The sequence below is a fragment of the Micromonospora costi genome, from assembly GCF_003626655.1.
Taxonomy (GTDB): Bacteria; Actinomycetota; Actinomycetes; order Mycobacteriales; family Micromonosporaceae; genus Micromonospora; species Micromonospora costi.
In genome coordinates this window covers 171,082-227,871 of record NZ_RBAN01000007.1, presented here as the reverse complement: position 1 = coordinate 227,871, position 56,790 = coordinate 171,082, and the positions used below count along the sequence as shown (strand labels likewise).

Annotated in this window: 52 protein-coding genes, 3 tRNA genes and 1 pseudogene (2 of these 56 cut by a window edge); 33 read left to right on the top strand and 23 right to left on the bottom strand. The window is 72.6% G+C overall.

Annotated elements, in window-relative coordinates; translation table 11 throughout:
- Together D7193_RS29865 and D7193_RS29860 are read right to left on the bottom strand one after the other, a co-directional pair.
- A protein-coding gene (locus D7193_RS29865) for a cupin domain-containing protein (protein ID WP_120782978.1) crosses the window boundary here: on the bottom strand, positions 1 to 291 show its 5' portion. Its footprint begins 177 nt before the window's first position; 291 of the gene's 468 nt are visible here — the first part of the coding sequence; the start codon lies at positions 289 to 291; its stop codon lies off the left edge, out of view.
- 117 nt (positions 292 to 408) lie between these two features.
- Positions 409 to 1,887 (bottom strand): aldehyde dehydrogenase family protein, encoded by a 1,479-nt coding sequence (locus D7193_RS29860; protein WP_120782977.1) that lies wholly within the window; start codon positions 1,885 to 1,887, stop codon positions 409 to 411.
- 129 nt (positions 1,888 to 2,016) lie between these two features.
- Here D7193_RS29860 and D7193_RS29855 point away from each other — a divergent pair, with 129 nt between their 5' ends.
- Positions 2,017 to 2,589, top strand: coding sequence for a TetR/AcrR family transcriptional regulator (locus D7193_RS29855; protein ID WP_120783033.1), 573 nt, complete (start codon positions 2,017 to 2,019; stop codon positions 2,587 to 2,589).
- Positions 2,590 to 2,750: 161 nt separating this feature from the next.
- Here D7193_RS29855 and D7193_RS29850 read toward each other — a convergent pair whose 3' ends face one another.
- Entirely contained in the window at positions 2,751 to 3,248 is a 498-nt protein-coding gene (locus D7193_RS29850; RefSeq protein WP_120782976.1) for a pyridoxamine 5'-phosphate oxidase family protein, read from the bottom strand.
- A 365-nt stretch (positions 3,249 to 3,613) separates the two neighbouring features.
- Here D7193_RS29850 and D7193_RS29845 point away from each other — a divergent pair, with 365 nt between their 5' ends.
- The 3 genes from D7193_RS29845 (at position 3,614) to D7193_RS33805 (ending at position 6,636) form a co-directional block, all read left to right on the top strand.
- Positions 3,614 to 3,937 (top strand): hypothetical protein, encoded by a 324-nt coding sequence (locus D7193_RS29845; RefSeq protein WP_120782975.1) that lies wholly within the window; start codon positions 3,614 to 3,616, stop codon positions 3,935 to 3,937.
- Positions 3,938 to 4,499: 562 nt separating this feature from the next.
- Complete coding sequence (locus D7193_RS29840; protein ID WP_120782974.1) at positions 4,500 to 4,880, top strand: VOC family protein; 381 nt, start codon at positions 4,500 to 4,502, stop codon at positions 4,878 to 4,880.
- A gap of 1,114 nt (positions 4,881 to 5,994) precedes the next feature.
- Entirely contained in the window at positions 5,995 to 6,636 is a 642-nt protein-coding gene (locus tag D7193_RS33805) for a hypothetical protein (protein ID WP_241563620.1), read from the top strand.
- Positions 6,637 to 6,982: 346 nt separating this feature from the next.
- Here the strand turns inward: D7193_RS33805 and D7193_RS29830 are convergent.
- Together D7193_RS29830 and D7193_RS29825 are read right to left on the bottom strand one after the other, a co-directional pair.
- A tRNA-Arg gene (locus D7193_RS29830) sits at positions 6,983 to 7,055 on the bottom strand.
- A gap of 35 nt (positions 7,056 to 7,090) precedes the next feature.
- A tRNA-Ser gene (locus D7193_RS29825) sits at positions 7,091 to 7,181 on the bottom strand.
- A 146-nt stretch (positions 7,182 to 7,327) separates the two neighbouring features.
- On the opposite strand from D7193_RS29825, the gene D7193_RS34410 reads away from it, so the two are divergent.
- Entirely contained in the window at positions 7,328 to 9,058 is a 1,731-nt protein-coding gene (locus tag D7193_RS34410; RefSeq protein ID WP_241563618.1) for a hypothetical protein, read from the top strand.
- A gap of 19 nt (positions 9,059 to 9,077) precedes the next feature.
- On the opposite strand, the gene D7193_RS29815 is transcribed toward D7193_RS34410, so the two are convergent.
- Positions 9,078 to 9,848, bottom strand: coding sequence for a CPBP family intramembrane glutamic endopeptidase (locus tag D7193_RS29815; RefSeq protein WP_120783030.1), 771 nt, complete (start codon positions 9,846 to 9,848; stop codon positions 9,078 to 9,080).
- Between the two features lie 209 nt (positions 9,849 to 10,057).
- Between D7193_RS29815 and D7193_RS29810 the strand changes: the two genes are divergently transcribed.
- Positions 10,058 to 11,173 (top strand): globin domain-containing protein, encoded by a 1,116-nt coding sequence (locus D7193_RS29810; RefSeq protein ID WP_120782973.1) that lies wholly within the window; start codon positions 10,058 to 10,060, stop codon positions 11,171 to 11,173.
- A 149-nt stretch (positions 11,174 to 11,322) separates the two neighbouring features.
- Here the strand turns inward: D7193_RS29810 and D7193_RS29805 are convergent, their stop codons facing one another.
- On the bottom strand, positions 11,323 to 12,849 hold the full coding sequence (locus D7193_RS29805; RefSeq protein ID WP_120782972.1) for a peptide deformylase: 1,527 nt from the start codon (positions 12,847 to 12,849) through the stop codon (positions 11,323 to 11,325).
- A gap of 322 nt (positions 12,850 to 13,171) precedes the next feature.
- Between D7193_RS29805 and D7193_RS29800 the strand changes: the two genes are divergently transcribed.
- Entirely contained in the window at positions 13,172 to 13,954 is a 783-nt protein-coding gene (locus tag D7193_RS29800) for an IucA/IucC family C-terminal-domain containing protein (protein ID WP_120782971.1), read from the top strand.
- A 48-nt stretch (positions 13,955 to 14,002) separates the two neighbouring features.
- Here D7193_RS29800 and D7193_RS29795 read toward each other — a convergent pair whose 3' ends face one another.
- Positions 14,003 to 15,826 carry a DUF6311 domain-containing protein gene (locus tag D7193_RS29795; RefSeq protein WP_241563616.1) on the bottom strand — a complete coding sequence of 608 codons (1,824 nt, stop codon included), beginning with the start codon at positions 15,824 to 15,826 and terminating at the stop codon, positions 14,003 to 14,005.
- A gap of 211 nt (positions 15,827 to 16,037) precedes the next feature.
- On the opposite strand from D7193_RS29795, the gene D7193_RS29790 reads away from it, so the two are divergent.
- Positions 16,038 to 16,748, top strand: a complete 711-nt coding sequence (locus D7193_RS29790) for a class I SAM-dependent methyltransferase (protein ID WP_120782970.1) — start codon at positions 16,038 to 16,040, stop codon at positions 16,746 to 16,748.
- Between the two features lie 110 nt (positions 16,749 to 16,858).
- Here the strand turns inward: D7193_RS29790 and D7193_RS29785 are convergent, their stop codons facing one another.
- On the bottom strand, positions 16,859 to 17,401 hold the full coding sequence (locus D7193_RS29785) for a YbhB/YbcL family Raf kinase inhibitor-like protein (protein ID WP_120782969.1): 543 nt from the start codon (positions 17,399 to 17,401) through the stop codon (positions 16,859 to 16,861).
- 146 nt (positions 17,402 to 17,547) lie between these two features.
- Here D7193_RS29785 and D7193_RS33315 point away from each other — a divergent pair, with 146 nt between their 5' ends.
- The 3 genes and pseudogenes from D7193_RS33315 to D7193_RS29775 form a co-directional block, all read left to right on the top strand.
- Positions 17,548 to 17,733 (top strand): oxysterol-binding protein, encoded by a 186-nt coding sequence (locus D7193_RS33315; protein WP_147434473.1) that lies wholly within the window; start codon positions 17,548 to 17,550, stop codon positions 17,731 to 17,733.
- A 257-nt stretch (positions 17,734 to 17,990) separates the two neighbouring features.
- Complete coding sequence (locus D7193_RS29780) at positions 17,991 to 18,986, top strand: hypothetical protein (RefSeq protein ID WP_120782968.1); 996 nt, start codon at positions 17,991 to 17,993, stop codon at positions 18,984 to 18,986.
- 151 nt (positions 18,987 to 19,137) lie between these two features.
- Positions 19,138 to 19,875 (top strand): annotated as a pseudogene (locus tag D7193_RS29775) (class I SAM-dependent methyltransferase); the annotation flags it as partial.
- Positions 19,876 to 19,940: 65 nt separating this feature from the next.
- Here the strand turns inward: D7193_RS29775 and D7193_RS29770 are convergent.
- Positions 19,941 to 20,027: transfer RNA gene (locus tag D7193_RS29770), tRNA-Ser, on the bottom strand.
- A gap of 271 nt (positions 20,028 to 20,298) precedes the next feature.
- Here D7193_RS29770 and D7193_RS29760 point away from each other — a divergent pair.
- A complete protein-coding gene (locus tag D7193_RS29760) occupies positions 20,299 to 21,276 on the top strand; it encodes an NAD(P)H-quinone oxidoreductase (RefSeq protein WP_120782966.1) in 978 nt (325 codons plus the stop codon).
- Here the strand turns inward: D7193_RS29760 and soxR are convergent.
- Complete coding sequence (gene soxR, locus D7193_RS29755; protein ID WP_120782965.1) at positions 21,263 to 21,736, bottom strand: redox-sensitive transcriptional activator SoxR; 474 nt, start codon at positions 21,734 to 21,736, stop codon at positions 21,263 to 21,265. The two genes, D7193_RS29760 and soxR, sit on opposite strands and share 14 nt — an antisense overlap.
- Before the next feature lie 46 nt (positions 21,737 to 21,782).
- Between soxR and D7193_RS29750 the strand changes: the two genes are divergently transcribed.
- Together D7193_RS29750 and D7193_RS29745 are read left to right on the top strand one after the other, a co-directional pair.
- Entirely contained in the window at positions 21,783 to 22,544 is a 762-nt protein-coding gene (locus D7193_RS29750) for a transketolase (RefSeq protein ID WP_120782964.1), read from the top strand.
- A gap of 2 nt (positions 22,545 to 22,546) precedes the next feature.
- Positions 22,547 to 23,452, top strand: coding sequence for a transketolase family protein (locus tag D7193_RS29745; protein ID WP_120783028.1), 906 nt, complete (start codon positions 22,547 to 22,549; stop codon positions 23,450 to 23,452).
- Positions 23,453 to 23,462: 10 nt separating this feature from the next.
- Here the strand turns inward: D7193_RS29745 and D7193_RS29740 are convergent, their stop codons facing one another.
- Positions 23,463 to 24,167 (bottom strand): glycosyltransferase family 2 protein, encoded by a 705-nt coding sequence (locus tag D7193_RS29740; RefSeq protein WP_120782963.1) that lies wholly within the window; start codon positions 24,165 to 24,167, stop codon positions 23,463 to 23,465.
- Between the two features lie 123 nt (positions 24,168 to 24,290).
- Here D7193_RS29740 and D7193_RS29735 point away from each other — a divergent pair, with 123 nt between their 5' ends.
- Both D7193_RS29735 and D7193_RS29730 read left to right on the top strand, forming a co-directional pair.
- Positions 24,291 to 26,489, top strand: coding sequence for a hypothetical protein (locus D7193_RS29735; RefSeq protein WP_120782962.1), 2,199 nt, complete (start codon positions 24,291 to 24,293; stop codon positions 26,487 to 26,489).
- Between the two features lie 211 nt (positions 26,490 to 26,700).
- A complete protein-coding gene (locus D7193_RS29730) occupies positions 26,701 to 28,305 on the top strand; it encodes a ricin-type beta-trefoil lectin domain protein (protein ID WP_120782961.1) in 1,605 nt (534 codons plus the stop codon).
- A 118-nt stretch (positions 28,306 to 28,423) separates the two neighbouring features.
- Here D7193_RS29730 and D7193_RS29725 read toward each other — a convergent pair whose 3' ends face one another.
- From D7193_RS29725 to D7193_RS29705, 5 genes are all read right to left on the bottom strand, one after another.
- Positions 28,424 to 29,011, bottom strand: a complete 588-nt coding sequence (locus D7193_RS29725; RefSeq protein WP_120782960.1) for a hypothetical protein — start codon at positions 29,009 to 29,011, stop codon at positions 28,424 to 28,426.
- Positions 29,012 to 29,068: 57 nt separating this feature from the next.
- On the bottom strand, positions 29,069 to 30,592 hold the full coding sequence (locus D7193_RS29720; RefSeq protein WP_120783027.1) for a sensor histidine kinase: 1,524 nt from the start codon (positions 30,590 to 30,592) through the stop codon (positions 29,069 to 29,071).
- Positions 30,585 to 31,280, bottom strand: a complete 696-nt coding sequence (locus tag D7193_RS29715; RefSeq protein WP_120782959.1) for a response regulator transcription factor — start codon at positions 31,278 to 31,280, stop codon at positions 30,585 to 30,587. Before D7193_RS29715 ends, D7193_RS29720 begins: the two co-directional genes overlap by 8 nt.
- A gap of 75 nt (positions 31,281 to 31,355) precedes the next feature.
- Entirely contained in the window at positions 31,356 to 31,868 is a 513-nt protein-coding gene (locus tag D7193_RS29710; protein ID WP_120782958.1) for a hypothetical protein, read from the bottom strand.
- A 349-nt stretch (positions 31,869 to 32,217) separates the two neighbouring features.
- Positions 32,218 to 33,390, bottom strand: a complete 1,173-nt coding sequence (locus D7193_RS29705; protein ID WP_120782957.1) for a thiolase family protein — start codon at positions 33,388 to 33,390, stop codon at positions 32,218 to 32,220.
- A 241-nt stretch (positions 33,391 to 33,631) separates the two neighbouring features.
- On the opposite strand from D7193_RS29705, the gene D7193_RS29700 reads away from it, so the two are divergent.
- Positions 33,632 to 34,081 (top strand): PH domain-containing protein, encoded by a 450-nt coding sequence (locus tag D7193_RS29700; protein ID WP_120782956.1) that lies wholly within the window; start codon positions 33,632 to 33,634, stop codon positions 34,079 to 34,081.
- Between the two features lie 128 nt (positions 34,082 to 34,209).
- Here D7193_RS29700 and D7193_RS29695 read toward each other — a convergent pair whose 3' ends face one another.
- Both D7193_RS29695 and D7193_RS29690 read right to left on the bottom strand, forming a co-directional pair.
- Positions 34,210 to 35,124, bottom strand: a complete 915-nt coding sequence (locus D7193_RS29695; RefSeq protein ID WP_120783026.1) for a rhomboid family intramembrane serine protease — start codon at positions 35,122 to 35,124, stop codon at positions 34,210 to 34,212.
- A 55-nt stretch (positions 35,125 to 35,179) separates the two neighbouring features.
- On the bottom strand, positions 35,180 to 35,710 hold the full coding sequence (locus D7193_RS29690; protein ID WP_120782955.1) for a peptidylprolyl isomerase: 531 nt from the start codon (positions 35,708 to 35,710) through the stop codon (positions 35,180 to 35,182).
- Between the two features lie 84 nt (positions 35,711 to 35,794).
- Between D7193_RS29690 and D7193_RS29685 the strand changes: the two genes are divergently transcribed.
- Positions 35,795 to 36,580, top strand: coding sequence for a hypothetical protein (locus D7193_RS29685; RefSeq protein ID WP_120782954.1), 786 nt, complete (start codon positions 35,795 to 35,797; stop codon positions 36,578 to 36,580).
- Positions 36,581 to 36,737: 157 nt separating this feature from the next.
- Here D7193_RS29685 and corA read toward each other — a convergent pair whose 3' ends face one another.
- The 3 genes from corA to D7193_RS29670 form a co-directional block, all read right to left on the bottom strand.
- Positions 36,738 to 37,889, bottom strand: a complete 1,152-nt coding sequence (gene corA / locus D7193_RS29680) for a magnesium/cobalt transporter CorA (RefSeq protein WP_120782953.1) — start codon at positions 37,887 to 37,889, stop codon at positions 36,738 to 36,740.
- 436 nt (positions 37,890 to 38,325) lie between these two features.
- A complete protein-coding gene (locus D7193_RS29675) occupies positions 38,326 to 39,420 on the bottom strand; it encodes an aminotransferase-like domain-containing protein (RefSeq protein ID WP_120782952.1) in 1,095 nt (364 codons plus the stop codon).
- Between the two features lie 252 nt (positions 39,421 to 39,672).
- Positions 39,673 to 40,065, bottom strand: a complete 393-nt coding sequence (locus D7193_RS29670; protein WP_120782951.1) for a CBS domain-containing protein — start codon at positions 40,063 to 40,065, stop codon at positions 39,673 to 39,675.
- 116 nt (positions 40,066 to 40,181) lie between these two features.
- On the opposite strand from D7193_RS29670, the gene D7193_RS29665 reads away from it, so the two are divergent.
- The 5 genes from D7193_RS29665 to D7193_RS29645 all read left to right on the top strand — a co-directional run bounded on the left by D7193_RS29665 (position 40,182) and on the right by D7193_RS29645 (position 43,976).
- Positions 40,182 to 40,631, top strand: coding sequence for an NUDIX domain-containing protein (locus D7193_RS29665; RefSeq protein WP_241563614.1), 450 nt, complete (start codon positions 40,182 to 40,184; stop codon positions 40,629 to 40,631).
- Entirely contained in the window at positions 40,628 to 41,398 is a 771-nt protein-coding gene (locus D7193_RS29660) for a hypothetical protein (RefSeq protein WP_120782949.1), read from the top strand. The genes D7193_RS29665 and D7193_RS29660 overlap by 4 nt, the downstream gene beginning before the upstream one ends.
- Before the next feature lie 91 nt (positions 41,399 to 41,489).
- A complete protein-coding gene (locus D7193_RS29655; RefSeq protein WP_120782948.1) occupies positions 41,490 to 42,221 on the top strand; it encodes a phosphocholine cytidylyltransferase family protein in 732 nt (243 codons plus the stop codon).
- Positions 42,209 to 43,276, top strand: coding sequence for an iron-containing alcohol dehydrogenase family protein (locus D7193_RS29650; RefSeq protein ID WP_120782947.1), 1,068 nt, complete (start codon positions 42,209 to 42,211; stop codon positions 43,274 to 43,276). The genes D7193_RS29655 and D7193_RS29650 overlap by 13 nt, the downstream gene beginning before the upstream one ends.
- Entirely contained in the window at positions 43,251 to 43,976 is a 726-nt protein-coding gene (locus D7193_RS29645; protein ID WP_120782946.1) for a CDP-alcohol phosphatidyltransferase family protein, read from the top strand. Before D7193_RS29650 ends, D7193_RS29645 begins: the two co-directional genes overlap by 26 nt.
- A gap of 547 nt (positions 43,977 to 44,523) precedes the next feature.
- On the opposite strand, the gene D7193_RS29640 is transcribed toward D7193_RS29645, so the two are convergent.
- Positions 44,524 to 45,888 carry a glycosyltransferase family 4 protein gene (locus D7193_RS29640; RefSeq protein ID WP_120782945.1) on the bottom strand — a complete coding sequence of 455 codons (1,365 nt, stop codon included), beginning with the start codon at positions 45,886 to 45,888 and terminating at the stop codon, positions 44,524 to 44,526.
- Between the two features lie 24 nt (positions 45,889 to 45,912).
- Here D7193_RS29640 and D7193_RS29635 point away from each other — a divergent pair, with 24 nt between their 5' ends.
- From D7193_RS29635 to D7193_RS29590, 10 genes are all read left to right on the top strand, one after another.
- Positions 45,913 to 46,773, top strand: coding sequence for an Fpg/Nei family DNA glycosylase (locus D7193_RS29635; protein WP_120782944.1), 861 nt, complete (start codon positions 45,913 to 45,915; stop codon positions 46,771 to 46,773).
- Between the two features lie 267 nt (positions 46,774 to 47,040).
- Positions 47,041 to 48,612 carry a sugar transferase gene (locus tag D7193_RS29630; RefSeq protein WP_120783025.1) on the top strand — a complete coding sequence of 524 codons (1,572 nt, stop codon included), beginning with the start codon at positions 47,041 to 47,043 and terminating at the stop codon, positions 48,610 to 48,612.
- A gap of 39 nt (positions 48,613 to 48,651) precedes the next feature.
- Positions 48,652 to 49,878 (top strand): sensor histidine kinase, encoded by a 1,227-nt coding sequence (locus D7193_RS29625; RefSeq protein WP_120782943.1) that lies wholly within the window; start codon positions 48,652 to 48,654, stop codon positions 49,876 to 49,878.
- Positions 49,879 to 49,904: 26 nt separating this feature from the next.
- Positions 49,905 to 50,666 (top strand): LytR/AlgR family response regulator transcription factor, encoded by a 762-nt coding sequence (locus tag D7193_RS29620; protein WP_120783024.1) that lies wholly within the window; start codon positions 49,905 to 49,907, stop codon positions 50,664 to 50,666.
- Positions 50,667 to 50,729: 63 nt separating this feature from the next.
- The gene (locus D7193_RS29615; RefSeq protein ID WP_174242769.1) at positions 50,730 to 51,392 is read left to right on the top strand and encodes a DUF5701 family protein; all 663 of its coding nucleotides are present in this window, start codon (positions 50,730 to 50,732) and stop codon (positions 51,390 to 51,392) included.
- Between the two features lie 299 nt (positions 51,393 to 51,691).
- Positions 51,692 to 52,102 (top strand): DUF485 domain-containing protein, encoded by a 411-nt coding sequence (locus D7193_RS29610; protein WP_120783023.1) that lies wholly within the window; start codon positions 51,692 to 51,694, stop codon positions 52,100 to 52,102.
- Between the two features lies 1 nt (position 52,103).
- The gene (locus D7193_RS29605) at positions 52,104 to 53,744 is read left to right on the top strand and encodes a sodium/solute symporter (protein ID WP_120782941.1); all 1,641 of its coding nucleotides are present in this window, start codon (positions 52,104 to 52,106) and stop codon (positions 53,742 to 53,744) included.
- 111 nt (positions 53,745 to 53,855) lie between these two features.
- Entirely contained in the window at positions 53,856 to 54,620 is a 765-nt protein-coding gene (locus D7193_RS29600; RefSeq protein ID WP_120782940.1) for an ABC transporter ATP-binding protein, read from the top strand.
- Complete coding sequence (locus tag D7193_RS29595; RefSeq protein WP_120782939.1) at positions 54,605 to 56,299, top strand: ABC transporter permease; 1,695 nt, start codon at positions 54,605 to 54,607, stop codon at positions 56,297 to 56,299. Before D7193_RS29600 ends, D7193_RS29595 begins: the two co-directional genes overlap by 16 nt.
- Positions 56,300 to 56,457: 158 nt before the next feature.
- On the top strand, positions 56,458 to 56,790 hold the start of the coding sequence (locus D7193_RS29590; RefSeq protein ID WP_120782938.1) for an alpha/beta fold hydrolase. The gene runs 531 nt beyond the window's last position; 333 of the gene's 864 nt are visible here — the first part of the coding sequence; its start codon is at positions 56,458 to 56,460; its stop codon lies off the right edge, out of view.

The window sequence follows — 56,790 nt, the reverse complement described above, 5'->3', positions numbered from 1 at the left end:
GATCCGGTAGCCGTGGGGAATGTTGCGCGGCAGGTAGACGATGCCGCCTTCTTCCAGCTCGTGGCGTTCGTCGCCGGCCCACACCAGCGCGGAGCCCTTCAGCAGGAGAAACACCTCGTCCTCGCGGGTGTGCAGGTGGAACGGCGGTGCTTCGTCCTTCGGGACGTCGAAGCGGCCGACACTCAGCGCGCCACCGGTCGCGGCGCTGTCGAGCAGGACGCTGTAGGTGCCGCCGTCGAGCCATTCGAGCTTCTGCTGCTGCTCGCGCTGGGCCAGGTACGGGATGGTCATGGCCACCTCCAAAGATTTCTGTCGCCACTTGTCGAGGTTCCGCGGAGGGCGAGCGCCGCTCGCTCTCCGCGGAGCACGGCAGGCCACCGCGTGCGGGCATACGCGCTGGCCGGTGCCTCACGCCGAGCGCGGTGCGGCACTCGCGTACGTCTTGAGGTTCTGGAACTCGGTGATGGCCGCCGGCCCACAGAGCACCCCGTAACCGCTCTGCTTGACTCCGCCCTGCTCGAAGTGCTCGGTCAGCAGACCCCAGGTGTTGACCCAGATGGCGCCGAAGCGCAGGTCGCGTCCGACCTGACGGGCCCGGATGTCGTTGCCGGTGAACACCGACGCGGCCAGCCCGAACTCGGTGGCGTTCGCCCGGCGGATGGCGTCGGCCTCGTCCTCGAAGACCTCGAAGGTCTGGACCGGGCCGAACAGCTCCTGCTGCACCAGCGGGACGTCGAGTTCCTCCACCTCGAGCAGCGCGGGACGGAAGAACGCGCCGCGGGCCAGCTCGGGTTCGGTCACGGGCCCACCTCGGACGATGACTGTGGCGTACGAGGTGGCGTCCTGGATGAAGCGGTCGAGCCGGGCTACCGCGTCCTTGTTGATCAGCGGCCCGAGCTGGCTGGAGGGGTCTTCCGCAGGTCCGACCTTGACCGCCTCGAGCGCGCTGGCCAGACGAGTACGCAGCTCGTCCGCGATGCCGCGCTGAACCAGCACCCGCGCCCCGGTGCAGCAGAACTGTCCGTTCATCATGATGGAGGAGGCCACCAGCTGGGGGACCACCATGTCCAGGTCGACGTCGTCGAAGACGATCAGCGGAGCCTTGCCACCCAGTTCGAGGCCGAGCCGCTTGAGCGTCGGCCCGGCCGCGGCGGCGATGCTGCGGCCAACCTGGGTGCTGCCGGTGTAGTTGACCACGTCGACGCCGGGCGAGGCGACGAGCAGCGGCGCGACCTCGTTGCCGGCCTCGGTGAGGATGTTGACCACGCCCGCGGGCAGCGACGTCGTGGCGGCGACGGCCTCGGCGAACAGCGCGTTGGTCAACGCGGTCTGCCCGGGCATCTTCACCACCGTCGTGCAGCCGGCGCCGAGCGCCGGCCCGAGGGCCCGCACCAGCAGGATCACTGGTGAGTTCCACGGGGTGATGATGCCGGCGACTCCCATCGGCTCCGGCGCGGAGTAGAAGTACATGCCGGGCTCGGGCTCGGCGGCCCGGCCGGCGACCTGGGTGAGCGCGGATGCGGCGCTGTAGCGCAGGCTGTCGACCGAGAGCTTCACCTCCCAGGTCGTCTGGTCGAGCAGCTTGCCGTTTTCCTGCATCAGGGTCCGGGCCAAGGTCGGAACGCGCTCGGCAAGCCGGTCGGCCAGCTCGTAGAGCGCCCGGGCCCGCAGCGCCGCGCTGCGGGACCAGTCCGTGGTGTCGAACGCGGTTCGGGCGGCGGCGATCGCGGCTTCTCCCTCGGCGCGGCCCGCGGAGTAGAACGTGCCGACAACGTCGCCGGTGGAGGGGTTGACGGACTCGTGTACCGAACCGGCGTCACTCCACTTCCCGTCGATCAGATTACGTACGGGCGTGGAGAGGGTGCTGCTGGCCGTGCTGGTCGACATGGTCGTCCTTTCGATGGAACGGAGAGCGTTTCAGATGACGCTGTCACCTCTATGAGTCTGGGAGCACTCGGATGACTTTGTCAACCGGGTCAGATGACTTTGTCATCGGGACGAAGTAGAGTGGTTGGCGTGACCAGCCGTGCCGAATCCGCTGCCGCCAGCCGACGTGCCCTGATCGACGCGGCCACCGACCTGCTCGACCTCGGTGGTCTGGAGGCGGTGACAATGCGCGCGGTGGGGGCGCGCGCCGGCATGACCCGTGGCGCGCCGTATCGGCACTTCCCAGACAAGGAGGGCTTGCTGATCGCGGTCGGGACGCAGGCGTGGGACCGACTCGAGAAGCAGGTGCGGGCATTACGCGCGGATTCGAGCCTCTCCCCGGCCGAGAAGCTGCGCGGCGTCCTCACCGCGCTCATCACCATCGGCCGCAGTCAGCCCCACCTGTACCAGTTGATGTTCAGCAATCCGACCGGTGATCCGGATGCCATGGTCCGCGCGGGCCAGCGCAGCCACGACGAGTTTCTGGCGATCGTCGCCGCCCTGGTGGGCGAGCACGATGCCGGGCGATATGGAGCCCTGCTCATAGGCAGCGCGGCCGGGATCACCGGCATGGAGGTCGATGGCCAGCTCGGCGACAAGTGGGGCACCTCCGCCGAAGAGCTCGTCGATACCCTCGTGGCCATGGTCGCCAACTCGCGCTAGGCCGCCGTAACTCCGCCCCCGGCGTCATCGCTTCTCCGGCCGGACCATCTTCGCCCGACCCCGACGCCGCCTCATGACCTGCTCACCTTCACCGGATTCCCGCCCAGCCACCGGAAGAAGATCTGGTCGGCCAGCCCCTCTCCATCCTTGAGTTGATCGGTTCAGGCGCGCTGACGCTCGGCCCGCTGCCGGATCAGCTCCTCGACCGCAGAGGGAAGGGTCGTCTCGAAGTCGATGAGTTTGACCCACGTCGGGGTGATGACGATCCGGACCATGCCGTCGTAGAGCGAGCGGACCTCGGCCTCCCACTCGACGCGCTGCTCGGGGGTCATCGTGTAGCTGCCGTTCATCTGCAGGTACTCCTCCGGGATGCCGTCCACCACGGCCAGCTCCGCTCGACCGCGGATGAGCAGGATCTTCGGCGGGTGCACCTCGGTGTCGATCGTCAGCGCGACCTCGGGGTTGCGCCGCAGGGAGGGCAGCTTCGGGGCGTTCTTCGAGGTGCAGACGACGATCTCCGAGCCGTTCCAGGTGAACGCGATCGGGATGTTGCGCGGGGTGCCGTCCTTGGCCACATAGGCCATGCGGAGCAGGTCACGAGCCAGGAGTTCCTGGCTGATCGGGAGGTTCAGGATCGCGGTGATCTCGTTCGGCTGCATGGTGGTCGCTCCTTCGTCGATGTCGTCGCGGCCCGTTCGGCTGCTCGTACCCCTGGACGGAGCCGCCCGTGCGTTCTCGACATGCACGGCGCAGCCTGTGGAGGCAAGGGCCGCCGACGCCGCCCATCGCGCCGACCACTTCGCATACGGCAGCGGAAGACCCGTCGCGTCCCCGGGCAGGGCCGCAAGGTCAAGGGCGGCGACGAGGTGTTCGGGCCGCCCCGCACCCCCCGGGAAAGAGGGACGCCGGGCGGAAGCATCACCGACCCCCGCTTCGCACCACGGTTACTGGCCCGCGGCTGGCCCGTCACGGACACCGGCTTGCGCCGAGGGCGACTGTCAGCGACCTGTGCCAAGATCGGCCGATGCACAAGATCCCAGGCTATGAAAACGACCCCTTGGTCGATGGGGCGTATCTGGTGGACGAGCCCCTTTTCTGGGCGACTCACTTGTTGCAATACACCGGCGGCGTCGAAGAGCCGCTGTGCGCGGGATTCGGGGTCAGCGAGGCCGACCTGTGGCAGTTCTACAAACGGGCCAGCGATGAGCGTCAGTGGCCGGTGTTGTCAGTTTCGCTCTCTGCCGGGCACCTGCTCCATGTCATCTACCGCAACTTTCCCGAGGACAACGGGTACGACTACGTGCTGCACCATCCCGAGTGGGATTCGATGTCCTCGCTGCGATGTTGACCGCCTGCGGCGCGACTGGAGATACCAGGGCGCTGGCCCGCACCCTCCTTGAGAAGCAGGGTCGCTGGGGTCCGCAAAAATGGACGTCGACTCCGGGCGGGCGGATCAGCGAGTTCAGGCACGCGTTCCGCCGCCCCGGGGCTATGTCGCCAGACACGTTGGCTCAGGCCAGCTCAGTACTCAGGTCCGAGGGTGACGCTTGACAACCGCGCTGCCGCAGCGGATCTCCTCGTCGAGCAGTCGCCAGGAGGAGGCGGAGACGAAGCTTGTCGAGATCCGCAAGCCGGTCCCGCGGCTCGTCTGGCTACGTTCGTCCCCTGGCTCCCATCCGTGGCTCCCAAGCCGGGCCCTCACGTGGCGCCTCTAGGGTGTGTCTCAAAGTCAGTTGCCCTACCGCGCGACCTACGGCCCTCGCCTGGCAGCCCGGCCAGTCGAGGGCCTGGAACCACCTCGCCCCTGCTCGCCTCGCCCGGTACGGTCGCGAAATGTTCTCACTGCGGGAGCCCATGAGACGCGCGTGTGGCCACACCGGCAGTTCCCACCCTGAGAGTAGGTTTCGTCAATGGCATGCCGTATCGGCGAGCTCGTGCTCAAGTGCCGCGACCCCGAGGTGCTGGCGCGATTCTGGTGCGAGGTCCTGGACTTCATTGAGCTCGATCGCGAAGCGGAGGGCTGCATCGAGATAGGCCCGCGCGAAGGGTTCGGCGGCCCGCAGCCGACGATCTTCCTCATCCGCAGCGACGAGCCGAAGAACGGGCATGCCCGGCTGCACATCGACGTCAACCCCACCGACCGCGATCAGGACGCCGAGCTCGAACGCCTCCTGGCCGCCGGGGCCAAACTCGTCGACATCGGTCAGCCCGCGGAGGCGTCCTGGCACGTCCTCGCCGATCCCGAAGGCAACGAGTTCTGCCTGCTCAAGCGCCGCCTCGCCCCACTCTGACGGCCCTTGTCGGCAAACGAGGGCTGTAGCCGTTCAAGCGGATCTCCTCAGTGGTGCCCGACGAGGAGATCCGCGGCCGATCTTCTGAGGAGGGGGGCCGGGGTTCGGGGCGGAATCCCGAGGTGTTCAAGGTCCGTCGTCCCTCAATGTCTCCGGCCGGCCCGGCCGATGCCGGCCGGAGGTCGCCAGCAGGCCGGGGCCGGGCCGGCTCGGCCTGCTCGACTACGCGGACACGGTCAGGTTGCACCTGGGTCGGGGGCTGGGCCGCAAGACGTTGACCGAGTTGCCGGTCTCGGACTGCGACCTGCTCTGGAGACGAAGCCGGATCCCAGCTACAGCGCCGACAGCGTACGGATCATGCGGACCGTGTTACCGCCGCTCCGCTGCGGAGGCCATGTGCCGTGGGCTGTTCGGGCAGTGAGGGCACGTGGCTCCCACGGTTTCCAGGCGCTGACCTTGGCGGAAACGAAAAACCCCCGAACCTGCCGTTTTGGCTGGTCGGGGGCCTTCTCCTGCTCTGCGCGCCCGAAGGGACTCGAACCCCTAACCTTCTGATCCGTAGGAGCGTCCAAGGTTGGCCGCTTCCCCGGTCGCCTCGTCGGCGAGCCTGCGCCGATGTTCACGCGGTGGCGGCCAGTTGCGTCCCGCTGGGGTCAGCCGTCCATCCCCCGAAGCGGCTGCCAGCTCCACCCGTCGAGCTTGGAGAGCACCAAGCGGACCGCGAGGTCCTTGACGGAAAGGTCAAGCCTGACCCCCTTCCGGTACTGCTCTATCTCCTCCAAGGGTTCGCCGGTCCACGCCTCTCCACGTGTCGCCGGACGATCACAGCCATCCACCACGCAAGCCAGCATCAAACGATGATCCCTCACCTTCGACGCAGAATGGCAGCTTGGGAATTGTCGATCTCCGGCAGGCCGCGGGCTTGGCGGCGTGGTCTCGGCAGTCTCTCGTGGCCTCGGCTGGCCCTTGTTGTCCTCGCCCAATGGCACGCTAATGGCACGCCGGGCTGCTTCCCTCGACCTATGTGCGCGTAGTCGAAGTGGTGGCCTACAGACCCGGCCTCGTGGATACCGACCATGGCGGGCCCGGCGGGTGGCCGAGGAGTGGAGCAGGCATGTCGACCGAACCGGAACCGGGCCTCGCGCCCGAGGACGCGAGACCCAGCAAGACCAAGGTGAATCCCATCATGACGGGTTCCATGGAGGTCACCAAGGACGGGCGAAGCTGGCGAATCGGTACGGCCGGCGACATCGCCTGGATCGCGGGCAAAATCACGGAAGGCTTCTCGATCACCACAGCGATACCGCCGGTGTTCGACGCCTACGCCACCTTCTACCCGCCCGACGGCGTGAGTGTCCAAGCCCATGAACGCGCTGTGATCGACGTACTCACCCAGCACACCCCTGACCAGCCCTGGTGGCTGGGCTATCTCGACACGGGCGCCCACGACATCGTCTTCCCCCTCGCTCCGAAGGTGTCCCTCTACTGGAAATGGCCCTATGTGCTGGTCGAAGCAGGACCCGAACAAGCCCTCACCTGGCGGACCGGCCACATGCGCGCCGGACAAGGATCGTTGCCCGATCTGTTCTTCCCTGCAAATCACTCCTGGCTCGTCTCCGCCCTCTGGGACGAGCGATGGACCGACATCGGCGGCACGGCCGCCCTGATTACCGCCCTGCACCGCAATCCGCTGCTCAACGCTCGCCGGGTCGGGACCGACGAAGACGCCCTTCCGCCAGGACTCACGCGCGACTAGGACCAACAGGTTCGCAGCTTCAGTTTGGAAGAGCGTGATCTGCCGCCCGTGATGCCCAGAACGCCTGCTCGCAGGCGCGGCCGAACTGACCGCTCGTGCCCGGTCAGGACCGTGAGCGGACAGGGTTACTGGCCCGTGGACGGCCCGGCCCTCCTGCCTGTCGCCGCTCTGCCCCCGCCCCCACCGTCACCAAGTCGATCTACGTGGAGGCGAGCCGGCGGGTGCAGCAGGACGCGGTGGACCGCCTCGGGTTCCTCTTCGACGCGTAGGCGTAGGGGTCAGCCGTGGGGGTCAACACGATCAAGGGCCGGTCTCCCGTGTTGGGAAACCGGCCCTTGACCTGCTGCGCGCCCGAAGGGACTCGAACCCCTAACCTTCTGATCCGTAGTCAGATGCTCTATCCGTTGAGCTACGGGCGCTGGTGCTCAGCCAGCCTACACGACCGACTTTCGCGCGGAGACTCCGGGATTCGAACCCGGGAGGGGCTTTAAAACCCCAACCGCATTAGCAGTGCGGCGCCATAGACCAGACTAGGCGAAGTCTCCCTGGTGACCGGCAGGCCACCGCGCCCGAGGATACAGGTCTCCACCCACCCCGAGCAAAGCGACTTCGCCATCCCCTCGCGCCACGTGTCCACCCCGCCCTTCCGCCCCGCTGTGCACGGGCGTGATCGGGACTACGCTCCATCGATATGCAGGAGCAGCCCCCGAGCGAGCCGACCCGCCGCGAGCCTGCTGACGGCCGCCGGCGGCGCTCCCCGAAGGCCACCTTCACCCCTCCCGCCGACCCGGCGCCGGCCCCCGATCCGGCTCCGCCGTCGTCCGGAACCGCCCGGCGCACCCGCCGCGTGAAGGCCGCCCCGGCCGTCCTCTTCCAGCCGCCCGCGGAGCCGGAGAGCCCGCCGGCCGACCGGGAGCGGACAGGGCCGGGTTCCGCGATCCAGGACGCATCCCGTGCCCTGCCCCGCCAGTCGGTCCGAGCGCCGGCGGCGGGCGACGCGACGGCACCCGTCGAGGCCGCTCCTCACGCGCCCGCGCCCGTCGAGGCGGCCGCAGCCCTTCCCGAGACGCCGGCTCGCGACAAGATGCCGGCACGCGACGAGGGGGCGCCGCGCGACGAGTGGGCGGCGCACGACGAAACGGCGGCGCACGACGAAACGGCGGCGCACGACGAAACACCTGCACGCGACGAGGGGGCGGCGCGCGCCGAGGGGCGGCAGGCGACCGTCCCGGCGGCGACCACGGAAGCGGACGAGGCGGCAACCACGGCCACGAACGAGGCCGCGGCCACGCCGACAACCTTGCTCGGGACGACACGCGTCGCGGAACCCGCGGCAGAGCACACGCCGGAGGAGCCGGTGGTGGAGAAACCGGCCAGGAAGGCCGCGACCAGGCAGGCCGCGGTCAAGAAGGCCACCCCGACCAAGGCGGCCACCGCCGCGGGGAAAGCCACCCCGACCAAGACCACCGCCGTGGAGAACACCACCCCGGCCACCGCCACCGCTGCGGAGAAGACCACCCCGGCCAAGGCCACCGCCGCCAGAAAGGCCACCCCGACCAGGACCACGCCGAGGAAGGCCGCCCCGCCGACCAAGATCGCGCCGGGCAAGGCCGCCCCGCCGGCCAAGACCGCGCCGGGCAAGGTCACACGGCCCAGGGCCACGCCGGCCCAGACGGTCCCGGTGACCAAGGCCACCCCCGCCGCCGACCCCGCGCCCGAGACGAACGCACCGGCCCCGGCAGCAGCCGTACCGGCGAAGCCGGAGCTACGGGCGATCACCGTACGAATGCTCGATCATCCCGGCTTCGCCCCGGAACTGCTGGCGCTGGCCGCTGTGGAGGCGCTCGGCCCGACGGCTCGGGGCTGGGCCGACCGGATGCGCACGGCGTACCCCGAGGCGACACCGGACGGCCTGGCCCGGCTCGCGACCCGGCGGTTCGTACGGTTGGCCGGCGTGGGCGGGGCGGGCGCGGCGCTGGCGGGTGTCTTCGCGCCGGTGGCCGAGCTGGCGGCCGTGCTCTGGACGCAGGCCAACCTGGTGCTGCACCTGGCCGCCGCGTACGGGCGGGATCCGGCCCACCCGGACCGGGCCGTCGAGCTGCTGGTGCTCGCGCAGGTGCACCCGGACGCGGCGAGTGCGCGTACCGCTCTGGAGGCGGCGCTGGCGGCGGACGGGCCTGGCGAGGCGCCGTGGCCGCGCGCGGCGGAGGCGGCGTGGCGGCTCGCGGCGCCGCTCGCCGCGCAGGCCGGCGGCTGGCTGGCGTTGCGGCTGGCGTCCCGGCTGCTGCCGGGCGCGGCGGTGCTCGCCGCGGCGGCCGGTGACACGGCGGCCGCCGAGCGCCTCGCCGCCCGGGCCGTGGCGGCCTACCGGCCGGCCCAGAACGGCCCCGGCGGCCCGGTCAACGGTCCCGCGACGAGTTGATCACGCGACGGCGGCCGCGTCACAGCCAGTCGAACCAGGCCTTCGGCAGCAGCGCGTACCCCACGAAGGCGACCACGTCGAGCAGCGTGTGGGCGACGACCAGGGGCATCACCCGGCGGGTACGCAGGTAGAAGAGGCTGAACACGACGCCCATCACGGCGTTGCCGAGGAACGCGCCGAAGCCCTGGTAGAGGTGGTAGGAACCGCGCAGCAGGGCGCTCGCCGCGACGACCGCGCCGAGCCGCCACTGGAGCTGGCGCAGCCGGGTGACCAGGTAGCCGACCACGATCACCTCCTCCAGCACGGCGTTCTGCACGGCGGCGAGGATGAGCACCGGCACCGCCCACCAGACCGGAGGCAACGCGGCCGGCACGAGGGTGGCGTTGATGCCGAGCTGGGCCGCCGCCCAGAACAGCGCGAGCCCGGGCAGCCCGATCAGCGCCGCGAGGCCGGCGCCGCGGGCCAGGTCCGACCCGGGCCGCCGGGCGTCCAGGCCGAGCGTCCGCGCCGGGTCGCCGGGGTCCCGGCTCAGCAGGTGTACGGCGAGCAGCACGGGCAGCAGCGCGAAGACGATCCCGAGCAGCTGGTACGTGAGGTCCAGGTACGGCCGCGCGGACGCGGACGTGTTCAGCGCCGCCGTCTGCTTGGACAGCCCTCCCTGGGCGGTCAGCTTCGCGATGATCGACACGACGGCGTAGACCGCGGACTGGCCGAGGGAGAGACCGAGGACCAGCAGCGTCTCGGTGCCCAGCATCCGGCGGGAGACCGGGCGGGTGAGCTCAAGGGTCACCGCACCACTCTGCCCGACGGGAGTGCCCGGCGGCACCGTCGTACGACTGACCGGCGGCTCCCGCCCACCGCCGGCCGGCGGACCGGCGGCCCGGTTCCGCACCGTCGAACAAGCCTCGTGAGCCGGTCGCACATTCTGTGCGACCGGTGGACACGCTCCGTGGAGATTCTGTGGACGCCCCATTCGCCGTACGGAGCTGGAGCGTTCCTGTGGAGAACTTCGCGCGGTTGCTGAAGGAGAGCTGGACCCTCGTCGAGGAGCACCGGGACCGGTTGAGCAGCCACTTCTACGCCCGGCTGTTCCTGCTCGACCCCGACCTGCGGCAGCTCTTCCCGGTGCAGATGACCGGGCAGGGTGACCGGCTCCTCGAAGCGATCATCACGGCGATCCACACGGTGGGCGACCCGGAGAGCTTCGACGAGTTCCTCCGGGCGCTGGGCCGCGACCACCGCAAGTACCACGTCGAGGCGGAGAACTACGCCACGATGGGTGTCGCGCTGCTGGACGCGCTGCGGAGCACCACGGGCGACGGCTGGAACCTGGAGTACGACCAGGCCTGGCGGGACGCGTACGCAGCGATCTCGGAAAAGATGCTGGCCGGGGCGGCGGCCGACGACAACCCGCCGTTCTGGCACGCGGAGGTGCTGACCCACGAGCGGTACGGCCCGGACACCGCCGTGCTGACCGTCCGCGCCCTCCAGCACCCGCTGCCGTGGAAGGCGGGCCAGTACCTGAGCCTGGAGGTGCCCCGCCACCACCCGCGGGTGTGGCGGACGTACTCGGTGGCGAACGCCCCGAACGAGGACAACGTGCTGGAGTTCCACGTCCGGGCCCCGGGCGCCGGCTGGGTCTCCGGTGCGCTGGTGCGCCGGACGAAGCCCGGCGACCTCATCCGGCTGGCCGCGCCGATGGGCTCGATGACGCTGGACCGCGCCTCCGAGCGGGACATTCTCTGCGTGGCCGGCGGGGTGGGGCTGGCCCCCGTGAAGGCGCTGGTCGAAGAGCTGGCGAGCTACAACCGGACCCGGTGGGTGCACGTGTTCTACGGCGCGAGCCGGGAGGCCGACCTGTACGGGCTCGCCCAGCTCCAGGAACTGGTCGCCGCGCACCCGTGGCTGTCGGTCACCCCGGCGTGCAGCGAGGACCCGGACTTCGACGGCGAGCAGGGGGACATCTCGGACGTGCTCGGCCGGTACGGGCCGTGGACGGCACACGACTGCTACGTCTCCGGCTCGGCGCCCATGGTCCGGTCGACCCTGCGGGTGCTCGCCGCGGACGACGTCCCGCCCCCACACATCCGGTACGACACGTTCGGCGAGATCTGACGACTTTTCTCCCCCCATCCGGGGCGCGTGCCCCTGCCCCCTGGGGCACGCGCCCCGGCCCCCGCTCGGCCTGCGACCGGTCGGCCCCCGCTCGGCCCCGCCCGGCCCGGGCCGGCCTGGGACCCGCCGGCGGGTCGCGAGCCGGTACCTCAGTACCGCCAGGGCTGGCCGCTCTCGCGGTACTCCTCCACTGGGACGAGCGGCACGCCGGGCGTCATGCGGTCGACGTACAGCCGCCCCTCCAGGTGGTCGATCTCGTGCGCCACCAGCCGGGCCATGCCGTACTCGAACGACGTGATGATCCGGCTGCCGTCCCACTGGGCGTGTTCCACGTCGACGCGCAGCGGGCGGGGCACCAACCCGCGGTGGTCGAAGAAGGAGAGGCAGCCCTCGTACTGCTCGTCGCTGTCCGGTGAGACGTCGACCACCCGCGGGTTGAGCAGCACCACCGGTTCGGCGGTCCGGTCGGGTGGGCGGACCACGGCCACGGTCCGGCCGACGCCGAGCTGCGGCGCTGCGATGCCGACACCCTTGCTGAACGGGTGCAGCTCGTCGAGGCGGACGAGGGCCGCGCAGAGCCGGTCGACCACGTCCCGCGCCGCGGTCACCTCGGCGGGCAGGTCGAACGGGCGGGCCGGCTGGCGCAGCAGGTCGTCGCCGCGCTGTACGACCCCCGCGGCCCGCATGCGGTCGCTCGGGCGGATCCGGCCGTCGGGCACGGTGTCGTGGTCGGGCTCGGGGCGACCCCGGAACCGCCACTGCATCCGGTAGCGGGCGTTGAGCGGCGGGTCGTCGGTCTGCCAGTCGAAGACCGCGCGGTCACCCTCGTCGTGCCGCTGCACGGGGGTGCGCAGCGGCCCCTCCTCCGCCGAGAGCGAGGTCTCCGCGCCCCAGACCTGCGGGTCGAGGGCCACCGGCAGGTCGAGGCGTACGGCCAGGTGGCGGGTGGGTAGCCGGACGGCCCGCTGGAACCATGGTCCCCACTTCTCCGCGCCGACCCGGTACGCGTACTCGATGGTGGCCCGGTCGCCGGGGTAGAGCGGGAAACGCCGGTCGCCGTTCTCGAAGAGCAGCCAGATCTCCTTGAACGCGTCCCGGTCGTGCTTCGCCCGCCAGTGCATGGGTTCGCGCTCGCCGGCGCCGTCGTCGCGGTACGCCCGCAGCTGCAGCTCGGCGAAGGTGAGTGGGTGTTCCCGGTGGTGGCGGTTGGAGCGGCCCGGGTCGTTGGGGTAGCGGTCCACCGCGACCCGGACCAGGTAGCGGGTGACCGGCTCGGTGCCCGCGTTGTACAGCTCCCGCCGGATCACGCACCGGTAGCCCTCGTCGGTGAAGGTCAGGGTGGCGAGTTCCCGTTCCACCACGAGCCCGGTGCCGGGTGGCAGCCACTGCCCGGGCAGCGGCAGCTCCCGCTGGGGTTGCCCGTTGCGGGCGTGCCGCACGTCGTCGTACTCCCGAAAGCGCTGCCAGATCGCGCCGCCGGCCTCCAGGACGGCCTCGGCCCGCCGGGCGAAGTCCTCGGTCGGGCGGTGTCGCCGCCCCTCGACGTGGCTGACGTACGACGGGTCGAAGCCCATGAGCACGGCCAACTGTTTCTTGGACAGTCCCCGTGCGGTCCGTTGACGGGCGAGTTCGACGGCGAAGGAGTCGGCAGCACGATCGAGGGGTGAGGTGGTCATCGGCTTCCTCGTGGCCGGGAGTATCAGTTTCACGTTCCGTGGCCGAACGCACACGGAAACTGCCACCTTGCCGACACTCTGCTTGACAACCGACCGACGGCCATCGATCCTGCGGCGCGCGTCCGCGCAGGCCGGGAGTTTTTCGGACCTCGCCGGGGGTACTACGCCACGGCGCGGAGCACCGCTTCCGCGAGGTCGGGAGTGACACAGACCTCCCGGTCCCGGCGCAGGTCGGCCCTTCCTCAGACCGGCGGACTGTGGTTAGGCTAGCCTTAGCTCAACGGCCACGTTGAGGACGGGGGATGATCGAGTGACAGCGGTGATGCCGGGGCGGGATCTCGCCGCCACGCCGCTGGCTCCGGTCACCGCGGCGCTGCGCGCGATGTTCGGCACCGACGACGTCCCCGGCCTCGCGCCCGGCCTGGTGGTCACCGACGAGTTCGGGTGGTCCCCCGCGACCACGCTGGTCGACGGCACCCGGCTGCCGGAGTTCCTGCACTCGGCCAGTGTCCGCTGGCGTGGCACCCCGCACGCCTGCGCGGCGCTGGCCTGGAAGTCGTACAGCTACTGGAACGCACTCCCGATCGTCCTGGGCTGGGCCTCGGCCCGCCGGGTGCCGCTCGCCGGCGCGTCCGACGTGCTGATCCACTTCGAGGACCACCGGCCGCTGGTCACCCTCGGGCTGCGCCGCTCGACCACCGTCGCGGTGCTGCCGAGCGACCCGCTGGCCCTGACCGGCGACCCGGCGGTACGGGTCGTCGCCGACGAGGCCGAGCTGCTCGCCGCGCTGCGCGCCTCGCTGCTGGACGCCCACCTGGCGCCGATGATCAAGGCGATCCAGGCGGAGGTGCGGATCGGCACCCGCACCCTGCTCGGCTCGGTGGCGTCGGGCATCGCGAACGGCATCCTGCGCGCCGCGGACGGGCTGCCCGGCTCCTCGGCGGAGACCATCGACACCCTGCTCGGCGCCCTCGACCTGCGGGACCTGATCGAGCTGACGCCCGGCCCCGCCGGCGAGCCGACCGTGCAGCGGCGCACCTGCTGCCTCGCGTTCACCCTGCCCCAGCCGAAGGTCTGCCAGGGCTGCTGCGTCCGCCAGGGCTGAGCCGCAGCCAGGGCTGAGCGGCACCACCGCCCCCGTCGCTCGCGCCCCTCAGTCGGTCAGCGGCCGGACGTCCCAGATCCAGACCCCGCCGGTGGACACCGGCCGGATGCCCGTCAGCTCCGTCATCCCCCGCCGCAGCGTGTCGGCGTGCTTCTGGGGCGCGAGGACCACGACGCCGGCCCGCCAGAACCGCAGGTCGTCGACGGCGTTCACCCGGGCCTGCGGGGTGATCGGCGGCACGGCGCCGGTCCGTCGGATGACGGTGAAGAAGCTGCTCGTCGGGCGCGGCGGAGCGGTGAAGAGCGCGGCGCCCCGCTCCTCGGCGTGGGGCCGGTCGTCGGGGCCGAGGAAATAGCCCCGGGCGAGCCGCATGTCCAGTCCCGTCACGGCGGCCCAGCGCAGCGGCTCGGCGTAGTTGGTGTCCGGCAGCGGAAGGGTGACCACGCTCCGGCCGCCCTCGACGTACGGCCGCCAGGCGCCGGACGTGACGAACCGGGGTACCGGGTCGAGGTGGGTGGCCGGCAACGGGGTCGGCAGGAGCGGCAGGAGCGCCATGGCAAACACGGTCAGCGCCGCGAACCGGATCTCTGGCCGGGCGACCGGGTGCCGCACGGCCAGCGTCCGGACCCGCTCGGCGCCGAGCGCGAGCAGCAGCCCGACGATCGGGGTGATGGCCAGCGCCCAGCGGGTCGGCACCACCGAGTGCAGGATCGGCAGGTCCTCCAGCAGCGCCCACAGCCCGGGCACGCCGGTCTCGCGCCCCTCGAAGATCACCTCGCGCCCGAGAGAGAGCACCGTGAACAGCAGCCCGAGCACGGCGAGGCCGATCACCAGGAGGCTGCGCCGGAGCCACCAGACGAGGGCGACCACCAGGATCACGAGGGGCCAGCCGAAGAAGCTGTTCTCCTCGGTCGGGTTCTTCGCGAGGCCGACCGCCGTCCGGGCGCTGCCGGCCAGGGACTCCCGGGAGTACGCCACGAACGACCCCAGGTCCGACGAGTAGCCCCGGATCAGCCGGGACAGACCCTGGTACGCCCCGGGCCCGAAGAACTGCACGTAGAGCGGGTACGCGAGCAGCGCCCCCGCGAGCAGGGCGGCGACGCCCAGGCCGGCGAGGAAGGGACGGATCCGCTGCCGCAGGTCGCGCCGGCCGACGGCGAACAGGGCCACGATCACGCCCAGCCCGATCGCGGTCATGAGCAGGATCTCGAGGTTGAGGAACGCCTGCCAGACGATGACCAGGGCGAGCAGTACGCCGTTGGGCAGCCAGCGCCCTGGCTCCGCGAGCCGGAGGGTCCGCCAGATGATCAGGGGGACCACGAACTGCGACACGATGTTCGGGTGGGCGTTGGCGTGCGAGACCATGGCCGGCGCGAACGCGCAGAACGTCGCGCCCAGCCACGCGGGGCCGCGGGCGCGGACCAGCACCCGGGAGAAGAGGAAATACCAGGCCACGGCCGTGGCAATCATCCCGAACGTCAGGAAGAGCAGGAACGACGTACGCGGGCCGAAGAAGACGGTGATAGGCGTCATTGGCAATGAAACGGATAATACTGATGTATTCGCCATCAGATTGACGCCGTCCGGAACGTTCATCCGGTCCGTGGTGAATGGATAGGCGAAATGGGTAACCACCCGCGCACCGTGCGCCATCATCCACTCGAACTGGGCCTGATCGGACCGGTTGTCCCGGACACCGTTGCGTGGGTCGAGCCAGAGCCGGGCGGTGACCCAGAAGGCCAGTGCCACGAAGCTCAGCAGGGCAAGGGCATCGACCCGACGACCCCTCCCGAAGCGGTCCCTCCGCTCGGGACCTTCGGGCGCGTCGGCCGCGGCGCCACCCGGCCCGGGGCCCGAATCAGGAGTAGTCATAACAATTCGGAGCGTAGTCAGCGTATGGCACCGACGTGACATGTTTCGGGGTACTGCCGTACTATGTGCCGGGTTCGCTGACCGCCGATCGCGTGCCACCCCCCGACCCCTTTTCGGCGACCACGTTGCCCCGATTCTTCTGCCGTCCGCGCGGATGATTCACTCTGTCGGTCCAGGCGCGGGTCGAGTCACACCGTGAGGAAATCGACGCATGGCAGAAATTACTGGTGATCAGCGCATCCAGTCCGAGGTGCTGGAGGGCCTCGCGACCGCGGTGAACCACCGTCGCTGGTTCGTCGAACTGGCTGTGCCATATCTGGGCGACAACCCGATCGAGATCGGCAGCGGGCTCGGTGACTACGCGCTGGAGTGGGCCGACCGCCTTCCCCGGTTCACCGCCACCGAGGCGGACCCGGACCGGCTGGTCCGACTCAAGGAGCGGCTCGCCGACCGGCCGACCATCGACGTACGCGAGATGCTGCTCCCGCACTCGGAGCGCGGCGACTACAGCGCGGTCGTGTCGTACAACGTGCTGGAGCACATCGACGACCACGTGGGTGCCCTGCGGAGCATGCGCGACCTGGTCCGGCCGGGCGGCGCGGTCATCATCATCGTGCCGGCCTTCCAGTTCGCGATGAGCCCGGCCGACATCGCCACCGGGCACGTGCGCCGCTACACGAAGAAGACGCTCGCGGCCGCCATGACCGAGGCCGGCCTGACCGTCGAGAAGATCCACTACGCGAACGCGCTGGGCCTGCTCGGCTACTTCACGGCGACGAAGGTCTTCCGGCTGATGCCGAAGGAGGGGCCGATGGTGAAGATCTACGACACCCTCGTGCTTCCGGCCACCAAGGCGGCCGAACAGCTCGTACGCCCGCCCTTCGGCCAGTCCGTCTTCGCCGTAGCGCGCGTCCCGGCCTGACCCCGACCCCCCCATCCCCGCGATCTTGCACTTTCGGCCCCAGATTCGCGGCCTTCGCCCCCTTTGTCGGGGCAGTAAGTGCAAGATCGCGGGGAGCAGGGTGGGGGCTACTACTCCTTGACCTGGTACGTGGGGCGGATGACTGCCCGGGCCAGGGTGTGGAAGGCCAGGTTGAACCCCACGTAGGCCGGGGTGGCGTCCGGCGTGAGGTCCAGGCGGTCGACGTCCAGCGCGTGCACCGCGAAGACGTACCGGTGGGGCCGGTCCCCGGCCGGCGGAGCGGCGCCACCGTAGCCCTGCTCGCCGTAGTCGTTGCGCACCGCGAACGCCCCGCCGAGGTCGACGCTCGCACCGCCGCCGGCGCCACGCGGCAGCTGCGTCACGTCCGTCGGCACGTTGACGAGGACCCAGTGCCAGAAACCGCTGCCCGTGGGGGCGTCCGGGTCGTAGCAGGTGATCGTGAAGCTACGGGTCTCAGCCGGGAAGTCGGACCACGTGAGCTGCGGCGAGAGGTTCTCGCCCCCCACGCTGTGGTGCGCGTGCCGTACGTCCATCGGCTCGCCGTTCTGCACGTCGTCACTGGTCAGCGTGAACGACGGCACGGTCGGCAGCACTTCGTACGGGTCCGGGGCGATGGCTCGTTCCAGGTTCATCTCAAACGCGTCCTTCCGGTGTGCGCGCAGGGTCCTGCGCCCTTCTTACCCTGCGCCGGCCCGGTATTCGACCGGAAGCGCCAGGTGTGGAAAAGCCGTTCGTCTCACTACCGTTGGCCGTACCCAACCTTCCCAGGAGAAAATTCTTGACCAGCATGTGGCGTGACGCGATCGCGGCGGTCCTGACCGCGATCCGGCGTCGACCCGACGAGCGGGCGATCGCCGAGGAGCGCCGCCGCGCCGTCGAGCGGCTGGCCGAGGAGAAGATCCGCCAGGAGCGGCGGGCGCGCGACGTAGGCGTCGGCGACCTCGCCGAGGACCCGCAGGACTGACCGGGATCACGCACACCGACGGACGTCGCTAGGGCGTTTCGGGCGGACGACGCGGCAGCGCGTCCGTCGTCGGCCGGCACGACCGGCCGGGCCGGGGGTTAACCCCCCGTCGAACCGGGGGTCGGCCGCCGGATGGGGTCGGGGGCGCGTCGGATGGTTGAGCGGTACGGATTCGCCGAGGCTGGGTGACACGTCGACATCGCCCACGGCCGGCCCGTTCGGACAGCCACGGCCGGCCGATCCTCGTCTGGAGCCCCATGACCATCCTTGGACAATGCCTCAGCGCGCTGCGCCACTGGCACCGCCCGCTGGTGGCGAACGCAGCGCTCATGTTCACCCTGACGGTGCTCTCCGCCGTCGGTCTGTTCCTCGACGATCGCCTGCTCATCGGCGAGTCGGTGTGGGTGAAACCGATGAAGTTCGGCTTGGCCATGGGCGTGTACGGCCTGACGCTGGCGTGGCTGCTCAGCAAGCTGAGCAGGGGGCGACGTCTCGGCTGGTGGCTCGGTACCGTCTTCGCGGTCGCCGGTCTGCTGGACGTCGGTGCCGTCGTCTACGCCGCCGCGCACGGCACCATCAGCCATTTCAACAACAACGACGAGCCTGTCGCCGAGACCGTGCGGACGGCGTTCAACATCGGTGTCGCGCCGCTCCTGCTGATCACCATGATCATCGCGGTGCTGGTCCTGATCCAACGCACCGGCGACCGCGCCATGTCCCGCGCCCTGCGCGCCGGACTCGGGCTCGCCATCGCCAGCATGGTCGTGGCCCTGTGGCTCAGCAACTCCGCAGGCGCCCGCACGGTGACCGACGCCAACGGCAACCCGGTGTCCATGAACGGCGGCCACGGCATCGGCGACCCCGACGGCAACGGCATGTTCCTCACCCACTGGAGCACCACCGGCGGGGACCTGCGCGTACCGCACTTCGTCGGCCTGCACGCCATCCAGGTGCTGCTGCTCGTCACCGCGATCCTGGGCGTACTCGCGACCCGCCAGCACTGGCTCCGCGACGAACGGGTCCGGGCCCGATTGGTCGGCGTCGCCGCCCTCGGCTACACCGGTGCCTTCGCCACGCTCACCTGGCAGGCGAAACGGGGCGTCCCGGTCACCCACCTCGACCGGCAGACGCTCATCGCCTTCGCGGGGGTCGCGGCGTTCACCCTCGTGGCGGCCGCCGTCGTGGTCGTCGCCGCACGTCGCCGGTCGGCCTCGCCCACCTACGCGGCGCTGTCGGGAGTGGGGGCCGGCTGAGCGGGTGTACGCGCCCCCTGGCCAGTGGTCAGGGGGCGTTCCGCGTCCCGCAGGGCACGCCGCACGGACGAACGTGACCTACGCTCCAGGGCAGCGACGCCGGTGCGCGGCGGGGGCCGGCGAGAGCCAGGGAGGCGGCGACATGTCCAACGCGCAGTTGTACGACACCATCGGAGCCACCTACACCGTGACGCGGCGCACCGAGCCGCGGATCGCCGCGCAGGTCTGGGCCGCGCTCGGCGACGCGCGGACGGTGGTGAACGTCGGGGCCGGCACCGGCTCGTACGAGCCCACCGACCGTGACGTCACCGCCGTGGAACCGTCCGCGCTCATGCGTGCCCAGCGCCCCCCGGGGGCGGCGCGGTGCGTGGCCGCCGCTGCCGAGAGCCTTCCGTTCGAGGACCAGTCCTTCGACGCGGCGATGGCCTTCGCCACCATCCACCACTGGCGGGACCCGATCGCGGGCCTGCGGGAGATGCGGCGCGTCGCCCGCCGCGTGGTCGTGTTCACGCACGACACCAGTGAGGCCGGGTGGCTTCACCGGTTCTGGTTCACCCGCGACTACCTTCCCGAAGCTGCGGACCTCCTTGTCGGCCGGCCGTCGTTGGACGAGCTGGCCGGCGCGATCGGCGCCCGCACGGAGCCGGTGCTCATCCCGTGGGACTGCGCCGACGGCTTCTTCGAGGCGTACTGGCGCCGGCCCGAGGCGTACCTGGACGAGAACGTGCGTCGCGGGGTGTCCGTCTTGGCCAGGCTCGGGCCGGACGTCGAGCAGCGGGCGGTGCGGAACCTCCGTGAGGACCTGGCCTCCGGCCGGTGGGCGGAACGCAACCGCGACCTCGTCGATCTCGACGCGGCAGAACTCGGCCTCCGCCTGCTCATCGCCTGAACCGGCCACCGGGCGCCCTCCGACCGGCGTCCGCGCTGGTCGGGGGTTTCTGCGGCCCAGCGAAGCGGAGGGTGTGGGATTCGAACCCACGAAGAGATTGCTCCCTTACCGGTTTTCAAGACCAGCGCCATCGGCCACTAGGCGAACCCTCCCGGGCCGCGCCCCGGAGGTACGCGGCCGTGCCTAGTCTGCCATGACGCGCGGCCGGGCGAGCGGGCACGGCACCGCCGCTCCCGGCCACCCGACCCGCTCGGGAGTCCACTGTGTCCGGCCCGCCACCAGCGGTGATCATGAAGTTATCGCCACGACACGCCGTGCCCCACGGCAATAACTTCATGATCACGCGAGGGGAGGGCGAGGGGAGGTCGAGGGAAGCCCGAGGGGGGCAGGGGACGGGCCGGTTCGGTGGGGTATGACTGGGGGATGCGTGCGATCACTGTGGTGGAGCCTGGCGGACCCGACGCGCTGGTCTGGGCCGAGGTGCCCGACCCGGAGCCCGGCCCGGGCGAGGTGGTCATGGACGTGCGGGCCAGCGCCGTGAACCGGGCGGACCTGCTGCAACGGCAGGGGCACTACCCGCCGCCGGCGGGTGCTCCCCCGTACCTCGGCTTGGAGTGCGCCGGCGTGATCAGCGCGCTCGGGCCGGACGTCGCGGGGTGGCACGTCGGGCAGGAGGTCTGCGCGCTGCTGGCCGGTGGCGGCTACGCCGAGCGGGTGGCGGTGCCCGCCGGTCAGCTGCTGCCGGTGCCGGCCGGCGTCGACCTGGTCGACGCCGCGGCGCTGCCCGAGGTGGCCTGCACGGTGTGGTCGAACCTGGTGCTCGTGGCCGGGCTGCAGGACGGCGAGACCCTGCTCGTGCACGGTGGCGGCAGCGGCATCGGCACGTTCGCGATCCAGTTCGGTACGGCACTCGGCGCCACCGTCGTGGTGACCGCCCGCGCCGGGAAGCACGAGCGGCTACGCGAGCTGGGCGCTGCCCACACGATCGACTACCGCGAGCAGGACTTCGTCGAGGAGGTCCGCCGGGTCACCGACGGCCGGGGCGCGGACGTGGTCCTCGACATCATGGGCGCCTCTTACCTGGGCCGGAACGTGGCCGCGCTGGCCACCGGCGGCCGGCTCGTGGTGATCGGGTTGCAGGGCGGGCGCAAGGGCGAGCTGGACCTCAACGCGCTGATGACCAAGCGGGCCACGGTCGCGGCGACCACGCTGCGGGCCCGGCCGGCCGCGCAGAAGGCGGCCATCGTCCGCGGCGTACGGGACGAGGTGTGGCCGCTCGTCGAGACGGGCCGGATCCGGCCGATCGTGGAGCGGCGCCTGCCGATGGCCGAGGCCGCCGCGGCGCATCGGCTCCTGGAGGAGGGCGACCACGTCGGCAAGGTGCTGCTCACGACGGCGTGACGCCGGCCTCCGCCTCGTCACCGGCCCGGGACAGCATGAGCCGGGCACCCGGCCCCTCGCCGGCCAGCGTGTCGCCCGGGTTGTAGAGGGTGCACCGCTGCAGGGACAGGCAGCCGCAGCCGATGCAGCTGTCCAGGTCGTCGCGGAGCTTCGTCATGAGCCGGATCCGCTCGTTCAACCGCTCCCGCCAGGTGGTGGAGAGCCGGGCCCAGTCCGAGGCGGTGGGCGTACGCGAGGCGGGCAGCGAGTCGAGCGCCGCCCGGATCTCCTCCAGCGAGATACCCACCTGCTGGGAGATGCGGATGAACGCCACCCGGCGCAGCTCGACACGCGCGTAACGGCGCTGGTTGCCGCCGGTGCGCTCGGCCCGGATGAGGCCGAGCCGCTCGTAGTAGCGCAGGGCGGAGGGTGCCACCCCGCTGCGGTCGGAGAGCTGCCCGATGGTGAGGGACTCGTGCATCACGTCACCTTGAGTTGAACCATGGTTTAACTTGCAGGCTAGCCGCATGACCACGACAACCGCCACCACCATCCCGCCCGCCAGCGCCCGGAGCGCCCCGCCAGGAATCGTGCCCGCCCCGCCGGGAACCGTGGCCGTCCCCGAGCCGGTCGCCGCCGCGCTGGAGCGCGTACGGGCCGGGCGGGAGTTCGGCGCGAACGTGTACTCGACCGTCGACGTGCTGTGGGTGCTCTACGACCGGATCCTGCGGATCACACCCGACACCACCGACGACCCGGACCGCGACCGCTTCCTGCTCTCCAAGGGGCACGCCGTGGCCGGGTACTACGCGGTGCTCGCCGCGAAGGGGTTCGTTCCCGGCGCCTGGCTGGACGACCAGGGCGGCCCGGGCAGCCGGCTCGGCGACCACCCCGACCGGACCCTGGTGCCCGGCGTCGAGATCGGCTCCGGGTCGCTCGGTCACGGGCTCGGGCTCGGCGTGGGCACCGCGCTCGGGCTGCGGGCCCAGGGCCGGCTCACCCCGCGGGTGTACGTGCTGCTCGGCGACGCGGAGCTGGACGAGGGCTCCAACCACGAGGCCATCGCGTACGCCGGCGCCAGCGGCCTGCCCAACCTGACCGCCGTGGTGGTGGACAACCACTCGGCCACGCACGGCTGGCCCGGTGGGCTCGCGGCGCGGTTCGAGGTGAACGGCTGGAGCGCCGCCACCGTCGACGGGCGCGACCACGAGGCCCTGCACCACGCCCTCACGGGGCACGACAACCACCGGCCGCACGTCGTCGTCGCGGTCGTCGACCCGGGGGAGTGACCGTGCGGCAGACCTTCGTCGACACCACCACCGCGCTGCTCGCGGAGGACCCGCGTACGGCGCTCGTGCTCGCCGACATCTCGGCCGCCGCCTTCGCGCCGGCCGCCACCCGTCACCCGGACCGGGTGCTCAACGTGGGCATCCGCGAGCAGCTCATGGTGGGCGTGGCCGGGGGCCTCGCGCTCACCGGGCTGCGCCCGATCGTGCACAGCTACGCCCCGTTCCTGGTCGAGCGGGCGTACGAGCAGGTCAAGCTCGACCTGGACCACCAGGACGTGACCGCCGTGCTGGTCAGCGTCGGTGCCTCGTACGACCGGGCGGCGGCGGGTCGCACCCACCTGTCCCCGGCCGACGTGTCTTTGATCGACACCCTGCACGACTGGACCGTGCACGTACCCGGGCACCCCGACGAGGTGCCGGCGCTGCTGCGCGCCGTGGTGGCCGGGGACGGCTCGGCCTACGTACGCCTCTCCACCCTGCAGAACGACCGGCCGCTCGGCGGCGACGGCACGCTCGCCGCGGTCCGGGACGCCGGGCCGGGCGCCCCGCTGCTCGTGGCGGTCGGACCGGTACGGGACGCGGCACTGGCCGCGGTGGCCGACCTGCCGGTCACCGTGGCGTACACCCACCGGCCGCGCCCGTTCGACGTGGCCGGGCTGCGGGCACTGGCCGGCACGGACGTGATCCTCGTGGAGCCCTACCTGGCCGGCACGTCGAGCCGGGTGGTGTCGGCGGCGCTGGCCGACCGGCCGCACCGACTACTGGCGCTTGGGGTGGGCCGGGAGGACCTGCGCCGCTACGGCTCGTCGGAGGACCACACCCGGTGGCACGGCCTGGACGCGGCCGGGCTGCACCGGTCGGTCAGCCGGTTCCTCGGCAGCCGGCGCGAGGCCGCGCTGCCGGTGTGAGGGACGGCCCTCAGCGGGCCGTCGTGGTGGGACGGCGGCGGGTGCGCTCCCGGCCGAGGATCCAGAGCGCCTCGACGCCGTCCTTCCAGGTGATCTTCTTGCCCTCCTCGCGCCCACGGGCCCGGTAGCTGATCGGCACCTCGTAGGGGCGGATGCGGCGGCGCAGCAGCTTGCCGGTGACCTCGGCCTCCATGCCGAAACCGCGCGAGCGGATGTCGAGCGAGCGGTAGAGCGCGACCGGCATCAGCTTGAAACAGGTCTCCAGGTCACCGATGTAGGAGTTGAACAGGACGTTCGCCGCCATCGTGACACCGCGGTTGCCCATGACGTACCAGAAGCTGTACGCGCTGTGGCTGCCGAAGGTGCGGTTGCCGTAGACCACCGTGGCGCGGCCGTCGAGCACCGGGTCGAGCAGCTTGGGGATGTCCTGCGGGTCGTACTCCAGGTCGGCGTCGAGAATGACCATGTATTCACCCTCGGCGTTGTCGACCGCCGTCTTGATGGCCGCGCCCTTGCCCGCGTTGCGCTGGTGCGTGATGACCCGCAGCCGCTGGTCGTCGGCCCGGCCGAGGACCTCTGCGGTGCCGTCCCGGCTGCCGTCGTCGACCACTACCAATTCGATCTCGCACGGGTAGTCGACCGCCAATGCCTGCTTGAGGGCATCCGCGATGCGTTCTTCCTCGTTGTAGACCGGCATGAGGATCGAGAGCTTCACGGGAATCTCCACGGTGGCGACAATATGTCGGGCCTAGCGTAGCCTGGCTGGTCAGCGCAACGGTGGCCACCACCTCGTGTATCCGGCGTGGCGAATTGGAAACGATGGTGTTTACTTCCCGCCATGTCGGCAGCCGGCTTCCTGCTCGCGGTGGCGCCCGTCGCCGCGATGCTCCTGCTCGTCCTCGCGACCCGACCCGCCGCCGGCACGGTGGCACCGCTACGGCTCGGCATCGTCCGGGCCGCGCTGCTCACCGGCGGCTTCGCGGTGCTCACGGTCGAGGTGCTCGGTGAGCTGCACGCGCTGACCCGGCCGGCTTTCGCCACCGCCTGGCTGCTCTTCCTCGCCGCCGCAGGCGCGGCCGCCGCCTGGCGCCGCCGGCGGGACGCCGCGCGATCCGCGGAGACGACCGCCGCGCCCCGCAGGGCCCTGGTCGCCGCGACCGCCGGCGCGCCCGCAGAGGACGTACGCTCCGACACTCCCCGGCCACACTCCGCCACCGGCCACGGATCGGCTGCCGGCGGGTGGCGTGACCGGCTGCGCGAGAGCTGGCGTACGGCCGGCCGGGCCGACCGGCTCCTCGCCGGCACGGTGGGCGGGTTCGTGCTGGTCGAACTGCTCATCGCCCTGCTCGCCGAGCCGAACAACTTCGACTCGCAGACGTACCACCTGCCCAAGGTGGAGCACTGGGTGGCCCAGGGCGACCTGGACTTCTGGCCCACCGCCATCCACCGGCAGGTGACCATCCCGCCCGGCGCCGAGTACCTGCTGCTGCACCTCCGCCTGCTCACCGGCGGCGATCGGCTGCACAACCTGGTGCAGTGGGCGGCCGGCGTGGGCTGCCTGCTGGTCGCCGCCCGGATCGCGGCGCAGCTCGGCGGCGGCCGGCGCGCCCAGTTGCTCGCCGCGTTCGTCGTGGCCACGACGCCGATGGTGGCGCTGCAGGCGACCAGCACGCAGACCGACCTCGTGGTCGCGGCCTGGGTCGCGTGCACGGCGACCCTGGTGCTGGACGGGCTGCGCCGCCGCACCGGGGTGGGCACGATGCTCGGGCTCGGGGCGGCCGCCGGGTTGACCGCGGTGAGCAAGACCAGCGGTCTGGTCGCCGTCGGCCCGCTGCTGGTGCTGTGGGGGCTGGCCCAGCTCCGGCTCGCCCGTACGGCCGGCGAGGGCGCCGGGCGCGGCGCACCGGCAGACGCCCGGGTCGGCGCGTCGCCGTCCGGCGGGATCGCCCGGACGGTCGGCGGCTCGCTGCTCATCCTGGTCGTGGCGGCCGCCGTGGTCGGCCCGTTCCTGGCCCGCGTGACGGCCGAGTTCGGACACCCGCTCGGGCCGCCCCGGCTGCGCGAGTCGATCCCCATGGAGCGGCACGACCCCGCCTCGGTCCTGGTCAACGCCCTGCGCATCGCGCACACGGCGTTCGACACGCCGCTCGCGCCGCTGCGCCACGCCACCGCCGAGGCCGTCATCGGCGGCGCGGGTGTGATCGGCGTCGACCCGCAGGACCGGGCGATCACCTTCGGCCGGGAGGTCTTCCCCGAGCCGGCCTGGTATCCCGACGAGGACCGGGTCGCGTTCCCGCTGGCCGGCTCGCTCGCGGTGCTGGGCGCGGTCTTCGCGCTCGCCCGCCCGGCGCGGATCGCGCCGACCGCCGCCGGGCCGCTGCGGGCGTACGCCACGACCGTGGTGGTCGCCGTGGCGCTGCACACCGCCATGATCAAGTGGCAGCCGTGGGGCAACCGGCTGCTCATGTACGCGCTGGTGCTGGCCGTGCCGCTGGCCGGGCTCTGGCTGGACGCCCTGTTCCGGCGTCGCTCCGGCGCCCCCGCCGGGGCCGGCGCGGCGGGCGTGGCCGGTCGCCGCTCCGTCGCCGTCCTCACGGCGGTGACCGTGCTCGCGACCTCCGCGCTCGCCGGTGTGCTGGCGCTGTCGTACGGCTTCCCGCGCCGGCTGGTCGGCTCGGGTTCCGTCTTCACCACCTCCGAGTGGGACACCCGCTTCCTCCGCCGCCCCCAGTGGACGGACGAGTTCCGCTGGGCGGCCGAGGCCGTACGCGCGAGCGGCGCCCGCCGGATCGGCCTCGCCCAGCAGAACGACAACTGGGAGTACCCCTGGTGGCTCCTGCTGCGCGACCGGGACGGCCGGCCGCCGGACCTGGTGGCGCTGCAGTCGGTGCTGCCGGAGCGGCCGCCGACCGACCCGGCCTCGGTGGACGCCATCGTCTGCACCGGCCCCCGGGCGGCGTGCACACGCCTCGTCCCGCCCGACTGGCGGCTGGAGTACCGCGACTACGTCGGCTACGCCCTGCCGCCCGGCCGCTGACCCCGGACGCCCTGCCGCCCCGGCCGGCCCCGCCCCCGGCACGGCACCGAACGCCCGGACACGGCGTCAGGCGGCGGCGTCCGGATCGCCCGAAGGGTGCGGTTCGGCAGTGCGCGCAAGTATTACGAGACGCATTCACATGCCCGACGCCGCACGTTACCTTCGAGTAACTCAATCGACATCCAACGATTGAGTCGAAAGGAGTGCGTCGATGCCTGTCACCTCCGCCAGGCGCGAACGGACCACCCGACGGCGTGTCCTCGCCGTCGCCGTCGCCGTCGCCGCCGCTCTCGCCCTCCCGATGCTCGTCGGACCGGCCAGCCCCGCCGCGGCGGCCGACCGGCCTCCCGTCCAGCCGCTCCCCGCCAACCTCGAGACGATCCGCGCCGCCGAGGCCACCGCCCTCTACGGCTCGCCGGGCATCCGCCCGATCGAGCAGCGCCGCACCTCGCTGGTCACCATGGGCGACAGCGAGATCTCCGGTGAGGGGGTCGGCAACTACGTCCCCGGCACCCACGAGCCCGGCAACTGGTGCGACCGCTCGTACGACCAGGCGGTGTTCCGCACCGGCATCGCCGCCGACGAGAGGTACAACATCGCCTGCTCGGGGGCGACCCCGTGGAACCTCATCGCCGGCGGCCCGACCCAGCACAACGAACTGAACCAGGGCGACCACCTCGCCATCAAGGCGCGCAACACGCACATCCGCCTGATCTGGGTGGTGGTCGGCGCCAACGGTGACGGCACGATCCAGTTCGGCCCGGTCGCCACCGACTGCGCTATCAGCCGGGTCTTCTTCCAGGGCCCCTGCTACCCCACGTACACCGACGAGTGGACGGTGCGCACCGACGGCAGCCGGCAGGCCGTCGAGGCCGCGCTCACCGACATCCGGAACACCATGACCAAGGCCGGCTACCTGGCCACCGACTACGAGCTGGTGCTCATGTCGTACCCGAGCCCGGGCAGCCCCGACGTCGAGGACAACCCCGACTTCCCCGGCTGGTACTCGGGCGGCTGCCTGCTCTACCTGGCCGACGCGGCGTTCGCGCGCAACAAGGCGGTGCCGATGTTCGAGTCGGCGCTACGGGCCGCGGCCGCCAACACCGGCACCCGCTACCTGGACGCGAGCCGGCTGTTCCACGGCCACGAGGTCTGCACCGACAGCACCTCCGTGCGTGGCCTCTACATCGAGGTCGGCATCTGGGACGAGAACGCGGCCCGCCAGTCGTTCCACCCGAACTACCGGGGGCACGGCATGTTCGCCCAGTGCATCACCCAGTTCTGGAACTCCGGCCAGCAGCGGGCCACCTGCGTCGACCCGGCAAGCACGGGCAACGGGCTGCTCTACCCCGGCCTGTTCGAGTTCAAGCAGCTGCGCAACGTCGCGACCGGCACCTGCGTCGACGGCAAGGGGTACGACTCGCGCAACGGCACACCCCAGCAGTCGTACGGCTGCCACGGCGGTCGTAACCAGGGCTTCTGGTACGACACGAGCCGCCAGTCGCTGCACTCGGAGCTCTCCCACGACCGGTGCCTCGACGTGGCCAACGGGTCGCTGACCTCGGGTACGGCCGTGAACATCTACGACTGCCACGGCGGGGCGAACCAGCGGTTCGTGTTCGCCGGCGACCAGATCAAGCCGGCCGGCAACGCCAACCTCTGCCTGGCCTTCGACAACCCGCTGCTGGGCACGCCCCGGCTGCGGCTGGCCACCTGCTCGACGAGCAGCCGCCAGCGCTGGTCCGTCGAGTCGCGCACCTTCCCCACCCCGGTCGGCTACGGCCACGACGACTTCATAGGCTCCCGTGTCTACTAACCCCTGCCCGTCCCCCTCTCTCCCCCCGCGATCTTGCAGTTTCGGCCCCGGCAAAAGCCGCGTATCACCACGAACCAAGGGCACAAACTGCAAGATCGCGGGGAGAAGGGGGCGGGGGCTACGGGCGCGGGATTACCGTTACACGGGCTACCGGGGTTTCGCCGTTCCTCTCGCCGGCTACGCCCAGCTTGGTGCCGACCTTCACCTCGCTCGGCTGGATCGAGGTACGCCGCTCGATCACCCGCAGGTCGTCGCCGAACCGCCAGGTCATGCTGAAGCCGTCCGTGGACTTCACCGTCATCGAGTCACCGTCGATCGCGGTCACCTCGCCGCGCTGCACGACGACCGTCTTCGTACCGCCGTCCTTCGTCTGCACCACGGCCTCGCCGTGCAGCGTGTTCCGGCGCAGCAGCACCCGCGCCTTGCGGCGCTCGCGGGCCTGCTCGGCCTTCTCGCGGCGCGGCTTGTCCCCCTTCGCCGTGGGCGCCGCCGACGGCGACGCCGGCGCGGCCACGTCCACGACGTCCAGGTCACCGGGGTCGAAACCCATCGCGGTGAGCGCCTGGCCCTCGGCGCCCATCGCGGCGGCGACCTCGACCGCCGCCTCGCGGGCCGGCTGGTCCGCCGCCCCGGCGGCGCAGCCGCTGACGCCGAGCGTGACCGCCGCGAGCAGTGCGGTGCCGCCGGCGATTCCCCAACGTGCCATGACTCTCCCTCTCGTCCGTGCGTGCGCCCAGCCTCCCCCGCGCCGGCGAGCGCAGGGTCAGACCGATGTTCGGATCAGGTAAGGATCCGCGGGCAGCCGGACCGTGAACGCCGCCCCGCCCTCGGCCGCGTGGCCCGCCGCGATCTCCCCGCCGAGCCGGCGGACCAGCCCGGCCGCGAGCGCCAGCCCGAGCCCGCTGCCCACCTTGCGCACCCCCCGGTACCGCTGGTGCAACGCGCCGCGCTCGAACGCCACCGCGAGGTCGTCGTCCGTGAAACCGGGCCCGCCGTCGCGGACCTCCACGATCCCGCCGGACGCCGGGTCCGGACCTGCCGCCCGGACCGCGAGCACCACGGGCGCCCCCGGCGGTACGACCCGCAGCGCGTTCTCCAGCAGGCCGTCGACCACCTGCCGGATGCGGCCCGGATCGGTGTACGCGGGGACGGGCGCCTCCGGCCGCTCGACCCGGAAGTCGACCCCGACGGCCGCGCACCGGGCGGCCCACGTCCGCTCGGCGTCCGCGGCCAGCCGGGTGAGGTCGACCGGCACCGGTTCCAGCGGGAAGTCGGCCGCCTCCAGCCGGGCCAACGCCAGCAGGTCGCTCACCAGGCGGTCCAGGTGCTCGGCCTCGGCGAGCACGGTACGCCCGGTGCCGGTCACGTCGCCCGGCTCGATGACGCCGTCGGCCAGCGCCTCGGCGTACCCCCGGATGGCGGTCAGCGGCGTACGCAGCTCGTGCGACACGGAGAGCAGGAACTCCCGCTGCCGTCCCTCGCTGGTGGCCAGCGCGGCGGCCAACCCGTTGAGCGCGTACGCCAGGTCGGCCACCTCGTCGGGCGGTTCGACCGGCACCCGCACCTCCCGGTCCCCGGCGCGGAGCCGGGCCGCCGCCGTCGCCGCGGTGCGGATCGGCCGGGCCAGCCGGCGGGCGAGCAGCAGACCGGCCACGACACCGGCGGCCAGCCCGGCGAGCAGCGGCGCCCACAGGCCGCGGAGCACCTGCCCCCACAGGCCGCCGGTGAGCGGCCGGGACAGCACCACTCCGTTGCCGTTCGGGAGGGCCCGTCCCTCGATCAGCGCCCGCCGGCCCTCGACGAGGCGGCGGGCGGAGACGTTGCGCCCCTCGGCGATGCGCTGCACCACGCGCGGCGGCAGGCCGGGCCGGTCGGCCACGCCGCTCCGGATCAGGAACGCGTCGATGCCCAGCGCGCGCAACTGCCGGATGAGCCGTTCCTCGTCGGCGGTGCGGCCGCGGTCGAGCCGGGTCCGCAGCACCTCGGCGGCCAGGCGGGCCTGCGCGGCCAGTGCCTCCTGGTCACGGCGCTCGGCGCCACGGACGGCGAGCGGCACCGCGACGATCGCGGTGACCAGCACGGCGACCAGCGCCACCGCGCAGGTCGCGAGCACCGCGCGCACCGTCAGCGTCCGCCCGAACCGGCCGCGGGGCGGTGCGGGTGGCGGCGTGCCGAGCACCGGCAGCGCCACGGTCGGCGGGTCGACGCGGGTCGGCCCGGGCCCACCCGGGCCGAGCGGACCGGCCTTCGCGGGGCCGGTCGGGAGGTCGGGGGTGGGCTCAGGCATCGGCCGCGTACCCGACACCGCGGTGGGTCCGGATCACGCCGGCCGCGTCACCGAGCTTCGCGCGTACCTGCGCCACGTGCACGTCGACGGTACGGGTGCCGGCGTGGGCCGCGTACCCCCAGACGGCGGCGAGCAGTTCCTCCCGGGTGAAGACCCGCCCGGGACGGCCCATCAGGTGTGCGAGCAGGTCGAACTCGGTCGAGGTCAGCTGGATGGGGGCACCGGCCGCGGTCACCGTCCGGCGGACCGGGTCGAGGGCCACCGAGCCGACGACCCGGGGACGGTCCGGACCGTCGGGCGGACCGGCGGTGCGCCGGAGCACCGCCCGGACGCGGGCGACGAGTTCGCGGGGGCTGAACGGCTTGGTGACGTAGTCGTCCGCGCCCAGCTCCAGGCCGACGATCCGGTCCACCTCGTCGTCCCGCGCGGTGAGGAAGATGACGGGCGTCCAGTCGCCGGCCTCGCGGAGCCGCCGGCAGATCTCGGTGCCGGCCAGGCCGGGCAGGGCGATGTCGAGGACGCAGGCCACCGGGCGCAGCCGCCGGGCGGCGGCCAGGCCGGCGTCGCCGTCCCGCTCCAGGTGTACGCCGAAGCCGTCCCGGGCCAGGTAGAGCCGGACGAGGTCGGCGATCGCCGGCTCGTCCTCCACCACGAGGACGAGCCCGCGTTGCGGCGCGTCGACGGTCACCGGCCCATGATTGCCGACCGGAGGGCGCGAGCGCCCGTCAGGGAATGTTCGGATCCGGTAAAGCCCGGCCGGTGGTCAGCGAACGGCGGCCGGGCGGAACGCGGCGGGTCGCATCCCGAGCGGCGCCTCGCCGATGGTGGCGACGATCCGTTCGCGGGCGGTGCGCAGGCGCGTACGGAAGGCGTGGTTGAGCAGGGCGTCGAGCTGCCACACCTGCTTCGGGTGGGCCGTCCGGATCAGGAACCGCTCGCGGACGCCGTCGATGGCGGTGGCGGCCAGCTCGACCGAGTGCAGCCGCGGGTCGGGGCTCCACGTGACGTTGCTGAGTTCGCGCAGCTCGGTGTTGAGGTGCAGGCGGAGCCGGTGCAGCACCCGGGTCTGCTGGGTGACCACGAGCCGGCGGTGGGTGAGCAGGAGCAGGTACTCGCCGGCGACCGGCCGCTCGGGCCGGCTGCACCGGGTGACCAGGATGGTGGCGTCGCCCGAGCCGACACAGCGGCGGAACACGGGCATGTGCCGGCTCACGGTCTGCACCGCGAGCCCTGCCTCGGCGGCAGCGGGAAGGAACGTTCGGGAGAAGACGTCCATGCCCTGCCCAACGACACCCGGACAGGGGTGACGTGGGTCACGTGGGAATTTTGCAACTTCCACGCCCCGGCGTCGCACCACCTGTCCGACTTCCGCCGCGCCGGCCGCGCGCCTCACACCTCGTCGGGCGTCAGCAGTTCGGCCAGCCAACCGGGCACGGCCTCGGCGTACTCGGCCCCCGCCAAGTCCGTCGGCCCGCAGCGGCGAGCCGCGCGCCCACCCAGGTGTGCGCCTCGTCCTGCCACTGCGGGTCGGCCAGCCGGTACGCGGAGGTCGTCACGGCACGCAGGCTGGGCCGGCGCCACGGCACGGGCGAACGGTTTTGCCGGGACGCCCACGGACCGCGCGGTCAGAGCAGCTCGACGATGGTGGCGTTGGCCATGCCGCCGCCCTCGCACATGGTCTGCAACCCGTAGCGGATCCCGTTGTCGCGCATGTGCTGGAGCATCGTGGTCATGATCCGGGCGCCGGACGCGCCGAGCGGATGGCCGAGCGCGATCGCCCCGCCGCGCGGGTTGAGCCGCTCCGGGTCCGCCTCGGTCTCGGCCAGCCACGCCAGCGGCACCGGGGCGAACGCCTCGTTCACCTCGTACACCCCGATCTCCTCGATGCCCAGCCCCGCGCGGCGCAGCGCCTTCGCGGTGGCCGGGATGGGCGCGGTGAGCATGGTGACGGGGTCGTCGGCGGCGACCACGGCAGTGTGGATCCGCGCCAACGGGCGCAGCCCGTGCCGGCTGGCCCACTCGCTGCTGGTGACGGCGAGCGCGGCGGCGCCGTCGGAGATCTGCGACGCGGAGCCGGCGGTCACCACGCCGTCGGCCCGGAACGGGGTGGCCAGCTCGCCCAGCTTCTCCAGCGAGGTATCCCGCCGGACGCCCTCGTCGGCGCCGAACTTGCCGCCGTCGGCCAGCGGCACCGGGGTGAGTTCCGGGTCGAAGGCGCCAGCGTCCTGCGCGGCGGCCGCCTTCTCGTGGCTGGCGAGCGCGAACTCGTCGAGCTGTGCCCGGGAGAACCGCCACCGCTGGGCGATCAGCTCGGCGCCGACGCCCTGGTTGAACGGGAGCGGCGCGTCCTCGGCGAAGCCTTCGACACCGCGGTAGCGCTCGCGGAGCTGGTCGCTGAACGGCATCCCGCCGGCCACGCTGGAGCCCATGGGCACCCGGGTCATCGACTCGACGCCACCGGCGACGACCAGCTCGGCCTGCCCGGACGCCACCGTCGCGGCGGCGAAGTGCAGCGCCTGCTGGCTGGACCCGCACTGACGGTCCAGAGTGGTGCCGGGCACCGACTCGGGCCAGCCCGCGGCCAGCACGCCGTTGCGGGCGATGTTCCACGACTGCTCGCCGACCTGCGACACGCAGCCCCAGACCACGTCGTCGACCTGCTCCGGGTCGATGCCGGTGCGCTCGGCCAGCGCCCGCAGCACGTGGGCCGACAGGTCGACCGGGTGCACACCGGCCAGGCTGCCCTTGCGCCGCCCGACGGGGGTGCGAACCGCGCCGACGATAACCGCGTCACTCATGTCTACTCCCCGGTAACCTGGGCTGTCTCGATCCTACGTCGTGCATCGACCGGCCGTCGCGCCCCCGCCGGCCGCGGCCCGACCACCCGGCGACCGTGGCGGGCACCCCGGAGGCGTGCGCGCCCGGCTCTGCTACCGGTCGCCGCCGCGCTCTGCGGCGGGAGCGGCGGGTCCGGACGCGCCCTGGCGGCCGGGTTCGAGCGGGCCGGCCGGCCGTCGTGTCCGCTGGCATGCTGGGCGGGTGGACGACGTGACGGCGGAGCAGAAGTGGCGCGTACCGGGGAGCCTGCCGGCGGCCAAGCTCGCGGGCGCGGCCCTGCTGGTCGCGCTCGGGCTGCTCTTCGCCGACGGCGATCCGGTGCGGCTGGCGCTCGCCGCGCTGGTCGCCCTCGGCCTGGCGGTCTGGGGCGTGCGCGACCTGGTCGCCCCCGTCCGGCTGGCGCTGGACGCCGCCGGCATCACCGTGGTCCACGGGTTCGCCGGGCACCGGCGGTTGCCCTGGGACGCGGTCGAGGCGATCACCGTGGACCGCCGGCCCCGGCTGGGCCTGTCCACCGAGACACTCGAGATCGACGCCGGGGAGACGCTGCACCTCTTCGGCCGGTACGACCTCGGGGCGTCGCCCGAGGACGTGGCCCGGGTGCTGCGGGCCGCCTGGACGACCGCCGGCGACGGACCCGCCGGCAGGTGAACCGGCCCCAGGCGGGGCGGCAGTTTCCCGGCCGGGACGCTAGTTCCCCCGGCCGGCCACGGCGCCCCCGGCGGACGCCCGCCGTGCGCGCTCCACGCCGTGCGGGCCGCCGGCCGCTGTGCGGGCGATCAGCCCGCGAGGAGCTGGGCGGTGCGGATCAGGGCCGCCCCGACCAGGACCAGCACGATGATCGCGCCACCCGCGAGCTGCACGAGCGAGCGGCGGGAGCGGGGCGCGTAGGCGAGCACCAGCGCCATCGCCGCGCCGGTCACGAGGCCGCCGAGGTGCCCGGCGATCGAGATCCCCGGCACGGCGAACGTGAAGACCAGGTTGACGATGAGGACCGGCAGGATCGCCGACGTGTCCCGGCCGAGCCGGCGCATGATCAGGAAGAGCGCCGCGAAGAGGCCGAAGATCGCGGTCGACGCGCCGGCGGTGGTCGCGTTCTGGGCGCTGAACAGGTACGCGGCGACGTTCCCGCCGAACCCGGCTATCAGATAGAGCGCCAGGAAGCGCAGCGGCCCGAGGTTGGCCTCCAGTGACCGGCCGAGGACCCAGAGCGCCCACATGTTCAGCAGCAGGTGGACCACGCCGAAGTGCAGGAACATCGCGGTGACGAGCCGGTACCACTGGCCGTCCGCGACACCGCCCACCGTGCCGTCGGGGAAGACCGCGAGCCCCAGCACCGCACCCCAGTCGGTGAGTGGGGTGTGCCCGCCGAGGAGCCCGCCGAAGCCGGAGCCGCCGACCGCCGCGTCACCGCCCCGGTCCGAGGCGATCGAGAGCAGCATGAGCAGCACGTTCACCGCGATGAGGACCTTGGTGACGTAGCCGTGCCGGCCGGCGGCACCGCCACCGAAGGCGGTGCGCGCCGGCCGGACGCTGCGGCGCCCCTCGTTGACGCACTCCGGGCACTGGTGCCCGACCGACGCCGCACGCATGCAGTCCGGGCAGATCGGCCGGTCGCAGCGGGTGCACCGGACGTACGTCTCCCGGCCAGGGTGTCGGTAGCAGACCGGGGTGGTCGGCGGCGACTCGCTCACCGTGCCCACCCTCCGGAGCGCTCAATCATGCGAGCAAAGGTACCTCGCGCGCGCTTCAGGCAGCGGAGCGCTCGATCTCGACCCGCTCGATGACGACGTCCTGCAGCGGGCGGTCGCTCGGGCCGGTCGGGGTGTTGGCGATGGAGTCGACCACCTTCGCCGACTGCTCGTCGGCCACCCGGCCGAAGATGGTGTGCCGGTTGTTCAGGTGCGGCGTCGGGGCGACCGTGATGAAGAACTGCGAACCGTTGGTGCCCGGCCCGGCGTTCGCCATGGCGAGCAGGTACGGCTGGTCGAAGCGCAGCTCCGGGTGGAACTCGTCGGCGAACTTGTAGCCCGGCCCGCCGCGACCGGTGCCGGTCGGGTCGCCCATCTGGATCATGAAGCCGGCGATGACCCGGTGCGAGATGGTGCCGTCGTAGTACGGCCCCTTGCCCGGCTGGCCGGTGCGCGGGTCGACGTACTCGCGCGAACCCTCGGCCAGTTCCACGAAGTTGCGGACGGTCTTCGGCGCGTGGTTCGGGAAGAGCTCCAGCCGGATCGGGCCGGCGTTGGTGTGCAAGGTGGCGTAGAGAGCCTCGGCCACGGGTACTCCTCACTCGTTGGTCAGTTCCATGCGGATCCTCCCATGTGCCCGATCTGGCATCGCGGAGGCATCCGAAGGTGGAGGATGACGGAGGAACAACTCCCAGGAGGTGGGACCGTGTTTGGAATGGGGCGGCGGAAGTCCCAGGGGCAGCTCGCGAAGGCCGAGTTGAACCAGAGCATCAACCATCTGATGCAGGCGGCCACGTACGCCGCGAAGGGCGCCGGCGCGACGGTCGGCCCGCGCGTCCAGGCGGCCCGGGACTACGTCGGACCGGCTACGGCGAAGGTGCGTGACCGCGCCGCGACCGGCTGGGGGACGACGCTCACCTCCCTCGCACCGCTCGCCGCGGCCGCCCGCGACGGCGCTACACAGGCGGGTTCGATGACCAGGAAGGCGAAGTCGAGGAACATGCGGATCACGGGGAAGAAGAAGCAGCCGCGGCGTCGCGGCTCGATGATGACCGGCCTGCTGGCCGCCGGTGCGATCGCCGGTCTGGCCGGGGCGATGGCGATGCGGCGCCGCCGCGAGCAGCAGGAGTGGGCCGAGTACGACCCGACCCGCACGCTGGAGCCGATGCGGGACGAGGTGGACACCATCGAGGTGCAGACCCGCTCGACGCCGGGCGGCGCGAAGATGGCCGACGCGAACGCGTCCGGAGTGGGCGGTGGCCCGACCGGCGCCGGCAGCTCGGCGGTGGCCGGTGGGCCCAGCGCCTCCACCACCTCGCCGAGCACCACCTCCAAGGTCCAGCCGACCGGGAAGGTCCCCTCGGTGGCCGAGGGCGCCAAGGACGTGTCCGGCCGCCCCGCCGACGACCTCACCAAGGCCATGGGCAAGGACACCGCCCGCACCAACGGGCGCCGCTGACCGCGCCCGCAGCGGAAAAGCGCCGGCGAGGCGGGCCCGTGCCCGCAACGCCGGCGCTTCCGCGTTCCGGGGTCACGGTCCGCCGGCCACCCACGGCACGTCGCCTCGGCGGCCCGGGCCGCGAGTCGCGGCGCCCGATCGCGTACGGCCGGCGGGGTCAGAGCCAGCCGTTGCGGTGGAACCAGCGGTACAGCGCGAACGAGAAGCCGAGCATCAGGGCCCAGACGATCGGGTAGCTGTACGCCCAGTCCAGCTCCGGCATGTACTTGAAGTTCATGCCGTAGATGCCGGCGATGGCGGTCCAGACCGCGGCGATCGCGGCCCACGCGGCGATCTTGCGCATGTCGTTGTTCTGGTCGACGGTGACCTGCGCGAGCCGCGCCTGGAGGATCGAGTTCAGCAGGTCGTCGTACGAGTTCACCTGCTCGACCGTGCGGCTCAGGTGGTCCTGCACGTCCCGGAAGTAGCGCCGGATCTCCTTCGGCACCTCCCGGTTGCCCTGGGAGGTCAGCGTGAGCAGCGGGCGTTGCAGCGGCACCACGGCCCGCTTGAACTCCACCAGTTCCCGCTTCATCTGGTAGATCCGCTGGATCCGCGAGCTGCCCTGCCGGTCGAAGACCTCGGCCTCCAGCACGTCGAGGTCGTCCTCGAGCTTGTCGGCGACCTCCAGGTAGAGGTCGACCACCCGGTCGGTGATCCCGTACGCGACCGCCCACGGCCCGTGCAGCAGCAGCTCCTCCTTGGTTTCCAGGTCGGCGCGGACCGGGGAGAGCCGGCAGGCGTCGCCGTGCCGGACGCTGATCACGAAGTTCGGGCCGATGAACAGCATCACCTGCCCGGTCTCCACGACCTCCGAGTGCTCGGTCAGCTCGGTGTGCTCGCAGTAGCGGGCGGTACGGAGCACCAGGAAGCTCACATCGCCGAACCGCTCCAGCTTGGGCCGCTGCTCGGCCTTGACCGCGTCCTCGACGGCGAGTTCGTGCAGCCCGTACGTGTCCGCGATGGCGCTCATCTCGTCCAGCTCCGGCTCATGCAGCCCGAGCCACACGAAGCCGTGCTCCTCCCGGCGGGCGGCGGCCAGCGCGTCCGCGTACGTCCAGTCGCCCGGCTGCCGCCTGCCGTCGATGTAGAGAGCGCAGTCGACGACCCCGCTGCGTCCCGCGCCGGCGGGGGCCTGCGGATCGCGGTGTGTGCCGTCGACGCTGAGGATGCGGCTCATGGCCCGGACCGGGGCCGCCCAGGCCCGCGGCCGGGGCATCCGCCCGCCGTTCTGCGGGGTCACCCCGCCCCGCTGTTCACGATCCGCCATCGGTCCCCCTCTCCGCGCCTCGCCATCCGGCGGTTCACGCCGGGCGCGGCAGCCGCCTCACGGGCGGGTCGCGCCGGACGCGGCGCCCGCCGCGACCCGGTGGCCGGATTGCAGGGTACGCCGATCGAGGGGATCACGCCCTGTGACGGATCCGTCCACGAGACGGGGCCGGGCGGGCCGGGTCGCGTCGGGGGGTGAGGGGCGACACGGCCCACCCGGCGCCCTGTGGGGGCGGGGGTTGTGCTGGTCACGCCACTCCTGCCGGGTGCCGCGGGATCGATTCACGCCCGGCGCCGGCCCGGCCGGCGTCGACGGACGAAGGATGACCTCCGCTACACGTCGTGAGTGACGCTCGCAGCATTGTGGGCCTCCGGCCGCCCGGACGGGAGTCCCAGGGCGGCCGGTTGTGCCGTTCTGTCGGGAATCCGACAGTAACTCACCCGCGAACCGCTTCCACCGCCTCGGCGAGCCGGCGGACACCTTCGTCGATCTTGTCGGCCGTCACGGCCGAGAAGGCCAGCCGCAGCGCGTGCTGCCCACCCTCGACCACGAAGTCGCTGCCCTTGACCACGGCCACACCGCGCTCGGCCGCCGCCGGAGCGAGCCGGTCGACGTGCACGTCCTCCGGGAACTCCACCCAGAGGAAGTAACCGCCGTCCGGCTCGACGAACCGGGCCTGCGGCAGGTGCCGGCGCAGCGACTCGGCGAGCACGCGGGCCCGCTCACCGAGCGCCGCCCGTACGGTCTCGATCGAGCGGTCGATGTCACCCGAGACGCAGAACTGGTGCACGATCGCCTCGGAGACCATGCCCGGGGAGATGTAGAGGCTGGTGGCGTTCTTCGCGATGGCCGCGATCAGGTCCGCCGGCCCCACCAGGTAGCCGACCCGTACGCCCGGGCAGACCGTCTTGGTGAAGCTGGAGGCGTGCACCACCACGTCGCGCGTGTCCAGGGAGAGCATCGACGGCAGCGCCTCGCCCCGGAAGCGGATGTCCGCGTACGGGTCGTCCTCGAAGATCGTGAACTCGTACTCGGCCGCCAGGTCGAGCAGCTCCCGCCGCTTCTCCAGGGAGAGCGTCACACCGGCCGGGTTCTGGTAGTTCGGGATGACGTGCGCGAGCCGCGGACGGACCCCGGACTCGAGCAGCTTGCGCAGCTCGGCGGTGTCCAGACCGTCCGGCTGGATGGAGACGCCGTGCAGCTCGCTGCCCATCCGCTTGAGGTTGAGCAGCGTCCGGTCGTACGTGGGGCGCTCGACCACCACCGCGTCGCCCGGACGAATCAGGTGGTCGAAGAGGAAGGCGTCGGCCTGCAACGAGCCGTTCGTGACCAGCACCTGCTCCGGCGCCACGCCGTGCTTCTCGGCGATCCACTTCCGCAACGGCGGGTAGCCGACGGAGGTGCCGTACGCCGTGACCCCGGCGGGGTCGGCGTCGAACGCACGGACGGCGGCGGCCTTGAGCCCCTCGACATCGACGATGTCCAGCGAGGGCGCTCCGCGGGCGAAGGAGATCAGCTGCTCGGCGGTCATGGCTGTTGAGCGTACGGGCGGCTCCCGGGGGCGCGCCGACGGCACGGCGATGTCCGCATCCTGAGCCACCGGGTCGGGTGACCTGGGCCGGCCCGGCGGAGCGGCAAGTCGGACCGGAAGGGCGAGCGGGTCGTGCTGCGATCGCGGGCGCCGGTGTTCCGCCCGCGATCGCCGGTCCGTCGGCGGCGCCGATCCGTCGCCCGGCCCGCCCGGCCCGCCCGGCCGTCGCCTGCGCCTGCGCCTGCGCCTGCGTCAGCTTGTCGCCACCATGCGGATGGCCGCCCAGACCCGCATGATGTCCCGTACCGAGATCACCCCGGCCACCTCGCGGCCGTCGAGCACCACGAGGTGCCGGAAGCCTCCGCGGGCCATGGCGGCGGCCGCCTCCTCCAGCGTCCAGTCCGGACCGGCGTAGACCACGTCCCAGGTGAGATGGGCGCCCGTGCGCTCCACGTCGCAGTCCAGCCCCGCGCCGATGGCGTTGAGCACGTCGCGTTCGGTCATGATCCCGACGCCCTCGGAGTCGGGGTCGATCACCACCGCCGAGCCGATCCCCCGGGCCGACATCATCCGGGCCGCCTGCCGGAGCGTGTGCTCCGGACCGACCACCAGGACCTCGCTGGACATCGCTTCCCGTACCTGCATCACGCATCACCCCTATGGGACGGTGGCATCCGGTTACCGACATGGTGGGCCGTCGATGTCCCCGGAACAAGACCTCGGCATCGCCGACGCGCCGGGCGGCTCGCTACTGTCGGAGCGTGTCCACCGAGCCTCTGCGCTGCGCCGGTGCCCTCGTCGTGCACGACGACGGGCGCATCTTCTTCCAGCGGCGGTCCCCGGACCGGCGCCTGTTTCCCAACTGCTGGGACATCGTGGGCGGCCACCTGGAGCCCGGCGAGGACGTCGAAACGGCGCTGCGCCGCGAGGTGACCGAGGAGACCGGCTGGACCGTCGCGCAGGTGCTCGCTCCGGTGGGCGAATACCGCTACGTCGGCGACGACGGCCTCGAACGCGTCGAGAGCGACTGGCTCGTACGGGTCGACGGCGACCTGGCCCGACCGGCGCTGGAGGCGGGCAAGCACACCGAGTACCGGTGGCTCGCCGAGGACGACGTGTCCCTGCTCGACGAGCACCGGGACGTCAACGACGGCCTCATCCGCCGGATCGCGGAGGAGGCCTTCGCCACCCTGCGTGCGATGGGTCGGTGAACCACGCCGTCGAGCTGGCCCCGCACCGGTTCGCCGGGCTGGTGGCCCCGGCCGTCGACCGGGCCGTCGCCGCCGCCCTGGACGCGGGCCGGCGGCGGGGCGGCGCCGAGCTGGGCCGGCGGTACGGCGGACCGGCCGCGACCGGCTTCCTGGTCGAGTTCCGCACCCGGCTGGCCGAGCCCGGCGGGATCGTCGACGAGCCGGGGTTCGCGGCCGTCACCCGCTACCGGGATCCGGCCGAGTGCCGCAGAGCACTGGACAAACAGGTCGCGTACGGGACGCTGCACCGGCTACCGGACGGCGGGATCGCGGCCACCGAGCGGGGGCTGGCCTTCCTCGACGAACTGCGGGGGCTGCACGCCGAGGTGACCGCCGAGCTGTGGGCCGGCCACGAGGAACGGGTGGTGCGCCTGGTCGAGGCGTTCGGCCGGCTGGTGGCGTACGCCCTGGTGCTCGACGCCGAACAGCCCGCGGCGGCCGGCGCGGCGTTCGCCGCGACCGCGCCGCCCTACGAGCCGGACGGCACCCCGGCCGGGGTGCTGCTGCTCGACCGGCTCGACGCCCTGCACCACCACCGGGCCGACGCGCACGCCGCCGCCTGGACCGCCGCCGGCCACACCGCGCGCAGCGTGGCCGCCCTGCCACCCGGGCCCGAGCGGCTGGCCATCGACCTGGAGACCGACCGCCGGGCGGCCGGGCCGTACGGGGCGCTGACGCCGGAGGAGCGGTTGACCGTCCTCGCCGACCTGGCCGCGCTCCCCGGGTGAGCGACCGGTGAACTCCGGTTGACCGGAGGCCGTCTCCGAGGCGGCGCTATCCTCCACCGGTGACCGGAGTCGTACGAGGGAGGATGCCGGCATGATCGGGATGGTGCTCGCGGCCGGGGCCGGACGCCGGCTGCGCCCGTACACCGACACCCTGCCCAAGGCGCTCGTGCCGGTTGACGGCGACGTCACGATCCTCGACATCGCGCTGAAGAACCTCGCCGAGGTGGGGCTCACCGAGATCGTGATCGTGGTCGGCTACGCGGCGGACGCCGTGCGGGCCCGGCAGGCGGAGCTTGAGGAGCGGTACGGCGTCACCCTCACCCTGGTGCACAACGACAGGGCCGAGGAGTGGAACAACGCCTACTCGCTCTGGCTGGCGCGGGAACACTTCGGCCGGGGCGTGCTGCTGGTCAACGGCGACACCGTGCACCCGGTGAGCGTGGAGAAGACGCTGCTCGCCGAGCGGGGGCCGGGCATCCTGCTCGCGGTGGACACCCTCAAGCCGCTGGCCGAGGAGGAGATGAAGACCACCTTCGACGCGGCCGGCCAGCTCACCCGGATCACCAAGATCATGGACCCGGGCGAGGCGTACGGGGAGTACATCGGCGCGACGCTGATCGAGCCGCAGGTGGCCGACGCACTCGCCGACGCGCTGGAGGCGACCTGGCGGCGCGACCCGAACCTCTACTACGAGGACGGCTACCAGGAGTTCGCCGACCGGGGCGGCGAGGTGCGGGCGGCGCCCATCGGCGACGTGTCCTGGGTCGAGGTCGACAACCACGCCGACCTGGCCCGTGCCCGGGAGATCGCGTGCCGCTACTAGCCCGGACCGTCAACACCCCACTGCTGATCGAGGTCCGGCGGGGCGCGGTGGCCGACCTGGGCCCCCTCCTCGCCGACCGGCGGATCTCCTCCGGGGGCGACGTGGCGGTGGTCGTCGGCCCCGGTCAGGGCGAGAAGATCGTCGAGCTGTGCCGGCCCAGCCTGGGCTCGGCCGACGTGTTCACCGTGGCCGGCGGCACCATCGACGCCGCGAACGAGCTGGGCGACCGCCTGCGGGCCCGGTCGTACGACGCGGTGGTGGGCATCGGCGGCGGCAAGACGATCGACACGGCCAAGTACGCCGCCACCCGGTACGGCATCCCCATGGTGACCGTGGCGACCTCCCTCGCGAACGACGGGATCGCCTCGCCGACCGCCTCCCTCGACCACGAGGGCGGCAAGGGCTCCTACGGCGTCCACATCCCGATCGCGGTGATCGTCGACCTGGACTTCGTCGAGAACGGCCCGGACCGGCAGACCCAGGCCGGCATCGGGGACGCGGTGAGCAACCTGAACGCGTGCGCGGACTGGGAGCTGGCCCACGAGGTCCGCGGGGAGCCGATCGACGGCCTCGCCGTGACTCTGGCCCGGTCCGGCGCCGAGGCGCTGCTCAACCACCCGGGCAAGATCACCGACGACGGGTTCCTCACCACACTGGCCGAGGCGCTGATCCTCGGCGGGCTCGCGAGTTCGGTGTGCGGGTCGACCCGCCCGGCCAGCGGCGGCGACCACGAGATCTCGCACGCCATCGACCACCTCTTCCCGGGCACCGCCGCCCACGGCGAGCAGGCGGGCCTCGGCGCGCTGTTCTGCACGTTCCTGCGGGGCGAGCCGGAGCGGTTCGGCCAGCTCGCCCGGTGCCTGCACCGCCACGGCCTCGCCACCACCCCCGCCGAGCTGGGGCTGAGCGACGACCAGTTCGCTGACGCCGTGATGTACGCGCCGAGCACCCGACCGGACCGCTACACCATCCTCGAACACCTCGCGATGTCGCCTACCGAGGTCCGGGCACGGCTGGCAGACTACGCCGATGCAATCCGCGATTACCTTGGCTGACACCTCCCGTCCCACCGCCGTCCACTTCCACCGGACGAACCGCGGTGGCGGGCTGTTCAGCGAGTCGATCAGCCAGTGGCTGGGGGCCGCGTTCGCGGTCGCCGCGCACCGGCTGGGGCTGCGCCCCACCGCGCTGACGCTCACGAACCTGGTGCTCGGGCTCGCCACGTCGGTCACCGTGGTCGCGCTCGCCGGCCCGGTCGCCGACGACCGCGTGCCGGCCTGGGTGGTCGGGCTGCTCGCGCTGGTCGGTTGGCAGGTGGCGTACGCCCTGGACTGCGCCGACGGCCAGCTCGCCCGGGTGACCGGCCAGGGCAGCGCGGCCGGCGCGCGGGTCGACGTGCTCTGCGACGTCGCGGCCCAGATCGCCCTCGTCGCGGCGCTCGCGGCGACCGCGGTCGCGCAGTTCCCGTCCACCCCGACCTGGCTGGTCGCGGCCTTCGCGGGCACCTGGATGGTCAACCTGGTCACCTCGGTGATGCAGGCCGGCCCGAACGCGGCGAGCATGGTGACCTCGACCTCACTCCCGGTGCGGCTCGTGAAGCTGGTCCGCGACTACGGCGCGGTGATCTTCGTGGCCGCCCTGGTGCTGCTGTTCGCCCCCGCGCTGACGCTCTGGGTGATGGTGGCGTTCACGGTGGTCAACGGCGGCTTCCTGCTCGCGAGCATCGCCTTCAGCGCCCGCGCCTCCCTCCGCTGACCACCGGCCCCTGATCGGGACGGACGCACTAGTCCGGACGACCCCGGCCGTGCCCGTGCCCGGGCGGGTCGGCTTCCTCGTGCTACACCCGGGACCGCGCCGGTCCGTCCTCGGGTGGCAGCAATGTCGGGGTAGGTGTTGCCACTGGGCGCCGTCGAGGCCACAACTTCCCGGGAATAGTGGCCTCCGCCGGCGCGGAGGGGACAACTTCCAGGAAGTTGTGCGGGGCGGGGGCGAAGAGTCGGCGGCAGGGGCGAAGACTCGGCGGGAGGGCCGGCAGCGGGAGCGCTGGTGCGGGATCCTCGCACCGCCCCGAGACACGGTCCACGCTCAGGCCCAGGCACGTGACCGAGTGCGTGGATGACAACAACTTCCGGGAAGTTGCGGCCACCGAGCACCACCGAAGCCACAAATTCCCGGAAATAGTGGCCTCCGTCGGCGGGGAAGGCACAACTTCCAGGAAGTTGCGTGGAGCCGGCGCGGAGCGTCGGGGCGTGCCCGGGCGGGCGGGCCCGGGTGGACAACCTCCTGGTGACCGCGGGGTGGGTCAGGAGGGGCGCGCGGCGCGGGAGACGCCGGCGTAGATGTCGATCAGCTGCTTGGTGACCACGTCCGGGTGGAAGGTGCGCTCGTAGCGCAGCCGGGCACCCTGGGACAGCACCGCCGCGCCCGCGCGGGCCAGCGGCAGGGCGGCGGCCAGCGCGGCGGCCTCGGGCGCCACGACCCAGCCGGCCTCGCCGGCCTCGATCCCGGCCGGCACGGCGGCGCCGCCCAGCGGCCCGGCCGCCGACCCAGACCCGGAGGCCGGCACGGACTCGACCGCCGGCACGGATCCGGTCAGCGGCCCAGGCGACGGCACGGGACCGGCCGGTGGCGCCACGGCGGAGGCGACCTCCGCGGGGCCGGTGCCGGCCGGTACGCGTGGCGTGTCCGCACCGACGAGGTACGGGATGCCGCCGAGCGCGGTGCCGAGCACGGGCCGGCCGCTGGCCAGGGCCTCGATGATCACGGTGGGCAGCACGTCGTGCCAGGTCGAGGTGGCGAGGACCACGGCGGTCGATTCGAGGGCGGCGCGGACCCCGGCGCGGTCCAACGGGCCCAGGAAGGTCACGTCCGCCCGCTCGGCGGCGGCCGCCTCGGCGAGCGGGCGCAGCTCGCCGTCGCCGGCGATGCGCAGCGGGCCGAGCGCGCCGTCCGGGTGCCGTCGCCAGGCGTCCAGCAGCAGGTCCAGCCCCTTCTCGGGGGAGAGCCGGCCCAGGAAGAGGAAGCCGTCGCCGAGCGGCGCGGGGCGTCCCGGGTCCGGGATGCCGTTCGGCTTGACCACGATCCGGTCGTCCGGAATGCCGTAGTCGCGCAGGTGCGCGGCGACCGCCGAGGTGAGCGCGACGAACCGGTCGACCGAACGCCAGGTGGGCCGGTGCACGGCCAGCGTGGTGGCCATCAGCGCGCTCTGCGCGCGCGAGCCCCGGTAGCAGCGGTGCACGATCGCCGGTACGCCGAGCGCCCGGCCGCGGCAGTCCTGGCAGATCATCCCGTCCCGGAAGTAGAGGCCGGAGGAGCAGACCTGCCGGTAGTTGTGCACCGTCTGTACCACGGGCACACCGTGCCGGTGGGCGGTCCGCACCACCCAGGGCGAGAGCAGCGGGTACGGGTTGTGCAGGTGCAGGACGTCCGGCCGGTGCTCGGTGATCAAGCGGCTCAGCTCCTGCTGGGCGCGCGGCGCGTAGATCGGCGAGACCGGCAGCAGCGCCTTGGCGGCCAGCGGCAACGTGGGGATCTCGTCCGAGCTCCGGATGAACGGCACCACCTCGACGCCGGCCGCGGTGAGCTGGTTGATCTCCGCGTCGACGATCGTGTTCTCCCCGGAGGGCTGAGCCTCCCGGTACCGGTTGTGCGCCACCACGATTCTCACGGGAAAGAAGGCTACCGTTGTCAGGTGCCCGAACTACCGGAGGTTGAAGCGCTCGCGGGTTACCTGCGCCAGCGGGCGGTGGGGCGGCGCGTCGACCGGCTGGAGGTCGCCGCGATCAGCGCCCTGAAGACGTACGATCCGGCCCCCACCGCGGTGACCGGCCGGGCCGTGGTGGACGCCCGCCGGCACGGCAAGTTCCTGGACGTGGTCTTCGACGGCGACCTGCACCTGGTGGTCCACCTGGCCCGGGCGGGCTGGCTGCACTACCGGGAGGCGTTCCCCTCCGCGGCGCCACTGCGCCCCGGTAAGGGCCCGATCGCCCTGCGGGTACGCCTCGACGACGGCTCCGGCTTCGACCTGACCGAGGCCGGTACCCAGAAGAAGCTGGCCGCGTACCTGGTGACGGATCCGGCGACGGTGCCGGGCGTGGCCAAGCTCGGCCCGGACGCGCTCACCGCCGACCTGCCCACGTTCACCGAGCGCCTGCGCAGCCGGCGGGGCCAGGTGAAGTCGGTGCTGACCGACCAGGCGGTGCTGGCCGGGGTGGGCAACGCGTACTCCGACGAGATCCTGCACGCCGCGAAGCTCTCTCCGTTCGCGATCACCGACCGGCTCACGGACGGTCAGCTGGCGGCGCTGCACGCCGCCACCCGGCAGGTGCTCGGTGACGCGGTCGGCCGGTCGGTCGGGCAGCGGGCGGCGGAGCTGAAGGGTGAGAAGCGCTCCGGGTTGAAGGTGCACGCGCGCACCGGACTGCCCTGCCCGGTCTGCGGCGACACCATCCGGGAGGTCTCCTTCTCCGACTCGAGCCTGCAGTACTGCCCGACCTGTCAGACCGGCGGCAAGGCCCTCGCTGACCGTCGGCTGTCGCGGCTCGTACGGTGAGTAACGCCACCCGCCGGTTACTGAGTGAAATCGCCGTGATATCGCGACAAGTCCTGCTCGGCGACTCTTCCGAGCGCGCCATCCATCGGTATAGTGGCTCGGTCCCCGGCTTCTGATGTGGCGTGGAGCCGGCCAGATCCCGCCGGCACCAGCGGGGCGCAAAGTCCTTCGGGTCCGGCGCCCGGTCGGGCCCCGCGTGGGAGACTGGGACGGTGGGCGACCCGGGCCCCTCACGATGAGTGAGCGGCGCGTGTCATGCGGGAGGACATGGGTGAGGTGACGACAAGCCTCCAGCGCCCGGTAACCAACGAAGGCCGGAGCAAACTCGTGCGGCACGTCGACAGCTTCGAGATCCAGCCGCCGACGCCGCCGTCGCACAACGGCGTACCCCGGTCGGCGTGGGCACGGGCCCGCCGGCGCGTCTCCCGGTGGCACCGTCCCTACACCGCCATCCTCCTGCTGCTCGACTTCGCGGCGGCGGCGTTCGCCAGCTTCACCGCGATCCACACCTTCGACCAGGCCCGCGCCGGCTTCTACAACGCCCAGAACGACCCGACCTGGTTCTTCACGGTGGCGTTCGTGCTGCTGCCGCTGGGCTGGGTGGTCATCCTCTGGGGCAACCGGGCGTACGACCGGCGCTACCTGGGGCTCGGCCCGGACGAGTTCAAGCGGGTGATCCGGGCCGGGGTGGCCGTGGCCGCCACGGTCTCGTTCCTGGCCTTCGCCACCAAGACCGACCTGTCCCGTTACACGGTCGGCACGGCGCTGCTCGGCGCCCTGCTCCTGATCCTGCTGGGCCGCATCCTGGCCCGTTTCGTGCTGCACGTGGTCCGGCGCAACATCGGTCAGGGCGGGCACCGGATGGTGCTGGTCGGCACCCTGCCGGAGTGCCTGGAGGTCTACACGGCGGTCACCCGCAACCCGGCCGCCGGCCTGGTACCGGTGGCCATCCACCTCACCGACGGCTACGCGGCGGCCCGCGGCATGCAGACCCCCGTCCCGGTGTTCGCGGGCCGCGACGTGCTCGCCCTCGTCCGCGAGGTGGGCGGCGACACCATCGCGGTGTGCGGCTCGGCCAGCGCCGAGCCGGGCGAGCTGCGCCGGCTGGCCTGGCAGCTGGAGGGCTCCGGCGTCGACCTGGTCGTCGCGCCGCAGCTCACCGACATCGCCGGCCCCCGGGTGCACATCCGCCCGATCGAGGGCCTGCCGCTGCTGCACGTCGAGGAGCCCACCCTCTCGGGCCCGGCGCTGCTCGCCAAGAACCTCATGGACCGGGTCGCCGCCGGGCTCGGGCTGCTCGTGCTGGTCCCCGTGTTCGTGGCCATCGCGGTGGCCATCAAGATCTCCGACCCGGGGCCGGTCTTCTTCCGGCAGCCGCGGGTGGGGCACGAGGGCCGCACCTTCCGGGTGTGGAAGTTCCGGACCATGTACGTCGACGCCGAGGAGCGCCTGGCCAGCCTGGTCGACCAGAACGAGACCGACGGCATGCTCTTCAAGATGAAGCAGGATCCGCGGGTCTTCCCCGTGGGCCGCTTCCTGCGTGCCTCCTCGCTGGACGAGCTGCCCCAGTTGATCAACGTGCTCTGGGGCGAGATGTCGCTGGTCGGGCCGCGCCCGCTGCCGGCCGACGACGGCGACTTCCTCGGCGACGTGCGCCGCCGGCTGCTGGTCCGTCCGGGTATGACCGGCCTCTGGCAGGTCTCCGGCCGCTCCGACCTGTCCTGGGATGAGGCGGTCCGGCTCGACCTCTACTACGTCGACAACTGGTCGCTCGCGTACGACCTCAGCATCCTGTGGCGCACCGTGGGCGTCGTGCTGGCCCGCAAGGGCGCGTACTGACCCCTTGGCTGCGACGCCCGGAGCCGACAGGATCTGGGCGTGGGTGGCAACCTCTCGGCCGTCTTCGGCGTCGTCTCGCTGGTCACCGCGCTCGGCGCGGCGCTGTTCGCGGTGGGCCGGCTGCGCGCCCGCCGGGGCATCGCGACCGCCACCCAGCGGGCCACGTACGAGGTGCTGCACACCGCCGGCCTGGCCGCCGAACCCCTGCGGGCCGGGCTGAGCCCGGCGGGCGCGGCGAAGGCCGTACGCCATCTGCGGGCCCTCGTGGGCGCAGTCGGCCTGGCGCTCACCGACCGGGACGCGTTGCTGGCGCTCGACGGGCGCGGAACGCACCACGGCGAGCAACTGCTCGGCGCGGCCCGGCGCGCGGTGACCACCGGGCGGTCCACGGTGCTCGGCGAGTCGGAGCTGCGCTGTGACCGGGTCGACTGCCCGGTGCGGGGCGCGGTGGTCGCGCCGCTGACCGGGACGGACGCGCGGGTGGTCGGCGCCCTGGTCGCGGTCGCCGACGGGCCGCCGGCCCCGGGGCTCGTGCAGGCCACCCTCGAAACCGCGCACTGGGCCGGCAACCAGCTCGCCCTGGCCGAGCTGGACTCGTCGCGGGAGCGGCTGGCCCGGGCCGAGATCCGCGCGCTGCGGGCCCAGATCAGCCCGCACTTCATCTACAACGCGCTGACCGCGATCGGCTCGTTCGTCCGGACGGATCCGGAGCGCGCCCGCGAGCTGATCCTGGAGTTCGCGGAGTTCACCCGGTACTCGTTCCGGGCGCACGGCGAGTTCACCACGCTGGCCGAGGAGTTGCGGTCGATCGACCGCTACCTCACCATCGAGCGGGCCCGCTTCGGTGACCGGCTCCAGGTGCGGTTGCAGATCGCCCCCGAGGTGCTGCCGGTGACGCTGCCGTTCCTCTGCCTGCAACCACTGGTCGAGAACGCCGTCCGGCACGGGTTGTCCCGCAAGCCGGGCACGGGCATGGTGAGCATCGAGGCCCGGGACGCGGGTGCCGAATGCCACATCACGGTGGAGGACGACGGGGTGGGGATGGATCCGACCACGCTGACCGCCGGCATCGCCGAGCTGGCCCGCAGCACCGGCGACCCCGGTGAGGACTCCGGGCAGCACGTCGGGCTCTCCAACGTCGACGAGCGGCTCCGGTCGGTGTTCGGGGACGGGTTCGGCCTGGTCGTCGAGACCGGCCTGGGCTCGGGTACGAAGGTGAGCATGCGCGTGCCGAAGTTCCACCCGGGCGTACGGGCGGGCTCGTGAACGAGCGGAACGACCGGATCGGAGGCGTGAACCCGGCCGGCTTCCTGCGGGTGCTGGCGGTGGACGACGAGCCCCCGGCCCTGGACGAGCTGGCGTACCACCTGCGGGCCGATCCTCGCGTGGCCCGGCTGCACACGGCCGGCGACGCGACCGAGGCGCTGCGGCTGCTGCGGGACGGCGACGTGGACGTGGTGTTCCTGGACATCCGGATGCCCGGCCTGGACGGGATGGAGCTGGCCCGGGTGCTGCGCCGCTTCGCCCGCCCACCGGCGATCGTCTTCGTCACCGCGTACGACGACGGCGCGGTGGACGCGTTCGACCTGGGCGCCACCGACTACGTCCGCAAACCGGTACGCGCCGACCGGCTCGCCGAGTCGCTGCGCCGGGTGATCGGCTCGCGGGTGGTGCCGTCGCACCCGGCCGCGCTCGCCCGGGCCGAGGAGGATCCCACGATCCCGATCGAGCTGGCCGGCACCACCCGGATGCTGCCCCGCTCGGCGGTGCGCTGGGTGGAGGCCCAGGGTGACTACGCGCGACTGCACACGGCCGACGGGTCGCACCTGGTGCGGGTGTCCCTGGCCACCCTCGCCGAGCGCTGGGCGGACGCGGGTTTCGTGCGGATCCACCGCTCGTACCTGGTGCAGTTGAAGCTGATCGCCGAGCTGCGGCTGGTCAACTCCGGCTACGTGGTGGTCATCGACGGTACGGAGCTGCCGGTCAGCCGCCGGCACACCCGGGAGCTGAAGGACAAGCTGGTCCGGGCGGCCAAGCAGGACTGGAATCGCTAGGCGGGAATACCGGCGCTTTACCGTACGCTGTACGGTAGGCCGTACGACCCGCGAGGAGGCTCCATGTCCGATGCGCCGTTCGACCCTGCCGCCGAGTTCGACCGCCAGGTGCAGCGCCTGGTGGGACTCGGCTACCCCACCCTTGCCGGAATGACCGAGGACGCCTTCCGGCAGCTGGTTCGCCCCCTGCGTTCCGCGGCCGTGGCCGGCGCGACGGGACTGCCGGCCCCCACCGAGGGCCGGGTGCCGTTCCTGCTGGTGATCACCCGGGAGCTGATCGGCGTGGAGGAGCGGCTCGCGCTCACCACGCTGGCGGGCAAGCGCAAGCCCGGGTTCCTCGACCGGCACTACGCCGAGGGCGACCTGGCCCGCTTCGACCCGATCAAGGAGCTGGAGGTGCCCGACGGGCCCGCGTACCTGCTCTTCGACGTCGACCGGGGCGAGGAGACCCTGAACCTCGCCCCGTCGTCGGCCATGGAGGTGATCACCGGTCAGGACCGGCTGCCGCTCAGCATCGACGAAGGGCTCGCGCTGGTCACCCTGTACCCGGCCGCGCTCGCGAAGAACAAGTGCTTCTCGCTGGTCGGCTCGCGGTGCGGCGACAAGCGGGTGCCCGCCCTCTGGATCAGCGAGGGCGCGCCGAAGCTCGGCTGGTGCTGGTACGGCAACCCGCACACGTGGCTCGGCTCCGCCTCCGCCCGTCCGGAGCGCGTCGGCGCGGCGTGACGGGCACGGCCCGCGTCGGCGCGGCGTGACGGGCACGGCCCGCGTCGGCGCGGCCTGCATCGGCACGGCCTGCGCCGGCGCGGCCTGACCGGCGCGGCGTGACCGCAGGGCGGGGTCGGTGGTTACACCGACCCCGCCCTCTTGTCAGCCGTCCACCGGGTTATCCACAGGGGTGACGCGTTCTCCACAGGTTATGCACAGCCCACCCTTGACAATCCCGGTGATCGGGCGAGACTGCCGGGGTGGCCGCCGCCGAAGATCCGATCCCGGTGCCCCCGGCCGGGGACCCGCCCGGGGCAGTGGACCGGGTACGCCCCGGCGGCCCGACCCGGGTCGGGGTCCCGCAGCCGCGGGCGCGGGTCGTGCTGGCCGAGGTGTCCGGCCGGGAGGACCGCGCCGCCCGCACGCGCACCGAGCTGGCCCAGCAGACCCGCGTCGGGGAGGCACTCGTCAAAGGGCTGGTCCGCGCCCAGCTCGCCCTCGCGTTGCGGCTCTCGCTGGTCGTGATGATCGGGCTCGGCGGGCTGCCGTGGCTGTTCGCGATCGCGCCGGCGGTCGGCCGGGTCACCGTGCTCGGGGTGAAGCTGCCCTGGCTGCTGCTCGGGGTGGCGAGCTTTCCGTTCCTGATCGCGGTCGGCTGGGCGTACGTGCGGCTGGCCGAGCGCAACGAGCAGGACTTCACCGACCTGGTCCAGCGGCCGGAGCGCTGACGTGGGCAACGCACTCGTCGTCCCGGCGATCGTCGCGGTCACGCTGGTCACCGTCGCCATCGGCTTCTACGGGCTGCGGCTGGCCCGCACCACCTCCGACTTCCTGGTCGCCTCCCGGGTGATCAGTCCGACCTGGAACGCCGCGGCGATCGGCGGGGAGTACCTGTCCGCGGCCTCGTTCCTGGGCGTGGCCGGGCTGATCCTCAAGTACGGCGTGGACGTGCTCTGGTACCCGGTCGGGTTCGCCGCCGGCTACCTCGCGCTGCTGCTGTTCGTGGCCGCGCCGCTGCGCCGCTCCGGCGCGTTCACGCTGCCGGACTTCTGCGAGGTGCGGCTGGGCTCCCGGCGGCTGCGCATCCTCGCCACCGCCTTCGTCATCTTCATCGGCTGGCTGTACCTGGTGCCCCAGCTCCAGGGCGCCGGGCTCACCCTCTCCACGGTCACCGGCTCGGCGTACCCGGTCGGCGCCGTGCTGGTGGCCGTCGTGGTGACCACCAACGTGGCGCTCGGCGGGATGCGGGCCGTCACGTTCGTGCAGGCGTTCCAGTACTGGCTCAAGCTGACCGCGCTCGCCGTACCGGCGATCTTCCTGGCCCTGCAGTGGCAGGCGGACGCCCGCCCGGCGGTGACCCCGCCCGACGGGCCGACGTTCCGCACCGCGACCACCGTCGTGGTCGAGCACCCGGCGACCCTCACGCTGCCTGACGGGGAGATCCGGAAGGTACGCCCCGGCGAGGAGCTGTCCTTCGCGGCCGGCGAGCCGGTGCCGGAGGTGTCCGGGGTGGCCATCAGAGCGTCCGACTGGCTGCTGCCCAGCACGGCCGGGAACGACGACCGGGGCCTGTTCGCCACGTACTCCCTGATCCTCGCCACGTTCCTGGGCACCATGGGCCTGCCGCACGTGCTGGTGCGCTTCTACACCAACCCGGACGGCGCGGCGGCCCGGCGGACGACCCTGGTCGTGCTCGCGCTCGTCGGCGCCTTCTACCTGCTGCCCACCCTGTACGGGGTGCTCGGCCGGATCTACACGCCGCAACTGCTGGTCACCGGCCAGACCGACGCGGTCGTCGTGCTGCTCCCGGGCGCGGCGCTCGGCCACAGCACGACCGCCCGTCTGCTCGCCGCGCTCGTCGCGGCCGGCGCCTTCGCCGCCTTCCTCTCCACCTCGTCCGGGCTGCTCACCAGCGTGGCCGGGGTGATCTCCACGGACGTGCTCGGCCGCGGCTCGGTACGCGGCTTCCGGCTGGCCGCGGTGATCGCCGGCGCGGTGCCCCTGGTACTCGCGCTGAACGTCTCCGGGCTGGACGTCTCCCAGGTGGTCGGGCTCGCCTTCGCGGTCGCCGCGTCCAGTTTCTGTCCGCTGCTGGTGCTCGGCATCTGGTGGCGCGGGCTGACCGATCTGGGCGCCGCCGCCGGGGTGCTGGTCGGCGGCGGCGCGGCCATCGCGGCCGTGCTGGTCACCGTGATCGGCCCGCCGTTGTCCGGCTGGCCGGCCACGCTCGTCGCGCAGCCGGCCGCCTGGACGGTGCCACTGGCCTTCACGGTGACGGTGGCGGTGTCCATGGCCACCCGCCGCCGCGTCCCGGCCGACATCGGGGCGACCATGCTGCGCCTGCACGCCCCGGACGCCCTACGGCTCTAGCCGGCACGGCGCAGGGGTGACGCGGCGGCACGACGGGTACGTCGCGGGGATGACCGGAGATCATTCCGCGAGCGGATTCGTCGATGGTCCCGGCCCGATACGGTCGGAGCCATGACTGGTGAGCACCCGGCGCTGGCGTTGCGTGGCCTCGCGAAGCAGTTCGACGGCAAGGTCGCGGTGGCCGGCGTCGACCTGGACGTCCCCGCCGGCTCCTTCTACGGCCTGCTCGGCCCGAACGGCGCCGGCAAGACCACCACGCTCTCCATGGCGGTCGGGTTGCTCCGCCCGAACGCCGGTCGCGCCTGGGTCCTCGGGCACGACGTCTGGGGCGACCCGGTCGGCGCGAAGCGGCTGCTCGGCGTGATGCCCGACGGGGTGCGCCTGTTCGACCGGCTCAGCGGCGCGGAGCTGCTGGCGTACCACGGTCTGCTGCGCGGCATGGACCCGGCGGTGGTCGACCAGCGGGCCGCCGAGCTGCTCGACGTGCTGGCGCTCGGCGACGCCGGCCGCACCCTGGTCGTCGACTACTCGGCCGGCATGAAGAAGAAGATCGGCCTCGCCTGCGCGCTGCTGCACGGGCCGCGGCTGCTGGTGCTCGACGAGCCGTTCGAGGCGGTCGACCCGGTCTCCGCGGCGCTGATCCGCGACATCCTCCACCGGTACGTCTCGAGCGGCGGCACCGTGGTCTTCTCCAGTCACGTCATGGAGGTCGTCGAGCGGCTCTGCTCGCACGTGGCGATCCTCGCCGAGGGCACCATCAAGCGGGTCGGCACGATCGACGAGGTCCGCGGGAAGCGCTCGCTGGAGGACGTCTTCGTCGAGGTGGTCGGCGGGCGGACGGCGACCGGGGAGGAGCTGGCGTGGCTGTCAAACTGACCGAGCCGGCCGCACCGGCCCGCCGGGTCTCGGCGCGCCACTTCGTCCGGCTGAAGCTGCGGGTGATGGGCAACAACTTCCGCGGCCAGGGCTGGCGGATCGCGCTCTTCGTGGTCGGCGCGGTGTTCGGGTTCTGGCTGGCGGCCAGCGGGTTCTTCCTCTTCGCCGCTCCGGGCCTGGCCGACGACGACCGCTACGCGCTGATGGTCGCCGCCTTCGGCGGCGGGGTGCTGGTGATCGGCTGGCTCCTGTTGCCGCTGGTCTTCTTCGGGGTGGACGAGACGCTCGACCCGGCGCGGTTCGCCCTGCTCCCGCTGCCCCGTCGCACCCTGGTCACCGGGCTCTTCGCGGCCGCCCTCGTCAGCGTGCCGGTGATCGCCGTGCTGGTCGCGACCGCCGGTCTGGTGGTGACCGCGTGGGTGCTCGGCGGCTGGTCGGCCGGCCTGGTCGCCGTCGTCGGCGTGCTCGCCGGCCTGCTGCTCTGCGTGGCGGCGAGCCGGGCCGTGACCAGCGCCTTCGCCACCATGCTCCGGTCCCGGCGGGTGCGTGACCTGGCCGCGGTGCTGCTGGCCGTGGCCGCCGCGCTGATCGGCCCGCTCCAGATCTTCGGGCTCGCCGCGATCCGGGAGACCGACTGGACGCGGCTGACCGGCGTCGCCGAGGTGGTCGGGTGGACGCCGCTCGGTGCGCCCTGGACGGCCGCCATCGACGTGGCGCAGGGCAGGGCCTGGGCGGCCCCCGTCAAGCTGCTTATCACCGCGCTCGCGCTCGGCGCGCTGCTGCTGTGGTGGTCGCGGTCGCTGGAGTCCGCGATGCTCGGCGCGGCGACCGCGGGCCCGGCGCCGACGACCCGCGGCGTCGCCGGTGGCGCAGTGGCCCAACTCTTCCCGCGGGCGGCCGGCTGGGCCCGGCGGGGCCGGTTCGGCGCGCTGGTTGCCCGGGAGTGCCGCTACTGGTGGCGTGACGCCCGGCGGCGGGCCAACCTGATCACGATCGCCGTGGTCGGCATCTTCGTACCGGCCATGGTCAACATCGGTGGCACGGGTTTCACCCTCGACGAGGAGCGGGGCCTGGTCGCCGGCGGTGGCGGCGCCTCGCCGGTGCTGCTCAGCCTCTCGATGGTCTTCGTCGGTGTGCTCGCCTCGATCACCCTGGCCAACCAGTTCGGCTTCGACGGGAGCGCGTACGCGGCGCACGTGGTGGCCGACGTGCCCGGGCGGTTGGAGCTGCGCGCCCGCTTCGCCGCGTTCTCCGCGTACGTGCTGCCCATGCTGGCGGTGGTCGCCGTGGCGATCCCGCTGGTCCTCGGCGAGCCGGGGTGGATCGCCATGGCGGCCGGCAGCCTGGCGGCCGCGTACGGGGCCGGGCTCGCCGTGATCGGGTTCGTCTCGGTGCTCGGGGCGTACTCGCTGCCCGAGACGAGCAACCCGTTCGCGCTGAACAGCGGCGCCGGGGTCGCGAAGAGCGCCTTCAGCCTGGTGGCGATGCTCGCCTCCACGGTGGCCGGCGTACCGGTCGTGGTGGCCGCCGCGCTGCTCGGTGACGTCTGGCTCTGGTTGGCCCTGCCCTTCGGAGTGGCGTACGGGCTGGGCGCGGCGCTGCTCGGCAGCTACCTGGCCGGTGACGTGCTGGACCGGCGGCAGCCGGAGCTGCTGGCCACGGTGACACCGCGCCGCTGACGCCGGGTTCCGGTCCCGCGTCCCGTCGACCGGCCCCGTTTTCCGGGGCCGGTCGGGACCCGGCCGGGCACCCGATCCGGCGGTGTTCGTGGCGAACACCAGCGCGGCCTCCCGGCCGGTCGCTACGGTGCGGTGAGCCGTGAACAGGAGCAGCCGCCATGAGCGTGCAGACCCGCTACCGCACCGCGAAGGTCGACGGGCTGTCCATCTTCTACCGCGAGGCCGGCCCACCGGACGCACCCGTCCTGCTGCTCCTGCACGGCTTCCCGTCCTCGTCCCGGATGTTCGAGCCACTGCTCGAACGGCTCGCCGACCGGTTCCGGTTGGTGGCGCCCGACTACCCGGGATTCGGGCACAGCGACGCCCCCGATCCGGGCCGCTTCGCATACACCTTCGATCGGATCGCCGAGGTGATGGCACGCTTCGCGACCGCCATCGGCGTCGAGCGCCATCTGCTGTACGTGCAGGACTACGGCGGCCCGGTCGGCTTC

Coding starts and splice junctions, on each gene's coding strand:
- D7193_RS29750 (WP_120782964.1), top strand. CDS start 21,783: ATGACCACGACAACCGCCACCACCATCCCGCCCGCCAGCGCCCGGAGC.
- D7193_RS29790 (WP_120782970.1), top strand. CDS start 16,038: ATGGCAGAAATTACTGGTGATCAGCGCATCCAGTCCGAGGTGCTGGAG.
- D7193_RS29795 (WP_241563616.1), bottom strand. CDS start 15,826: ATGACTACTCCTGATTCGGGCCCCGGGCCGGGTGGCGCCGCGGCCGAC.
- D7193_RS29805 (WP_120782972.1), bottom strand. CDS start 12,849: ATGACCACCTCACCCCTCGATCGTGCTGCCGACTCCTTCGCCGTCGAA.
- D7193_RS29845 (WP_120782975.1), top strand. CDS start 3,614: ATGCACAAGATCCCAGGCTATGAAAACGACCCCTTGGTCGATGGGGCG.
- D7193_RS29730 (WP_120782961.1), top strand. CDS start 26,701: ATGCCTGTCACCTCCGCCAGGCGCGAACGGACCACCCGACGGCGTGTC.
- D7193_RS29780 (WP_120782968.1), top strand. CDS start 17,991: ATGACCATCCTTGGACAATGCCTCAGCGCGCTGCGCCACTGGCACCGC.
- D7193_RS29785 (WP_120782969.1), bottom strand. CDS start 17,401: ATGAACCTGGAACGAGCCATCGCCCCGGACCCGTACGAAGTGCTGCCG.
- D7193_RS29615 (WP_174242769.1), top strand. CDS start 50,730: ATGTCCGATGCGCCGTTCGACCCTGCCGCCGAGTTCGACCGCCAGGTG.
- D7193_RS29670 (WP_120782951.1), bottom strand. CDS start 40,065: ATGCAGGTACGGGAAGCGATGTCCAGCGAGGTCCTGGTGGTCGGTCCG.
- D7193_RS34410 (WP_241563618.1), top strand. CDS start 7,328: ATGCAGGAGCAGCCCCCGAGCGAGCCGACCCGCCGCGAGCCTGCTGAC.
- D7193_RS29645 (WP_120782946.1), top strand. CDS start 43,251: ATGCAATCCGCGATTACCTTGGCTGACACCTCCCGTCCCACCGCCGTC.
- D7193_RS29760 (WP_120782966.1), top strand. CDS start 20,299: ATGCGTGCGATCACTGTGGTGGAGCCTGGCGGACCCGACGCGCTGGTC.
- D7193_RS29850 (WP_120782976.1), bottom strand. CDS start 3,248: ATGCAGCCGAACGAGATCACCGCGATCCTGAACCTCCCGATCAGCCAG.
- D7193_RS29685 (WP_120782954.1), top strand. CDS start 35,795: ATGACGGAGGAACAACTCCCAGGAGGTGGGACCGTGTTTGGAATGGGG.
- D7193_RS29840 (WP_120782974.1), top strand. CDS start 4,500: ATGGCATGCCGTATCGGCGAGCTCGTGCTCAAGTGCCGCGACCCCGAG.
- D7193_RS29800 (WP_120782971.1), top strand. CDS start 13,172: ATGCCGGGGCGGGATCTCGCCGCCACGCCGCTGGCTCCGGTCACCGCG.
- D7193_RS29735 (WP_120782962.1), top strand. CDS start 24,291: ATGTCGGCAGCCGGCTTCCTGCTCGCGGTGGCGCCCGTCGCCGCGATG.
- D7193_RS29710 (WP_120782958.1), bottom strand. CDS start 31,868: ATGGACGTCTTCTCCCGAACGTTCCTTCCCGCTGCCGCCGAGGCAGGG.
- D7193_RS29630 (WP_120783025.1), top strand. CDS start 47,041: ATGGGTGAGGTGACGACAAGCCTCCAGCGCCCGGTAACCAACGAAGGC.
- soxR (WP_120782965.1), bottom strand. CDS start 21,736: ATGCACGAGTCCCTCACCATCGGGCAGCTCTCCGACCGCAGCGGGGTG.
- D7193_RS33805 (WP_241563620.1), top strand. CDS start 5,995: ATGTCGACCGAACCGGAACCGGGCCTCGCGCCCGAGGACGCGAGACCC.
- D7193_RS29705 (WP_120782957.1), bottom strand. CDS start 33,390: ATGAGTGACGCGGTTATCGTCGGCGCGGTTCGCACCCCCGTCGGGCGG.
- D7193_RS29720 (WP_120783027.1), bottom strand. CDS start 30,592: ATGCCTGAGCCCACCCCCGACCTCCCGACCGGCCCCGCGAAGGCCGGT.
- corA (WP_120782953.1), bottom strand. CDS start 37,889: ATGGCGGATCGTGAACAGCGGGGCGGGGTGACCCCGCAGAACGGCGGG.
- D7193_RS29675 (WP_120782952.1), bottom strand. CDS start 39,420: ATGACCGCCGAGCAGCTGATCTCCTTCGCCCGCGGAGCGCCCTCGCTG.
- D7193_RS29600 (WP_120782940.1), top strand. CDS start 53,856: ATGACTGGTGAGCACCCGGCGCTGGCGTTGCGTGGCCTCGCGAAGCAG.
- D7193_RS29655 (WP_120782948.1), top strand. CDS start 41,490: ATGATCGGGATGGTGCTCGCGGCCGGGGCCGGACGCCGGCTGCGCCCG.
- D7193_RS29860 (WP_120782977.1), bottom strand. CDS start 1,887: ATGTCGACCAGCACGGCCAGCAGCACCCTCTCCACGCCCGTACGTAAT.
- D7193_RS29725 (WP_120782960.1), bottom strand. CDS start 29,011: ATGGCACGTTGGGGAATCGCCGGCGGCACCGCACTGCTCGCGGCGGTC.